Below are 56,237 nucleotides of genomic sequence, written 5' to 3' on the forward strand. Positions count from 1 at the left end.
TCGCCCGGTCCCGCGGCCTCGTCACCGATTTTGGCAAGATTGCTGACCCGATCGCCGACAAGCTCCTGATCGGTTCCGCGCTGGTCATGCTCTCGTTGCTCCAGGAACTGCCCTGGTGGGTCACCATCCTGATTCTGGTCCGGGAGTGGGGCATCACCGCGCTGCGCTTCTTCGTCATCCGCTACGGCGTTATCCCGGCCTCGCGCGGCGGAAAGCTCAAGACGGTGGTGCAGACGGCGGCCATCTTCCTCTACGTCCTTCCGCTGGCATCCCTCGCCCCGTGGCTGGGCGTCGTGGCGTTCATCGTGATGATGGCCGCCCTGGCCATCACCCTGTGGACCGGCGGCGAATACGTCATTGAGGCGCTCAAGCTGCGGTCCGCCGGCATCAAGGCAGAGAAACAACGTTCAAGGGAGAACAAGCCATGAACCAGCCGGACCCCGTTCCTCACCCCAACCTGCACCCCAATCTGCACCGCCTGGCGGAGCAGGCCGTCACCGGCGCCCTCGGCCGCGGCCTGACCGCCGCCACTGCCGAATCGCTCACCGCCGGCATGGTCACCGCCGTGCTGGCCGACACGCCCGGCGCCTCCGGGATGCTGCAGGGCGGCGTGGTGTCCTACGCCAACAGGGTCAAGTCCGACGTCCTTGGCGTCCCCGCTGAGCTGCTCGACGCCGTCGGCTCCGTGGACGGCCAGGTAGCCGCAGCCATGGCCGACGGGGCGCGCCGCATCTGCGGCGCCGATGTCGGCGTTTCCACCACCGGCGTGGCCGGTCCCGAACCGCACGACGGCAAAGCGGTGGGCACGGTCTTTGTCGGCATTGCCACGGCGGAAGGATCGACGTCGTACCCCTATTCCTTTGACGGCAGCCGCGCCGAGATCCGCGCACTTGCGTGCGGCGCCGCGCTGGAGCGTCTGCTGGAGGCCCTATCTTCCGAAGGCTACCGGGCGTAAAGTTGCCGGGAACAAAAGTTGATTCCGAATAGTTGTTACATTGTGTCGCTTCCAAATGAGGGAGGCGCCTAGGATGAAAACATCAGCAGAGTCCGCCCCCACCGGCGGACTCGACAGTACGAGGAGCAAGGCGATACAGATGGTAAAGCAGCCCGTATCCGTAAACGGCGTTGTCCGCTGGAAGGATGTGGGCCTCGCCGATCAGGCCAAGAGCGAACAGAAGGAGCGCAAGATGGTTGTACTACGTCACGAAATCGGTGATGTCCTGCGCGATGTCCGCCAGCGCCAGGGCCGTACGCTCCGCGAAGTCTCGCACAGTGCCCGCGTTTCCCTGGGCTACCTGAGCGAAGTGGAACGCGGCCAGAAGGAAGCCTCCTCGGAGTTGCTCTCCTCGATCTGCTCGGCCCTCGATGTTCCGCTTTCGAGCATGCTCCGCGAAGTCAGCGACCGCGTCGCGGTCGCCGAGGGCGTCGCGGTTCCGGACACCGTTCCCCAGGAGTTCGCGCAGCGCTATGGCCGCGACCTCGACCGGGAACTGAACTCCGATCTCACCGACGAGCTGGCCAAGGGCCTCCTTTCCGGAGCGCGCTAGCCCGCCCACTCACCTAAGACCTAAGACACAAAAGAGGACCTCCGGCCCAGGCCGGAGGTCCTTTGACGTGTTGTCCTTTGACGTGTTTCGGTGACCAGGGTTCCCGGTGGGGGAGTCAGGCGTGCTCGTCCCGGGGGAAACCGTCGCGCTCGTAGGTGGCATTGAGCTTGGCCATGTACATGGCCAAAGCCTGCAGATCCTCGGCCGGCCATTCCGCCAGGCGTTCCCGGAACACCTCACGCCGTGCGTCCTGGACCTGGTGCATCCTTTCCTCGCCTTCGGACGTCAACCGGATGGCCTGCGCCCGGCCGTCCAGCGGGTCCGCCTCCTTCGACACGAGGCCGAGGCCCTCGAGGAAAGCAATCTGCCGGCTCACCGAAGGCTTGCCGACGCCGATGCAGGATGCGAGGTCGGTCAGCCGGATGGGGCCCTGCTTGCGGATCACGCTGAGCAGCCCGTAAGCGGCGGGTTCCATGTCCGGGTGGACCTGGCGCGAGAGCTGGTGGGAAATCGACCGGCCCCGGCGCCAGAGCAGACTCAGCTGGTTCTCGACGGCGTCCAGGGCGGCGTCCGCGCCGGCGGTATCGGGAGCGGGATCTCCCGCGGACTCAGTTGGGTTGCTCATGGCAACCATTCTAGAGTCCCCGGCCGTGAGAGACTTTACTCGTGCGAATCAGTGACTTTTGGCGGCTTATGGACGACGAGTTCGGCGCGGGATACTCCCGCGTCCTGAGCAATTCGCTGGTCCTGGCTGGGGTCGGAGGCCGCACCGCGGACCAGGCCCTCAGCGCCGGCATTCCGCCGCGCCAGGTGTGGCTTGCCCTGTGCGACGTCCAGGACGTTCCGCCGGAACGCCGCCTGGGCCGCGACGTCAAACCCCGTGACACCACCGGGCCCCGCTGACGCCTGCTGACGCCCGCGCCGTCGCGCTGACGCCGGCTGAGCACCGCTGACGCCTGACACGCCGCCCGCTTGTTCGAATATCTGTTCGGATAGCGATATGCTTTTTTTCAGACCGTTTTCCACATAAGTGGTTCTCCCGATAACTTTGTCGGAGGGTGCCAGTAGCGTCAGTGATGACAGACAGAGGCCTCCACGGCCACTCCACAGCGAGAAAGTATTAGAGGTGTGAATCATGGCCGCAGCCCCGGATCGCCAGAAGGCGCTCGACGCAGCGCTTGCCCAGATTGACAAGCAGTTCGGCAAAGGCTCGGTCATGCGCCTCGGCGATGAAGTCCGTGCACCCATCGAAGTCATCCCGACCGGGTCCATCGCACTGGACGTCGCCCTGGGAATTGGCGGCCTGCCCCGCGGCCGCGTCGTGGAAATCTACGGTCCGGAATCATCCGGTAAGACCACGGTCGCGCTGCACGCGGTTGCCAATGCCCAGCGCCAGGGCGGCATTGCCGCCTTCATCGACGCCGAGCACGCCCTCGATCCGGAATATGCCGCCAAGCTGGGCGTCGACACCGACGCGCTCCTGGTCTCCCAGCCGGACACCGGCGAGCAGGCGCTGGAAATCATGGACATGCTTATCGGGTCCGGCTCCCTTGACGTCATAGTCATCGACTCCGTGGCCGCCCTCGTTCCCCGCGCGGAAATCGAAGGCGACATGGGCGACAGCCACGTGGGCCTGCAGGCCCGCCTGATGAGCCAGGCCCTACGTAAAATCACCGGCCGCCTGAGCCAGACGAAGACCACGGCCATCTTCATCAACCAGCTGCGTGAAAAGATCGGTGTCTTCTTCGGCTCCCCGGAAACCACCACCGGTGGTAAGGCGCTGAAGTTCTACGCCTCCATCCGCATCGACGTCCGCCGCATCCAGACCCTGAAAGAGGGCGCCGATTCCGTCGGCAACCGCACCAAGGCCAAAATCGTCAAGAACAAGATGGCCCCGCCCTTCAAGATCGCCGAGTTCGACATCATCTACGGCCAGGGCATTTCCCGTGAGGGCGGCATCATCGACATGGGTGTCGAGCACGGCCTGATCAAAAAGTCGGGCTCCTGGTTCACCTACGATGGCGACCAGCTGGGCCAGGGCATGGAGAACTCCCGCCGCTTCCTGCGCGACAACCCGGAGCTGGCGGCCGAACTCGAGCGCCTGATCAAGGAAAAGCTCGGCGTTGGCGTCAAAGCCCCGGCTGAGACCGAAGAATCTCCGAAGCTGAAGGCCGTTGACGGCTTCTAACAGCCGGCGGCGCAAAGGGGCAGGATTTCCGTCACGGAGTCCTGCCTCCGGCTTTGTCGGCCCGGATCAGCCGGCGGACCGCACCGATGGCGCGGATTCGTTGGCCGGGCAGGACCGGGACGCGGACCCCGCGGCCGTGGCGCGTGCCATCGTGCTGCGGCAGCTGACGAATTCGCCCAAGAGCCGGCTGCAGCTCTCGCGCAAGCTGGCCGAGCGCAACGTCCCCGAGGACGTCGCGGAGGCCGTGCTGGACCGCTTCGAGGAAGTGCGGCTGGTTGACGACGCCGAGTTCGCCGACATGTGGGTCCGCAGCAGGTCCCAGACGCGCAAGCTCGCCAAAGGGGCCTTGCGGCGCGAACTTGCGGACAAGGGCATCGACCCGGAGATCGCTGCCGGTGCATTGGATCAGCTCAGCGACGCCGACGAGGAAACGGCCGCCCGGGAGCTCGTGGAGCGCAAGCTGCGGGGATTCACCGGCGGCGAAGACCGTGCCGAACGCGACAAAGTTACGCGCCGCCTCGCGTCAATGCTGGCCCGCAAGGGATACCAGCCGTCGCTCGCCTTCCGGGTGGTGGGTGAGGTGCTCGATGCCGCCGCCGGCCAGGCAGGGGACGGGGATTAGGACCGCCGGGCCGGGGTCTGCGCTGGCCCAGCCGCTGCCCACTACCCTTACCCGTTACCCTTAACAGGTGAGTTTTACCATTCCCTCCCCAACGGCCGGCACGACTTCTCCGACAGCGCCACCGGCGGTGCCGCCAGCAGGGCCCCAGACATTCGGTGCGGACCCTGTTTCCGCACCGGAAAGTCCCGCCCCGGCCCAGCCCCGCACCTACCAGGTGCGCACCTTCGGCTGCCAGATGAACGTGCACGATTCCGAGCGGATGGCCGGCATGCTGGAAGCGGCAGGCTACGTCCCCTCCGCCGGCGAGCTGGCCGACGTCGTGGTCTTCAACACCTGCGCCGTCAGGGAAAACGCCGACAACAAGCTGTACGGCAACCTCGGCATCCTCGCCCCGGTCAAGGCAGCCAACCCGGGCATGCAGATCGCCGTCGGCGGCTGTCTCGCGCAAAAGGACCGGGAGACCATCCTCAAGAAAGCCCCGTGGGTGGATGCCGTGTTCGGCACGCACAATGTCGGTGCCCTGCCGGCGCTGCTGGACCGGGCCCGCCACAACAATGAGGCCCAGCTGGAGATCCTCGAATCGCTGGACGTCTTTCCCTCCACCCTCCCCACCAAGCGTGACTCCGTCTACTCGGGCTGGGTATCGATCTCGGTGGGCTGCAACAACACCTGCACCTTCTGCATCGTCCCGGCCCTGCGGGGCAAGGAAAAGGACCGCCGCCCCGGTGAGATCCTGGCCGAAATCCAGGCGCTCGTGGACGACGGTGCCATCGAGGTAACCCTGCTGGGCCAGAACGTGAACTCCTACGGCGTCGAATTCGGCGACCGGCAGGCGTTCTCCAAGCTCCTGCGTGCGTGCGGCGACATTCCGGGCCTGGAGCGGGTCCGGTTCACCAGCCCGCACCCGGCCGCCTTCACCGACGACGTCATCGACGCCATGGCCGAGACCCCCAACGTCATGCCGCAGCTGCACATGCCCCTGCAGTCCGGCTCGGACAAGGTCCTCAAGGACATGAAGCGGTCCTACCGTTCGACCAAGTTCCTCGGCATCCTGGACAAGGTCCGGGAGAAAATTCCGCACGCCGCCATCTCCACGGACATCATCGTTGGGTTCCCCGGCGAGACCGAGGAGGACTTCCAGGCCACCCTCGACGTCGTGGAGAAGTCCCGGTTCGCCACCGCCTTCACCTTCCAGTATTCCAAGCGGCCCGGCACGCCCGCCGCGGACCTGCCGGACCAGCTGCCCAAGGCCGTGGTCCAGGAACGCTTCGAACGCCTCACTGCCCTGCAGGACCGGATTGCCGCCGAGGAAAACGCCCGGCAGCTTGGCCGCCGCGTCGAGGTCATGGTGACGGCCCAGTCGGGCCGCAAGGCTGGGGAAACCCACCGCCTCTCCGGCCGCTCCCAGGACCAGCGGCTGGTGCACTTCTCCGTGCCCGCCGGAGCCGAAGTGCCCCGGCCCGGCGATCTGGTGACTGTCACCATCACGGAGGCGGCGGCGTTCCACCTCGTCTCCGACCCTGCCTCGGCCGAGGACTACAGCCTGCGACGGTCCCGTGCCGGCGACGCCTGGGACCGGTCGCAGGCAGATTCCTGCGGCGCAGGCCCAGCAGGCAAAACCAGCCCGGCGGGCAAGACCAGCGCGTCGGGCACCTCCGGTGTGTCCCTGGGCATGCCCAGCCTCCCGGTCCGCGGCCGTTAGCGCAGTGCCCGGCCAGCAGGGCGCTCCCGGCAACGCAGCAGTCCAGAACGCAGCAGCCCGGGCCACAGCTCAGGCCACTGCCCAGCAGGACACGGCCCAGCAGGACGCTGCCCAAAATGCGGCGGCGCAGGGGGCACAGCCGGCTGCTCCGCCGGTGATCGCCGTCGTCGGACCGACGGGATCCGGCAAATCAGACCTGGCCGTCTCCCTCGCCCTCGAACTCGACGGGGAAGTCATCAACGCCGACTCGATGCAGTTCTACCGCGGCATGGATATCGGCACCGCCAAGATCACCGAGGCGGAGCGCCGCGGTGTGCCGCATCACCTGCTGGACATTCTGGACGTGACCGAGGAAGCGAGCGTCTCGGACTTCCAGCAGCAGGCCCGGGCGTTGATCGCCGACATCCACGGCCGGGGTAAGCGGGCAATCCTCGCCGGCGGCTCCGGGCTCTACGTCCGCGCCGCCCTCGACGTCCTGGAATTCCCCGGCACGGATCCGGACATCCGCGGCCGGCTCGAGGCGGAACTGGCTACCTCAGGACCCGCGCCCCTGCGGCAACGGCTCGAGGCAGTGGATCCCGTCTCCGCGGGCAGGCTCGGCGATGAGCGCAGGATCATCCGCGCCCTGGAAGTCTTCGAGCTCACCGGGCGGCCATTCAGCTCCTTCATGCCGGCCCGCCAATACTTCCAGCCTGCCGTCCAGATCGGACTCGAGGTGGACCGGGAACTGCTTCGGCAGCGCCTGGCCGACAGGGTCCACGCGATGGTGGACCGGGGGCTCCTGGACGAAGTCCGCCGGCTGGACGCCGCAGGGCTCCGCAACGGCCGGACCGCGCCGCGGGCCCTCGGCTACGCCCAGTTCCTCCGGGTGCTCGACGGTGCCTCCAGCGTGGAGCAGGCCGCGGACGAAACCATCATCGCCACCCGGCAGTTCGCGCGACGCCAGCTGACCTGGTTCCGTGCGGATCCCCGGGTCACCTGGCTGGGCTGGCACGGTCCTGACCTCGTGGCCAAGGCCGCCGGCCTCTGCCGGGCGACGCCGGTTCTGCCTCCGGCGAAGCGCTTGGGCCACGGTGCCGGAGCGGTCCGGGCGGAACGGTAACCTTGGAGCATGGACGAATCCCAAGCCGTAGCCGCTGACCGTACTGCCGGCGATACCGCCCCGCTGAGCGGCCTGAAGTTTTCCAAAGGCCACGGAACGGGCAACGACTTTGTCCTGATCTCGGACCCCAACGGCGCGCTCGAGTTGAGCCCGGAGCACGTCGCGGCGCTCTGTGACCGGCACCGTGGCATCGGCGGCGACGGCCTGATCCGGGCCGTGCCTTCCCGGCTCCTGCCCGAGGGGCAGCAATTGCTGACCGCGCACCCCGATGCCGAGTGGTTCATGGACTACCGCAACGGCGACGGCTCGCTCTCTGAGATGTGCGGGAACGGGGTCCGCGTCTTTGTGCACTTCCTCATCGCCGAAGGCCTCGTAGACCTGCCGGCCGGCGAATCGCTCGTCATTGGAACCCGGGGCGGTGCCAAGACGATCGTCCGGACGGCTGCGGGCTACGCCGTCGACATGGGCCCTTGGGAATTCATTTTCCCGGGCGAGGCGACCGCGCGGGCCATGGACTCGCTGGTCAGCGCCGACGGGCTCGAAGTCGCGCGGCCCGCCCTCTCCGTCAGCATGGGCAACCCGCACACCGTCGTGGCCCTGGCCGAAACAGCCGAACTGCAGGCCACGCAGCTGTTCACTGCCCCCCGGGTGGACCCGACGCCTCCGCACGGCACCAACGTCGAATTCGTTGTGCCCTCCGAACCACTGGTCCACGACGGCACCGGCACCATCACCATGCGGGTCCACGAGCGCGGAGTGGGGGAGACCCAGTCATGCGGCACGGGCGCCTGCGCCGCCGCCGTCGCGATTCGCCACTGGGCCGGGCAGGGCGCACCGGACGCATGGAACGTCCACGTCCCCGGCGGCGTCGTCGGCGTGAAATTCTTCCTGGGCCCGGAGGGGCACGAACACGTCGAACTCAGCGGCCCGGCCGTGATCGTCGCTAGCGGGACGCTTTCCTGATTCGAAGGATCCGGAACGACTTCGACGTGCTCTCCCGGGTCACGCTGAAGCTGGCGTCGAGCTCCGCCGAGAGCCAGCGCTGCAACGAGTCCGAGCCGAGGTTCTTTTGGACGACGAGCCAGGCCGATCCGCCCGGCGCCAGCCTGGGAATCCACAGGCGCAGGAGGGCATGAAGCTCATCCTTGCCGATCCTGATCGGCGGGTTGGACCAGATGGTGTCAAAGCGCAGGTCGGGGTCCACGGCGTCCGGCGTGCTGGCGGATACGTTGTGCAGCCCCAGCAGCCCGGCGTTTTCATTGGTCAGGGTCACGCAGCGTTCGTTCACGTCCACCGCGTAGACCTGGGCGTGCGGTGCCCGCAGGGCCATGGTCAGGGCGATCGGTCCCCAGCCGCAGCCGATATCCAGCAGGTTGCCCTGCGGCGACGGCGCCGGGACATCGGCCAGCAGCACGGCCGTTCCCTTGTCGATCCCGTCCGGGCTGAAGATCCCCGAGGACGTCTGCAGCCGGCGCGTCTCACCGGCAAGATCCACGGTGAGCGGCTTGCGGGTAAATGGCCCGGCCGGCTGGGCGCTGAAATAGTGTGCAGACTCCATAATGGGCCAGATTAGTTCGCGGCCAGCCCGTATGGGAAACCGGGTGGCAGCGCCGGCGTCTGCTACGCTACAAAACATGATCTTGATCTCCAAGTAGCCGGCACGGGTCCCGTCCCGTCCTTGTCAGGGACGCCGGGGGACTCCGTAGCGACGCAGGTAAACGCCTTCCGCTGAGTGCGCCATCGCAGGGGTGAGTTTTCTCACCCGCGGGCGCCCGCACCACTTGGAATCCAGCCATGTCCCAGGCACGGAGTTTTGCTGGCACCGTTTTTGCTGGCACTGTGCTCCCTGGCCCGCTCCCAGGCCCGGCGTGGCGGAGGCACCCACGTCACCGTGTTTTGCACCGGCACCGGCACCGCCCACACAGCCAGTGTCCCCGTAGCCAGGCGCCTTAGCCGCCTCTACCATCACCCAGCCACCGCTCTGCACAGAGCCAGCCCCGCCCCGGCGCCGTTGCCGCGGGCATTCCAGGAGGCCCGCATGACCCCCCGCCGTCAGCCCAGCGCGAATACCGCCCCACAGAGCAACAATCGGCACTATTCTGAAAGTGCCGAACCTTTAAAGGAGACCATGACCAGCCACCCCAACACCGGACCCGATTCAGCAGCCCAGGACATGAGCCCTGAAGAGATTCAAGCTGTAATCGACCGGATCCTTTCCAAGGACACCCCCGCCCCAGGCCGCGGCGGCTCCGGCACCAGCCATGGCACCGCCACCGGTGCTGGTACCAGCAGCCCGGCGTCGGTGCTCGGCAAGGCGCAGGCCATCTCCCGCCTGGACGAGGTGTACACCAACTTCGACGGCGACCAGCAGGACCTTGAGGAACGGCACGCACTGCGCCGCAAGGCCGGCCTGTCCACCGAGCTCGAAGACGTCACCGAGGTCGAATACCGGCAGTTGCGCCTTGAGCGCGTCGTCCTGGCCGGCCTCTGGACCGAGGGCACCCTCGCGGACGCCGAGAACTCCCTGCGCGAACTTGCCGCCCTCGCCGAGACGGCCGGCTCCGAGGTCCTCGACGGGCTCGTCCAGCGGCGCGCCAAGCCCGATCCCGGGACTTTCCTCGGCTCCGGCAAGGCACAGGAGCTGAAAGCCATCGTGATGTCCACCGGCGCCGACACCGTCGTCGTCGACGCCGAACTGGCCCCCTCCCAGCGGCGCGGGCTGGAGGACATCGTCAAGGTCAAGGTCATTGACCGGACAGCGCTGATCCTGGACATCTTCGCCCAGCACGCCAAGAGCCGTGAAGGCAAGGCCCAGGTGGAGCTCGCCCAGCTCGAATACCTGCTCCCGCGCCTGCGCGGCTGGGGTGAATCGATGTCCCGCCAGGCCGGTGGCCAGGTGGGCGGCGCCGGTGCCGGCATGGGCTCGCGTGGTCCCGGTGAGACCAAGATCGAACTGGACCGCCGTCGGATCCGCACCCGGATGGCCAAGCTGCGGCGCGAAATCGCCGCCATGAAGCCTGCCCGGGAAACGAAGCGCGCCAACCGCCGTCGTAATGCCGTGCCCTCTGTCGCGATCGCCGGGTACACCAACGCCGGGAAGTCCTCGCTGCTGAACCGGCTGACCGACGCGGGGGTGCTGGTGGAAAACGCCCTGTTCGCCACCCTGGACCCCACCGTCCGCAAGGCCGAAACCGCTGACGGGCTGGGATACACCCTGGCCGACACCGTGGGCTTTGTCCGGTCCCTGCCCACCCAGCTCGTGGAGGCATTCCGCTCCACGCTGGAAGAGGTCGCCGACTCTGACCTGATCCTGCATGTCGTGGACGTCTCGCACCCGGATCCGGAGGGCCAGATCGCCGCTGTCCGGACGGTCTTCAGCGAAGTCGACGCGCGCAAGGTTCCGGAAATCATTGTCCTGAACAAGGCCGACGCCGCTGACCCGTTCGTGGTCGAACGGCTCAAGCAGCGCGAGCCGCGCCACGTGGTGGTCTCGGCCCGCACCGGCGAAGGCATTCCGGAACTGCTCAAGGCCATCAGCGACGGCATTCCGCGGCCCAGCGTGAAGCTTGAACTGCTCATCCCGTACAACCGCGGGGATCTGATCAGCAAGCTCCACGAGAGCGACGCCGAGATCCTCAGCCTCGACCACGAGGAAACCGGGACCCGTGCCGTGGTGATGGTGCGTGAAGGACTCGCCGCCGAACTGGATCCCTTCATCAGCAATGACTGAGGCTGCGGTGACCAGGACCGACGCCGAACCAGCTGCCGCCGATTCAGCTGATGCTGAGCCGGCCGAAACTGACACCGGCGCCGGTTCGGTTGCCGGCGCGGCCGGCGAGGAGTTTGTTGTTAAGCTGCTCGACCGTGCCGTGTCCGGCATGGGCGGGCAGAGCCGCGATGGCCAGCACGAAATGGCCCGGCAGGTGGCGCGCGCGATAGACAGCGGCGATCACCTGCTAGTCCAGGCCGGCACCGGCACCGGCAAGTCGCTGGCCTACCTGATTCCGCTGATCGCGCATTCGCTGACCAGCAACAAACCCACCCTGGTCTCCACCGCCACCTTGGCGCTGCAGACGCAGATTGTGGGCCGGGACCTGCCCAGGCTGCTCAAGACCATCACGCCCGCCCTGGAGAGGCCCGTCAAGGTCGCCCTGGTCAAGGGCCGGTCCAACTACGTCTGCCGGCACAAACTCGAGGGCGGCTTCCCGTCCGAAGAACCTTCCGAGGGACAGCTGTTTTCCCTGGGCGAGGACACCAGCGTGCCGCATTTCGCCGCCGCACTTGGCGGGCCGTCCTCCCAGCTGGGCAAGGAAGTCGTCCGCCTGCGCGAATGGGCCGAGGAGACCACCACGGGGGACCGCGACGAGCTCATGCCGGGCGTCACGGACCGGGCCTGGCGCCAGGTCTCGGTCACCTCCATGGAGTGCCTCGGCGCGCAGAAATGCCCGCTCGCGGCCGAATGCTTCAGCGAACTGGCACGGCAGAACGCCGCCGATGCCGACGTCGTGGTCACCAACCACGCCATGCTCGCCGTCAGTGCCTTCGAAGGCCTGGCGGTGCTGCCCGAGTACGACGTCGTCGTGGTGGATGAAGCACACGAACTTCAGGACCGCGTCACGGGCGCGGTCTCGGGCCAGCTCTCCGTGGCGATGGTGCACGCCGCCGCGTCCGGGGCCCGGAAGCACACGGGCATCACCGTGGATGCACTGAACAACGCCGCTGCCCACCTGGAGCTCGCCATCGACGGCGTCCCCAGCGGGCTGATGCCCAACGGCCTGAACAGCGGGCAGCTGGACTGCATCGACCAGCTGCGCGACGCATGCCGCGCCGCGCTGTCCGATTCCAAGGGGGACAGCTCCGTGTCGGCGGACGGCGGACGGCAGCTGGCCCGCTCGCGCCTCATGGTCATCCTGGAGCTCTGTGAACGCCTCCTGGCCGCGCGCGAAAACCGCGAAGTCGTGTGGTTCTCCCGCAACAGCAGCTTCGATCCGGCGCAGGGCTACTCGCAGCCGGACGAGAGCGCGCCGGCGTTGATCAATGTTGCCCCGCTGAGCGTCGCAGGGCGGTTGCGCGAGGGCCTGTTCGCAGACCACACCGTCATCCTGACCTCGGCCACACTGGCCATCGGCGCCGCCTTCGAACCCGCCGCCGGCGGCCTGGGCCTGGTTGGCAACGGCGCACCGAGCTGGACCGGCGTCGACGTCGGCTCCCCGTTCGACTACCCGAAGCAGGGCATACTCTACGTCGCCCGGCACCTGCCCAAACCCGGCCGCGGAACGTCCCCCGAGGCCCTGGACGAACTCGAGAAGCTGATCCGCGCCTCCGGCGGAGGCGCCCTGTGCCTGTTCTCCTCGCGGCGCGCCGCAGAGGAAGCAGCCGAGGCCATGCGGCCCCGGCTGGGCCTCAGCATCCTGTGCCAGGGGGAGTCGACCATGACGGCGCTCGTGCGGCAGTTTGCCGACGAACCTGACACGTGTTTGTTCGGCACCATGTCCCTCTGGCAGGGCGTCGACGTCCCTGGCGTGTCCTGCCGGCTGGTGGTCATCGACCGGATTCCCTTCCCGCGGCCGGACGACCCGCTGATGACGGCACGTTCACGGGCCGTGGCCCAGGCCGGCGGCAACGGCTTCATGGCCGTCTCGGCCACGCACGCCGCCATCCGCCTCGCGCAGGGCGCCGGACGGCTGATCCGCTCGACCTCGGATAAGGGCGTGGTGGCAGTGCTGGATTCGCGGCTCTCCACGGAGCGTTACGGCGGCTTCCTGCGCGCCGCGCTGCCGCCGTTCTGGCCCACCACCGATTCATCGATAGCCATGGCAGCCCTGAAGCGCCTGGCGAAAGACTAAGTCCCAAACCGGGGTCGCCACCCTGCGCCGGAAATCCGCCGCGGGGTGGCCGCTCCGAACTGGCGGCATGGCCCGTGACGGCTAAGGGGAGCGCAGTTTAGAGGGAGCGCAGTACCGAGACGACCTTGCCCATGATGACGGCGTGGTCGCCCAGGATGGGCTCGTACTGGGTGTTTTGCGGCAACAGCCACGTGTGGCCGTCCCGCTGGCGGAAGGTCTTGACCGTGGCTTCGTCGTCCAGCAGGGCGGCAACGATGTCGCCGTTCACGGCATCGCCCTGGCGGCGGACAACCACCCAGTCGCCGTCGCAGATGGCGGCGTCGATCATCGAGTCGCCGGCCACTTTGAGCATGAAGAGTTCGCCATGGCCCACGAGCTGGCGGGGCAGCGGCATGACGTCCTCCACCACCTGGTCCGCGAGGATCGGCCCGCCGGCGGCGATGCGTCCGACGAACGGCACCATTGCCGTGTCGGTGGCGCTGGCCAGCTCAGTCACTGACAGGCCGCCGACGGCCCGCAGGCCGCTTGACTTCTCGACACCGGAAATCGGTGTGGTCCCCTCGTCCAGGGTCAGCGGCATGAGCACTTCCATGGCCCGCGGGCGCTTCGGATCACGCCGCAGATAGCCGAGCTTTTCGAGCTGGGAGAGCTGGTGGGTCACGCTCGAGAGGCTGGCGAGACCAACGGTGTCGCCGATTTCTCGCATGGACGGCGGATAGCCCTTGTCCGTGACGGACCGCTGGATGGTCTCCAGGATTTTCTTTTGCCGGACGGTGAGGCTCTTGGGGGCCCGGGCGGGCTGCGGGCTCCGTGGGGCGGCCCTGCCGCCGGTGGCTTGTGCTGCCATGTTCGCCAACGCCTTTCCGTTCCGCCCGGCTGCCGTGGCTGCTGTCACCGGGAACTTCCGGCCTGAAATGTCAGACCCTGCTGATCAACTACGAATGAATTCCCACGGGTAGTTCGAAAGTGGGAGTCCGAAAGTGGTTGTCCTGTCCCTCAAAAGTAGGCCAGCCGCAGACCTTTTTCAAACATTTGTTCTAGCGAGTCTCGACATCGTTCGTTAGTAAGTGCTAAAACAGAACTAGCAAGATTCGAATATGTGTTCGATTCCGACGATCTGGGTTCGCAAGCGATGTTCGGTTCTATGTTCGAAGGTTCGGCCGGTTGGCGGCGAGTACGTGAGTACGCCGGGCGGCAACTTATGGTCCAGGAGGGCTCAGTTCATGGCAGTTTCAAGCGCGTTTGACGGCACCAACATTCAGGGCGTCACGACCCGCCACCGCGGTGTTGGTCCAGGTGGTGCAGTGGGTCGCCGCAACATCGGACACGGCAGCATCGGACACGGCAGGCTCGACCAAGGCGGCATTGGCCAGGGTGGTTCCCTTCACGGCAACGTGTACCCGCTCAACGCCAGGCGCCGCAAGGGGCCGCCGCCGCGGTTTCCGGCGGCCGGACCAAGCAGCCGCCGCTGCGGCTAACCCGGCGCGGACGCTTCGTCTTCTTCGGTGTCCCGCTGATCCTGCTGGCGGCGTTCATCCTGTCGTTCAGCGGATTCCTCAACGCTCCCGCGAAAGCGGCAGATTCCGCAGACCAGCTCTCGGTGACGCCGACCGTATCCGTCACAGTCCAACCGGGGGAGTCCCTCTGGGCCATTGCCGGGTCGGTGGCTCCGGAGCGCGATCCCCGCGACGTCGTGGCCGACATCGTGGAGCTGAACAATCTGGACGCCGCGCGTGTGATGCCGGGCCAACAACTGTTCGTCCCGTCCAAGTAACCGCCCCCCGGTGCCGCCGCGGGCGTCACAGTTTCAGCGCCCGTCCCGCTACCACTTAAACTGGTCACGTGACTGACCAGCTTGAGCGCCTCAACCGACTGCCCCTCCGAGCCAATCTGCGTGGCCTGCGTCCGTATGGCGCGCCGCAGCTGGACGTCCCCATCCTGCTCAACGTCAACGAGAACACCCATGGGGTCCCGGCCGATGTCCGCGCAGCGATCACCGAGGCCGTGAGCGCCGCCGCTGCCGGGCTGAACCGCTATCCGGACCGCGAATTCACCGAATTACGCGAAGCCCTCGCCGAATACCTTGGCCATGGGCTGGACGCGGAGAACATCTGGGCCGCGAACGGTTCCAACGAAGTCCTTCAGCAAATCCTCCAGGCCTTCGGCGGCCCCGGCCGGACGGCCCTCGGGTTCCCTCCCACGTATTCGATGTACCCGCTGCTGGCCTCCGGCACGGACACGGAGTACATCGTCGGGGCCCGCGCGTCAGACTATGGGCTCAGCGCGGAATCGGCGGCACAGCAGGTCCGCGAGCTTCAGCCCAACATCGTCTTCCTGTGCTCCCCAAACAACCCCACCGGTACCGGTCTGGGGCTCGATGTCGTCGAGGCCGTCTATGACGCCGGCGAGGCCAGCCAGACCATCGTGATCGTCGACGAGGCCTACCACGAGTTCGCCCACGACGGCACGCCCAGTGCCCTCACCCTGCTGCCTGGCCGGGAGCGGCTCATCGTCTCGCGCACCATGAGCAAGGCCTTCGCCCTCGCGGGTGCGCGGCTCGGCTACATGGCCGCGGCACCGGAGGTCGCTGACGCCCTGCGCCTGGTCCGTCTCCCGTACCACCTTTCCGCCATCACCCAGGCTGCGGCCCTGGCTGCCCTGCACCACCGGGAGGCGCTCATGGCGGACGTCGAGGACATCAAGCGCCAGCGCGACCGGATCGTGTCGGAACTGACGCGGTTGGGCTTGACCCCGGCCGCGTCCGATTCCAACTACGTGTTCTTCGGCGGCCTCGAGAACCCCCATGAGGTTTGGCAGCGGATGCTGGACGCCGGTGTCCTCATCCGCGACGTCGGTATTCCGGGGCACCTGCGCGTCACCGCGGGCACTGAGACAGAAACCACAGCCTTCCTGGAGGCACTTGAACTTATCCTGGCCGGCTCCGCAAAGCCGCAGGCCTAGACTTGGTGGGGAGCCCGATCGTCCCCGCCAGATTGCCCAACACCCTGCCTTCTTCCAAAGGACACATCTACATGAGCACCACCGGATCCACCACCGCCGAGGGCCGGACCGCACGCATGGAACGGACCACCAGCGAGTCCTCGGTCCTGGTCGAGATCAACCTGGACGGCACCGGCGTTTCAGACATCAGCACGTCGGTCCCGTTCTACGACCACATGCTGACGGCCCTCAGCAAGCACTCCCTGATCGACATGACCGTCAAGGCCACCGGCGACACCCACATCGATGTCCACCACACTGTCGAGGACGTGGCCATCACTTTCGGCGAGGTTCTGCGGACCGCCCTGGGCAACAAGGCCGGGATCCGCCGTTTTGGCGAGGCGACCGTTCCCCTCGATGAGGCCCTCGCGCAAGCTGTCGTAGACGTCTCCGGCCGTCCCTACCTGGTCCACGCCGGCGAGCCGGCAGGCCAGGAATACCACCTGATCGGTGGCCACTTTACGGGCTCCCTGACCCGCCACGTTTTTGAGGCGATCACCCTTCACGCCGGGATCTGCCTGCACATGAACGTCACCGCCGGGCGCGACCCCCATCACATCGTCGAGGCCCAGTTCAAGGCCTTTGCCCGTGCCCTGCGCGCAGCCGTCGAGCCGGATCCCCGCGTCGAGGGCATCCCGTCGACAAAGGGTGCTTTGTGACCGGCCCGCTGCTCCGCGACGGGGCCATCATCGACCCCGCCGCCGCGACCAAGCCGGTCTCCCCGCAGGGAAAGCCCACCGTTACGGTGCTGGACTACGGCTCCGGGAATGTCCGGTCCGCCGTCCGCGCGCTGGAGCGGGCCGGCGCCGAAGTCATCCTCAGCTCCAAGGCCGAGGATGTACTCAATGCCGACGGCCTCGTCGTCCCCGGTGTGGGCGCCTTCGAAACCGTCATGCGCGAACTTAAGGCCGTTGACGCCATCCGGATGATCGGCCGCCGTGTCGCCGGAGGCCGCCCCGTGCTGGCCATCTGCGTCGGGCTCCAAGTGCTGTTCGAGGCCGGCGTCGAACACGGCACCGAAGCCGAGGGCATGGGGGAGTGGCCCGGCAAGGTGGAACTGTTGCCTGCCGACGTCGTGCCCCATATGGGCTGGAACACCGTCGCCGTCCCCGAAGGGTCCAGGCTCTTCGCCGGGGTTGAGGACGAGCGGTTCTACTTCGTGCACTCCTACGGTGTCCAGAAGTGGGACTTCGACGTCATCCAGCCGCGGATGGCTGCGCCGCTGGTGACCTGGTCCGACCACGGTGCCCCGTTCATCGCGGCCGTGGAGAACGGCCCGCTGTGTGCCACCCAGTTCCACCCGGAGAAGTCCGGCGACGCCGGCGCCCGGCTGCTGCGCAACTGGGTCCAGGGCCTGCGCCCCGCAGCCCCGGACCGGACCGCAGCCCCGGAAGGGACCGCCTAGATGTGGTCTCTGGTGCTTATGGGCGTGGCCGGCCTGCTGGTTGGCGGCGGGATCTCCTTCCGCCAGCAGAAAAGTCCGCTCTGGGTGCAGATCGTTTTCTACATCCTCGCCGGCATGTCACTGCTGGCCGCCTACCTCCTGACCCTGCCGGCGTCCTGACCGCCCCCTCCCCACCACCATCCCCAAGCTGAGGACTCCACGATGACCACCGAAACCCCGCTGCCCGTACTCGAGCTCCTGCCCGCCGTCGACGTTGTCAACGGACAGGCCGTCCGGCTCGTACAGGGCGAAGCCGGCAGCGAGACGAGCTACGGCACCCCGCTGGAGGCCGCCCTCAACTGGCAGCAGCAGGGGGCTGAGTGGGTGCATCTGGTCGACCTGGACGCCGCGTTTGGTCGCGGTTCCAACGCCGAGCTTCTGCGCGAGGTCGTCGGCCGGCTCGATATCAAGGTGGAGCTCTCCGGCGGCCTGCGCGACGACGAATCCCTGGAGAAGGCCCTCGACCTCGGCGTCGCCCGCGTCAACCTGGGCACGGCGGCACTGGAGAACCCGGAATGGACGGCCCGGGTGATCGATCGCTTCGGCGACAAGATTGCCGTCGGCCTGGATGTCCGCGGCACCACCCTCGCCGGCCGGGGCTGGACCAAGGAAGGCGGGGACCTCTGGGACGTGCTCGGCCGCCTCGAGGACGCCGGCTGCGCCCGGTACGTCGTGACTGATGTGACCAAGGACGGCACGCTCCAGGGCCCCAACGTCGAACTCCTGCGCCAGATGGTCGAGAAAACGGGCAAGCCGGTGGTCGCCTCCGGCGGCATTTCCAGCCTCGAGGATCTGAAGGTCCTGCGCTCCCTGGTGCCGCTCGGCGTCGAAGGCGCCATCGTCGGCAAGGCCCTCTACAACGGCAACTTCACCCTGCCCGAGGCCCTCGACGTCGCCGGCCGCCGCTAGCGGCGAAGGTGCCCATGACGCACACCCACGACCCCAATAACCCCCACGAGGCAGTGCAGGCAGGGACCGGGGCCGGTCCCGTCCGGCATCTGCCCGGGCACATCGCGGCGGCCCTCGCCGGCGCCGGCGGGGCCACCGACTCCGCCGGCCAACCCTGGGCAGGGCGCAGCCTGTCCGGCGATGACGCCAAGATCCACAATTTCGACAACGACGACGGCACCGCCGACGCCGGCTATCTGGCGGCTTTGTCCGACCTCGCCGCGGGCACTGGCGACGAAGCGGCCGTGGTGGCCGCGCTGGCCACCGCCCGGGTGTTCGTGCCAATCCTCGCCCAGCTCGCCGAAGAGGGCGAGGCCGCGGCCGGCCCCAACGGGGATCCGCTGCACTCGGACAAGCAGGCCGACATGGCCCTGGTGACGCTCAAGGCGCCGGACGGGCGGACGGCCATGCCGGTGTTCACCTCGGCGGCGTCACTTTCGGCGTGGCACCCGGAGGCCAGGCCGGTCGCCGTGTACGCGGCCCGGGCCGCCTTGTCAGCGGTCGCGGAAGGCGCGGAGCTGCTCGTGCTCGATCCCGGATCGGAAGTGACGTTCGTGGTCCGCCGGCCGGCAGTCTGGGCCCTCGCCCAACAGCAGCCATGGACGCCGTCATACGCCGATCCCGATCTCGCGGGTGCACTCGGGGAAGGCGCGGTTGGCTTTCCGGCGGTCCGCCGTGTTGAAATTCATCCGGGGGGTGGAGTTGCCTCGGCCACGGCCGATGGCAGGCGGCTCCCCGGTGGGGGAGCCGGCCCGGAACTCCGTGTGGTCCTCTATCTTGAAGACGGTCTCGACGCCGCCGGCGTGCAGTCGATCGTCGCCGGCCTCAATAACGCCTGGGCCCGGAATGAAATCTTTGCCGAGCGGGTTGATTCGATCGAGGTCAAGCTGCAGCGCGCAGCACCATAGCTGACGGCCCAACGGGGGGACCTCCCGGTGCTGCCGTGGGCAGTACCAGAAGGATATAGTCCGTGAATTTCGCGCTTTACCGTCAGCTGCTGGCCATCCGGCCCATCAGGCGCCTCCTGTTGGTCGGCATGATCGCCCGCATACCGCACTCGGCGGCCGGTGTCCTGCTGACCCTGCACATCGTCCTGACCCTCGGCCAGGGCTACGCGGCCGCCGGAGCGGCCGCCGCCGTGATGACGATCGGTATCGCTGTCGGCGCGCCCTGGCGCGGACGTCGGGTCGACACCGTGGGGCTGCGGAAGGCGCTGATTCCGTCTGTGGTCTCCGAGGCCGTGATCTGGTCGATCGTGCCGCACGTGTCCTACGAGGCCCTGTTGCCCCTGGTCTTCATCGGGGGCCTGCTGACCCTGCCTATCTTCAGCGTGGTGCGGCAGTCGCTGGGCGTGCTGGCCCCCGGGGAACAGCGCCGGACTGCCTTTGCGCTCGACGCCATCGCCACCGAGCTGGTCTTCATGATCGGCCCGGCCGTCGGGGCCGTCGTCGCCACTAGCGGCCAGTCCGTCCTGGGCCTGACAGTCGTGGGAGTGGCCACATCCGTCGCCGGGCTCTTCCTGATGTGGTTCAACCCGCCCACCCGGAGTGCTTCCCCGGACGCCGGGCTTGAGGCGCAGGAGCTGGAGTGCGCGGAAGCCGCTGTGGTCGCCGCCGCGCCAGCCCATCTGCAGGAGGCCGCAGCCGAACTGGCACCCCTTGCGGCCGCCGCCGAGGAGCGGCGCCGGCGGGGCTCCGGCCTGCGCCAGAGGGTCATCCACAACTTCAGCTGGTTCACCGCCGCCGTAGCCGCCGTGTTTGCCGTCGGTGCCGGTGCCGGCATGGTCCTCAGCGGCACCGACGTCGGCATCGTCGCGGCGCTCCAGACCGGCGGCCACCAGGCTGAAATCGGCATCGTGTTCCTCTTCTGGTGCGCGGCCTCGGTGGTGGGCGGCGTCCTCTACGGCGCCATGCACCGGGCCGTTTCCCCGATCCTCCTGTTGTTGGGGATGTCAGCGCTGACGGTCCCGATGGCCTTCGCGACCGACGTCTGGACGCTCAGCCTGCTCGCGTTGCTGCCGGGTCTGCTGTGCGCGCCGGTGTTGTCCGCGGCCTCGGAAAAGGTGGCCGAACTGGTGGATGAAAGCCGGCGCGGCGAGGCGATGGGCTGGTACGGGTCATCGCTCACCGGCGGAGTGGCCCTGGGCGCGCCGCTGGCCGGGCTGTTCATTGACCTCATCGGCCCGTCGGCCGGCTTCGTCTCAGTGGGGTTGGCGGGCGTGGCCCTCTGCCTGGTGGGGCTGGCCCTGCAACAGGTCCGGCGCAGCCGCCTGGCCCGCGTCTGAACGCGGGCCGGCCCCCACTGCGCCGACCCGGGCACGCCGCCCGGGCCGTGCGGACGGAAAATCGTGCGAACGGAAAAATAGCGACGCCGGCGGGCGGACCTGGGTGGTCCGCACGCCGGCGTTGTCCTGGCTGACGAGTGCTTAGTTGACGGGGCCGGTGTACTTCTCGCCCGGGCCCTTGCCCGGAGCGTCCGGGATGACCGATTCTTCGCGGAAGGCCAGCTGGAGCGAGCGGAGTCCGTCGCGCAACGGTCCAGCGTGCTGTGAGCCGATTTCGGGCGCCGCCGCGGTCACCAGACCGGCGAGGGCGGTGATCAGCTTGCGGGCCTCGTCCAGGTCCTTGAGGTCCTGGGCATTTTCCTCGGCGGCGAGGCCGAGCTTTACCGCGGCGGCGCTCATCAGGTGCACTGCGGCCGTGGTGATGACCTCGATCGCGGGGACTTCCGAGATGTCGCGGATCTGCTGCGAGACGTCCGCCTGGGCGGCCGCGGGCTCGAAGACGTGGGAATTACTATCTGAAGTGCTCATGCTGGTAAGCTTGTCACAGACCGACTAAATGTCGTTATTCTCAAGCTTTTATAGAATGCAGTGTTCTGACTGGCAGTGCTTGTCACTGAAGTTGGCGCCCGCCGCGCATACGTGCGTTGAACGGGTGTTTTTCTGTAGAGTTGGCTTTAGTTTGCAAGCGGAGTTCTCTCCCACCCGCGTCAGCCGCGAAACTTCCTTCGGGAAGCCCCTCCTGTTCAGGAGTCAAGGTTGCCGGGTACCTGGTCGGGCACTACCTCGGACTCCGGTCCGCAGGAAGTGCATGTTGCCCCATTGAGGGCGGCAGTTCCGATCTCGAGGCCTTCGATTGCTCCGGCAATTGGGGGCCTTCTCTTTTTGCCGGTGGAATACCCCTCACGAACACAGGAGCTTTAACATTAGCGAGCCAAGAATCAATGAGCGTATCCGCGTCCCCGAGGTGCGGCTGGTCGGCCCTGCAGGCGAACAAGTAGGAATTGTCCGTATTGAGGATGCCCTGCGTTTGGCTGCCGAGTCCGATCTTGATCTCGTTGAAGTTGCACCGCAGGCGAAGCCTCCGGTGTGCAAGCTGATGGACTTCGGCAAGTACAAGTACGAAGCCGCTGTCAAGGCACGCGAGGCCCGGAAGAACCAGACCAACACGGTCCTGAAGGAAATCCGTTTCCGCCTGAAGATCGACACCCACGACTACGAAACGAAGCGCGGCCACGCGCTCCGCTTCCTCGGTGCCGGCGACAAGGTCAAGGCCATGATCCAGTTCCGCGGCCGCGAGCAGCAGCGCCCCGAGATGGGCATCCGCCTGCTCCAGCGCTTCGCCGACGACGTCGCCGAAGTTGGTGTGGTGGAGTCCAGCCCGCGCATCGATGGCCGCAACATGGTCATGGTGGTTGGCCCGCTGAAGAACAAGGCCGAAGCCAAGGCGGAGGCCCGCCGCGCAACGCAGCGCGCAGAAGCCAAGGCTGAGAACGAAGCCAAGGCTTCGGGACGCGTCGATGTCTCCGGTGGCAACGCCCCGCTGACCCAGACGCTGTCGGACCTCCTGCCGGAAGGCTACGTCGTATCGTCGGAGGCACCCGCAGCGGAGGCCCCCGTCGAAGAAGCCAAGGTTGACGAGACCAAGGTCGACGAGACCAAGGTCGAAGAGACCAAGGTTGAAGAAGCCAAGGTTGAAGCGGCTCCGGTCGAAGAGACCAAGGCCGACGAGGCCCCCGCCCAGGACGCGGCGGCGGAAACCGCTCCGAAGGCAGCCGAGGAGCCGGCAGCAGCGAAGGCTCCGGCGGCTCCGAAGGCAGCCGAGAAGCCGGCAGCAGCGAAGGCTCCGGCGGCTCCGAAGGCCGCAGAGAAGCCTGCAGCAGCGAAGGCTCCCGCGGCTCCGAAGGCCGCTCCGGCCCCGGCGGCAGCGAAGGCTCCCGAGGAAAAGGCAGCCGCTCCGGCAGCAGCACCGAAGCCGGTTGCTGCTCCGAAGCCGGTACCCAGGCCCGCAGCGCCGAAGCCCGCCGCACGGCCGGCCGCCCCCCGGGCAGCCGCCAAGCCTGGCACCAAGAAGACCAACTAGTTCACGGCTGCCGGACAGCAATGTCCGGCAGCAGGCAACCAGCACGCCGCCCGCAGGGGTGGCTGCACGAAAGAGCTGCAGACTTTTCTGCGGATACGTAAGGAGATCGGTTCCCATGCCGAAGATGAAGACCCACAGCGGTGCTAAGAAGCGCTTCAAGCTGACCGGTACCGGCAAGCTGCGCCGCCAGCAGGCCAACCGCCGCCACTACCTCGAGCACAAGTCCTCCCGGCTGACCCGTCGCCTTGCCGGCGACAAGATCGTCTTCAAGGGCGACGCCAAGGTCATCCGGAAGATGCTCGGCATCTAAGTTCCAAGTTCTCTGACTGTTCGCCACCTGGCAGCAGTCAACTACCAAAAAGGCTTCTCAGGCCAGCCGGACCGTTCCGGCAGTAGACGCTTGGGATCAGAAATTTTCTAAGGAGTACGCACGTGGCACGTGTGAAGAGGGCGGTTAACGCCCACAAGAAGCGCCGGGTTATCCTCGAACGCGCAAAGGGTTACCGCGGACAGCGTTCACGCCTGTACCGCAAGGCAAAAGAGCAGCTGCTGCACTCGTTTGTGTACAGCTATGGTGACCGCAAGAAGAAGAAGGGCGACTTCCGCCGTCTTTGGATCCAGCGCATCAACGCTGCATCCCGCGCCAACGGCCTGACCTACAACCGCCTGATCCAGGGCCTGAAGGCCGCTGAGGTTGAGGTTGACCGCCGTATGCTGGCCGAGCTGGCCGTTTCCGACGCCAACGCCTTCGCCGCGCTGGTCAAGGTCGCCAAGGACTCGCTGCCTGCCGACACGTCCGCTCCGGCCGTCCAGGCTGAGGCTGCTCCGGCTCCCAAGGCTGCCAAGAAGGCTCCCGCGAAGAAGCCTGCTGCCAAGAAGGCCGCCGACGAGGCTGCAAAGTAGTTCCTCCCGCAGTTGAAAGACTGCCTCGTTCAAGAGCCGGCTGGAATAGCCACTAAGGTTCTTATATGAACGAAACCGGGCGCCCGCAAGACTTTCCACTCTCCAACCCCCGAGCTGATCGGATGAGGAAGGTGGCACAGCTTGCCGGGCGCCCGGCCCGTTTAAAGCGTCGCGAGTTCCTGGCCGAAGGCCCGCAGGCGGTCCGAGAGGCCTTGGTCCTGCACCGGAAGAGGATCGCCGCGGGGGAGCCCGGCATCGTCTATGAGGTGTACGCCACCGAGGCCTGCCTGGACCGCCACCCGGAGCTGGAGCAGCTGGCCGAGGGAACCCACGCGCACCTCGCAACCGACGAAGTGATCGCTGCGATGGCGGATACCGTCACGCCACAGGGCATCGTCGCCGTCTGCGGCTTCCTGGACGTCAGCCTTGAGCACGTGCTCGACGCCGGCCCGCGGCTGATTGCCGTCCTGTGCCAGGTCCGCGACCCCGGCAACGCCGGCACCGTGTTGCGGGCGGCCGACGCCGCCGGCGCCGACGCCGTCATCCTGACCGGCTCGAGCGTGGATATCTACAACCCCAAGGCCGTGCGGTCGACGGCGGGTTCCCTGTTCCATCTGCCCGTCGTCCTCGGCGCGGAGGTCGAGGAAGTCGTGGCCCGCTGCCGGGAGCGTGGCGTCGGCGTGCTGGCCGCGGACGGCAAGGGACAACTGGACCTGGACCGTCTCCAGGACGAGAACGCCGCCCGCCGCCTGGGGGCCTCCGCCGCCGAATCGGTGTATGCGTTGGAACAGCCGACCGCCTGGCTCTTCGGCAACGAGGCCCAAGGCCTGTCCGAGGACGAGATCGCGCTGGCCGACCACCGGGTGGCCGTGCCGGTGTACGGGGAAGCGGAAAGCCTGAACCTCGGCACCGCAGCCACCGTCTGCCTGTACGCCAGCGCCCGCTCCCAGCAAACCCCCTAGCCGCCCGGCAGGAAACCAGCGGGTCCGGCAGGAATTCCTGTCCAAAAAAAGCAGGCCAAACGAACGGCGGGGCCCMCCGAATGGTGAGCCCCGCCGTCGTACTGTCACTGCCGCCCCCACACAAAGTGTGCGGCCAGTGCCTTGAAGAATTAGGTGGTGGTCTTGTTGCGCCCTGTGATGGCGCCGTAGATGAGCGCGGCCGCGAGGCCACCGACGATGGCCAGGAGCCAGGAACCGAGATTCCAGAATTCCATCTTGCCGCCGCCGAACAGCAGGTCCCCGATCCAGCCGCCAACAATTGCGCCGACGACGCCGAGCACGAGGCTGGTAACCCAGCCGCCACCGACCCTGCCGGGCAAGAGTGCCTTGACGATTGCACCCACTATGAGTCCGAGAATGATCCAGCCAAGAAAGCCCATGTCTCCTCCTACATATTTTTCGGCATCCAAATTGTGAATACCGAATATGGCTTCAAGCTAACATAGGGCGGATTGCTTGTCAGCAGGGGACTACCCAATCGTTACGTGGCAGCGTTGGTCCCGCCGCGGTTCGGCGCCGGCCCGGAAACCGGTACGGTATTCCTTGTGGGCGCTGGGTTCTTCCGGTGTTCGCATACACCCCGGAAGAACCCCATAAGGAGAAGCTCACGTGGCTGCAAATGGCGGTACCAAGGCGATTCTCGCGGCGCTGGCCGCAAACCTGACCATCGCCGTTTTGAAGTTCGTCGCCTACTTTCTGACGCTGTCCTCGTCCATGCTGGCCGAGGCGATTCACTCCCTCGCGGACTCCGGCAACCAGCTGCTGCTCCTGCTCGGCGGCAAACGCGCAAAGCGGGAAGCCAGCCCCGAGCACCCCTTCGGCTACGGCCGCGAGCGTTACATCTACGCCTTCATCGTTTCGATTGTGCTTTTCAGCGTCGGCGGCCTGTTCGCACTGTACGAGGCCTGGGGAAAAATCCAGCACCCGCACGCCATCGAAGGGGACTTCTGGTGGGTGCCGCTGGCCGTCCTGATCGGCGCGATCATTGCCGAGTCCTTCTCGTTCCGGACAGCGATCATCGAATCCAACCCGCTCCGCGGGAAGCAAAGCTGGGTTAAATTCATCCGCAACGCCAAGCAGCCTGAACTCCCGGTCATCCTGCTCGAGGATTTCGGTGCCCTCGTGGGCCTGGTGTTCGCGCTCTTCGGCGTGGGCCTGACGCTCCTGACCGGGAACGGCATCTGGGACGCCCTCGGCACCGCGATGATCGGTCTGCTGCTCGTGTCGATCGCCGTGGTCCTGGCCATGGAAACCAAGTCGCTGCTGCTGGGCGAGTCGGCCACCCGCGATGACGTCGCCAAGATCCGCAGCGCGATCGAGGCCGGCGGCACCAGCATCATTCACCTCAAGACCATGCACCTTGGCCCTGAGGAGCTCTTGGTGGCGGCCAAGATCAGCATCGGCCGCTCGGACTCGGGCCAGGACATAGCGAAGGCGATTGATGACGCGGAGGTCCGGGTCCGCGAAGCCGTCCCGATTGCCCGGGTCATCTACCTGGAACCGGACGTGCAGCGCGTCAGCGCCCCCTAAGCCGCCCGGCCCCTAGGGAGAACGGAAGCCACTAGGGATAACGGAAGCCACTAGGATAGCGGCAGCCGACAGATGGAACGGCGGCCCCTCAACGAAACAGCAGTCCGGTCCAGTGCTTCACTGGACCGGACTGCTGTTCTTTTTGGAGCATTTGCGCGCTGGTACCTCGGTCTCGGCCTCTGCCGTTGCCGTGGCTGTTCTGCCGGGGTACCTCTGCCGCGGCTGTTGCGCCGCGGCGGCGGGGTGGCTAGGAGGCCAGCGGCCGCCGGCGTTCTACGGCGCCGCTGAAGGCGGCGACCCCGAGCCCCAGCACGGCCAGGACGGCGCCCACGAGCGCGGGAGCGACGTATCCCCAGCCCCAGGCGATCACCAGGCCGCCCAGGAAGGCACCGAGGGCGTTGGCGACGTTGAGCGCAGCATGGTTCAGCGAGGAGGCCAGCGACGGTGCATCCGGGGACGCATCGAGCAGCCTCGTCTGCAGGGCGGGAACGAGCATGGACCCTGCGGCGCCAACGACGAACACCATGACCAGCGCGGACCAGGCCCAGTGGACGCCCACGGCATAAACCACGAGTGCCACCGCCGTGCCGGGCAGGACCCAGTAAATCGTGCCCATGACGGACTTGTCGGCGATCCGGCCGCCAACGATGTTGCCCACCACCATGCCCACGCCGTACAGCGCCACGACCAGCGGCAGCCAGACCGCCGGGAGGCCGGCGACGGAGGTCATGGTGTGCGAAATGTAGGTGTAGGTCGCGAAGAACCCGCCGAAGCCGACGATGCCGACCAGGATGGCAAGCCACACCTGCAGCCGCTTGAGCGCGCCGAGCTCCCTGCGGAAGCTGGCATCGGCGTGCGGTTTCTGGAACGGGACAAACTTCCACAGCATGAAGAGCGTAATGATGCCGATCAGGCCCACCAGCAGGAACAGCAGCCGCCACCCGTAGCTCTGGCCCAGCCAGGTGGCGAAGGGGACGCCAATGACGTTGGATACCGTCAGCCCCGCCATGACCATCGAAATGGCCCAACCCCGCTTGGTCGGCGCCACCAGGGAGGCGGCAATCACGGCCGCGACCCCGAAGAAGGCGCCGTGGGGGAGTCCCGCGGCGAACCGGGACACCAGCATGGAGCCGTAGTCCGGGGCGAGGAAGGAACTGAGGTTGGCGACGCTGAAGAAGAGCATGAGCCCGAGGGCCAGATACTTCCGCGGGAGTTTGGCTCCCACCGCGGCCAGCACCGGCGCGCCAATCACGACGCCGAGGGCGTAGGCCGAAATCAGGTGACCTGCCTCGGGCGTGCTGATGTTCAGGCCCTGTTCGATCTCCTTGAGCAGGCCCATCATGGTGAATTCCGTGGTGCCGATGCCAAAGCCGCCCATCGCGAGGGCAATGATTGCCAGGGCAACGTGACGGGTGCCGGTCTTGGTCGGCGCCGGGGCGTGTGTGGTGGTTGTCATTCGTCTTTTCGGAGAGATTTTCCGGGAGAGACCGGATGGATCGGACAGATAAATATGCTTTTAAGAACCGGGAGGGGGCGCCGAATATTCCGGAAGGTGTCGTGGCGGTCGCCTCCACCATTGTCCCCTACCTGAGCCGGCCCCGGCCCCCGGCCTCGGGCGCCGGACCCTGCGCCCGCCTTAGACTTGAGGGCGTGACTGGACTCATAGGCGTCGTTGGCGGCGCAGTAGTGGACTCGCTGGCCGACCCGGGCATGCTCCTTGTGGCCCGGCGCACGGCGCCGCCGCAGTTTGCCGGAATGTGGGAGTTCCCGGGCGGAAAAGTCGAAGCAGGAGAGGCCGCCGAGGACGCCTTGCACCGCGAGCTCCAGGAAGAACTGGGCGTGCTGGTGCGGCTCGGGGCGGAACTGCCCGCGGAAACCGCCGCGGGCTGGCCGCTCAACGCGAAGGCGGCGATGAGGGTCTGGTTCGCGGAGCTCGCGCAGGGAGAACCCCGGCCGCTGGAGGACCATGACGAATTGCGCTGGCTCGACCTCCGCAATCCGGCAGGGGTCCTGGACCTGCCGTGGATCCCGGCGGACCTCCCCATCGTCGAGGCCCTCCTGGCGGCTGTGCAGGCCACCGGGACTCGCGGAGTGGAAGCGGGGCTGGGCCGCTGACCGGACTCGCCGCCGCGCTTCGGGAGCCCGCCTCTCGCCAAACCGTCAGGCATGTGCCTACTCTGATCCCAACCGAGAGGAGTGGCCCGTGCAGGTCGGTGTCGGACGAGAGCAGCGAGCCGGAGAACGTCGCGTCGCGGCCACACCGGAGACGGCCCGGCAGCTGACAGCGCTCGGGCTCCATCTCCTGGTCGAGAGCGGTGCCGGCACCGAAGCAGGCTTCGCCGACGCCGCTTTCAAGGAGGCCGGCGCGACGGTGATCTTCGAGCTCCCGTTCGAGGCCCTGGACGTCCTGTTGCATGTCCGCCCGCTCACCCCGGAGGCCGCGGCCCGGCTGCGGCCCGGCACCGTCACCATCGGGCTGGCTTCGCCGTCCTCGGAACTGCCAACCGTCCGGGCACTCGCCGCGGCCGGGATCACCTCTTTCGCCCTGGAGCTGCTTCCGCGGATCTCCCGGGCGCAGTCCATGGATGCGCTCAGCTCCCAGTCCCTGGTCACGGGCTACCGCGCCGTGCTGGAAGCCGCCGTCCGCTACCCGCGGTTCTTCCCGCTCTACATGACCGCCGCCGGTACCATCCCGCCGGCGAGGGTGCTGGTCCTTGGCGCCGGCGTCGCCGGGCTGCAGGCAATAGGCACGGCGAAGCGGCTCGGCGCCCGGGTCTCGGCCAACGACATCCGGGCCGCCTCCGCCGAGGAAGTCGCCTCGATGGGTGGCACCTTCATCAACCTGGACATCGATGCGGCGGCAGACGGAGCCGGAGGCTACGCCCGTGCCCTCGGCGAGGACCGGGCGCAACGCCAGCGCAGCCTCCTGGCCCCGCATGTCGCGGCGGCGGACGTCCTGATCACGACGGCCGCCATCCCCGGCCGGGCCGCTCCCTTGCTGGTGACCACCGCCATGGTGGCCGGCATGCGGGCGGGGTCTGTCGTCGTCGACCTCGCCGCGGAGTCCGGAGGCAACGTCGAAGGCGTGATCGCCGGCCAGGACGTGCAGGTGCCGGTCGACGGCGGATCGGTCACGCTCGTGGGTTTGCAGGACGCGGCATCCGCCATGCCCTCGGACGCGTCCCGGCTTTTCGCCCGGAACGTCAGCAACTTCCTCGCGCTCATGACCGACTGCGGGTCGGTGGCCCCGGACTTCGACGACGACGTGGTCGCCGGAACGTGCCTGACCCACGGCGGCACGGTGCGGCACGCCCCCACCGCGGAAGCATTGGAAAGGGAGGCGTGATGGGCCCCATCGTGTTGCTGACCGTGGTGGTTCTCGCGGTGTTCGTTGGCTTCGAAGTCGTCTCCAAGGTCACCAGCAAACTGCACACGCCGCTCATGTCCGGCGCCAACGCCATCCACGGCATCATCCTAGTCGGCGCCATCATCGTGGCCGGACAGGCCAGTGACCCGTGGGTCCTCGGCATCGCGCTCCTGGCCGTCGTCCTGGCCACCGTCAACCTGGTGGGCGGCTTTGTGGTCACGGACCGGATGCTGGAGATGTTCAGCGCCCACAAGCGGACACGCATCCCCGCCTCAAGCGGCGCCGCCAAGGCTGGCGGAGCCGCGGGCGAAGGACACCCCGGCGAGGGGAGCTCCGCCGACGCGGCGGGGGAGTCCAAATGAGCCTCCTGAGCCCCGAATGGACAGCCCTGCTCTACCTTGTGGCCGCCGTCTGCTTCATCCTGGCGCTCAAGGGACTCAGCTCGCCACGAACGGCCCGCCGCGGCAACGCCATCGGCGCGGCCGGGGCGCTCCTCGCCGTCGTCACCGTCTTCCTCTCCGCGCGGCTGGAGAATGTTCCGCTCATCCTCGCGGCCATCGCCGTGGGGTCCGCGATTGCCTTCCCCGTGGCACGGCGGGTGCAGATGACCCAGATGCCCCAACTCGTGGCGCTCTTCAACGGCGTCGGGGGCGGGGCCGCGGCGCTCGTCGCCGTGCTGGAACTTGGCCACCAGGAAGATCCCTGGGTCCGCCTGGCCGTGGTCTTCACCATGCTGGTGGGGGCGGTGTCCTTTGCCGGCTCCGCGGTGACCGTGGGCAAGCTGCAGGAGCTCATCAGCACCCGTCCGCTGCTGTTCCCCGGGATGCCCTGGGTGATGGGGGCCGTCCTGCTGGGGGCGGTCTTCTCAGGAGCTCTGGTGGTCGTGACCGGGTCGCTGGGCTGGTCGCTCGCATTGCTGGGCCTGGGCCTCGCGGCCGGGCTGCTCCTGGTGCTGCCCGTGGGCGGGGCGGACGTGCCGATCGTGATCTCCCTGCTGAATGCGTTCACGGGGCTGGCGGTGGCAGCGTCGGGCGTGGTCCTGGGCAATGTCCTGCTGCTGGTCGCCGGGACGCTCGTGGGCGCGAGCGGCACCATCCTGACCAAGGTCATGGCCTCGGCCATGGGGCGCGGAGTCGGCGGAATCATGTTCGGGGCGTTCAAGGGCGGCTCGACGGCGGGTTCCACCGCCCTGAGCGACCGGCCAGTGCGTTCCTCGTCCCCGGAGGACATTGCCGTCCAGCTCGGCTACGCCCAGCGGGTGGTGATCGTTCCCGGTTATGGGCTCGCCGTGGCCCAGGGCCAGCACACTGTGGCGGAGCTTGCCACGGCCCTGGTCGCGCGCGGCGTGGACGTCGTGTTCGCCATCCATCCCGTGGCGGGACGCATGCCGGGCCACATGAACGTGCTGCTGGCCGAGGCCAACGTGCCGTACGAGTCACTGCGGGAGCTCGCGGAAGTCAACCCCGAATTCGCGACCACGGACATCGTTCTGGTAGTCGGGGCCAACGACGTCGTCAACCCGGCGGCCAAGTCCTCGCCGGGTTCGCCGATTTACGGGATGCCGATCCTGGAAGTGGTGCAGGCCCAGCAGGTCGTGTTCCTGAAGCGGTCCATGCGCCCGGGGTTTGCCGGCATCGAGAATGAGCTCCTGCACGATCCCAAGACCACCCTCCTGTTCGGCGACGCCAAGGATTCGCTGGCGAGGGTGCTCGGCGCGGTCAAGGCGCTCTAGGCATCCTGCGCCCGGCGGCTCAGGGCGCTTTCCGCTCCGGCAGCCCTGCTGCGCAGGGGACCCATGGCTCCGTGTGCTTGAGGTGGAGCGGACTTCAAAACAGTGTGGGCTGGGCCGTGCCGGAACGGGCAGCGCCAGCGTGGCGTGGGCTTGCGTGCCCCGCGGTGTCCGGGATGCTCCCGGCCGGGTACTGGGCTTCTTCCTCCCGGGCGTTGTCATGGTCGCTGCCCCCGTCAAGGTCCCGGTGGCTGAAGCCCTGCGAGCCGGAGAAGCCGTGCAGGTCCTTGAAATGCCGGACCCGTCCTGCCAGCCACGCGCGGTATTCCTTGGATGCGTATGACCCGCTGCCGTACAGGCGGCAGTACTTGCCCGCCAGTTGCGGATGTTCCCGGGCGATCCACTGCATGAACCATTCACGGGTGCCCGGCTTCAGGTACAGCGCACCGGCCGTGACCCCTGTGGCGCCGGCCGCCGCGAGGGCCCCGAAGAGGGAATCGAGGGCCTCATCACTGTCGGAGAGCCACGGCAGGATGGGCATGGCCATGACGCCGCAGGGCAGGCCCGCTTCCCGCAGACGGGAGATGAGCTTCAGCCGGGCCCGTGGCCCAGGCGTGCCAGGCTCCACGGCCTCGGACAGCTGCCCGTTGGTCATGGCCAGCGAGATGCCCACCCCGACCGGCACTTGCGCCGCCGCATGCTTGAGGAGCGGGATGTCCCGGGCCAGGAGCGTGCCCTTGGTGAGGATGGACAGGGGAGTGCCGGAGTCGGCCAGGGCACCAATGATGCCGGGCATGAGCTGGTAGCGGCCCTCGGCGCGCTGGTAGGGGTCGGTGTTTGTGCCAAGGGCCACGTGCTCGTGGCGCCAGGACGGCTTGGCCAGTTCCTTGCGCAGGACTTCGGCGGCGTTGATCTTGACCACCACTTGGCTGTCAAAGTCCAGGCCGGCGTCGAAGTCAAGGTAGGTGTGGCTCTTCCGGGCAAAGCAGTAGACGCACGCATGGCTGCAGCCGCGGTAGGGGTTGATGGTCCAGTCGAACGGCATCCGGGAACCGGCGACCACCTTGTTGAGCACCGATTTGGCGGTGACCTCATGGAAGGTGATCCCGGCAAATTCCGGGGTGGAGACCGTCCGCACGAGTCCGGCCAGCGGCAGCAGGGCAGCCGTGGGCGAAGCGGCGGAAACGGCGGCCGGGGAATCGCCGCGCTCAAGTGCTTGTGCGTCCCATCTCATGCCTACATTCGAATATATGTTCGACTGAATGTCAAGGATGCTGACGGGCGAGGCGGCGGCCGGTTGCAGCATGGGGCGGCCTGTGCAGCTGCGGGGATCGGGGCTTACGAAGCCAGCCGCTCACGGGCGTTGTGATCAGGGCCGGTCGGTTCAGTGGCGCGTTTGGTCTGGTTGACCTCGGCCCACACCGCATCGAGGGAGAGTCCGAGGACGCCGGCGATAGCGGCGATGGTCGGGAAGGCGGGGGTCGCTACGCGGCCCGTCTCGATCTTCCGGAGGGTCTCCGGTGAGACGCGTGCATCGAGTGCGATGTCGAGCATCGAGCGTTCCCCCCTGGCGCGGCGCAACAGGGCGCCGAGGCGCTGTCCGCGCTCGATCTCTGCGAATGTGAGGGGCAACCTGACCATGGCTTCGATTATACCGGGATAATATGACCGGTATAGTTATTGGACACGTGAGAAAGGCGCCGCATGATCGAGATCCTGAATCCCACCGAACTTGCCCGGGCCAAAGAAACAGGCGCCCTTGTAGCTGACATCCTGCAGACGCTGAAGAACCGCAGCACGGTCGGCGCGAACCTCCTGGACCTCGACCGATGGGCGCAGGCCATGATCGCCGAGGCTGGTGCGCAGTCCTGTTATGTCGACTACGAGCCGTCCTTCGGCCGCGGGCCGTTCGGACACTACATCTGCACGGCCGTCAACGACGCCGTGCTCCACGGACTCCCACGCGACTACACGCTGGCAGACGGCGACCTGCTGACACTCGACCTCGCCGTCTCCAAGCGGGGAGTCGCAGCAGACTCCGCCATCAGCTTCATCGTGGGCGACTCAAAGCCCCCGGGAAGCGTCGCGATGATCAGCGCGACCGAGCGCGCGCTCGGCGCAGGGATAGCCGCTGCCCGGCCCGGAGCCAGGATCGGCGACATCTCCCATGCCATCGGCTCGGTCCTTGGCGAGGCGGGGTACCCGATCAACACCGAGTTCGGGGGCCATGGCATCGGATCGACCATGCACCAGGACCCGCACATTCCCAACACCGGACGGCCGGGCCGTGGCTACAAGCTGCGCCCCGGGCTGCTGCTCGCACTGGAGCCATGGGTCATGGCCGACACCGCTGAACTCATCACCGACGCCGACGGGTGGACGCTCCGAAGCGCGACCGGCTGCCGGACAGCACACAGTGAGCACACGATCGCCATCACCAACGACGGGGCCGAAATCCTCACCCTGCCGACGCGGACACACGCATGAGGCCGGAGCGACACATGCCCCGGCGGCCAAGTGTGGACGGGGCCGGGTCGAGGGTGCCGCGGGGTGCCGCCTTACCGCAGCAGTGGGAGGGCGTTGTTAGGCTGGGGCGATGATTCTCCTGACCGGGTTTGAGCCATTTGGCGGCGATACGGCCAATCCGTCGTGGGCAGCGGCCCGTTCGGCGGCACGGCTGCTCCAATCCGAAGGGCTGGATGTCCAGGCGGTGGAATTGCCATGCGTCTTCGGCGAGTCGGCCAAGGTGCTGGCGGAGGCCCTCGAGCGTTTCACGCCGGAGCTTGTGCTGTGCGCCGGCCAGGCCGGCGGGAGGGCGCGCATCTCGCTGGAACGGGTGGCCATCAATTGTGACGACGCCCGGATTCCGGACAATGCCGGCAATCAGCCCGTGGACGAAGCCGTGGTCCCGGGCGGACCGGCAGCCTATTTCACGTCGCTGCCGGTCAAGGCGGCGCTCGCGGCGTTGAGCGCAGAGCAGATCCCGGCCGAAGTGTCCCAGAGTGCCGGGACCTATGTCTGCAACCATGTCTTCTACGCGCTCATGCACGCCCTGCGGCTACGTCCGGGCACCAGGGGAGGCTTTGTCCACGTCCCCTACGAGGACACGCAGCTTCCGGCCGGGAGCAGTGCCCCCTCGCTGCCGGCCGCCCAGATGGCGGCGGCGCTCGCCGTCGTCGTGCGCACTGCACTGGCGACGACGGCGGATCTAAAGCTCCCTGCCGGCGCAACCCACTAGCCCCAGCCGGTCATCCGGCGCCCGAGCCGGTGGCGGCCGCCGTCGGCGACGCGAAACAACTGCTCCCGCAATTACTGGGCAATCAGTCGAGCAGTTCCCAGACGACGCCGATGGTGGCAGTGACCCCCGACTCACCGGCCTCGACGGTGAGTGAGGTCACGGCCACTTCCCGCTGCATCTTCGCCACGGGGATCGGCGCCTGGAAACCGGTGTGCTGGGTGAGGGACAGGACCCTGCCCAGCCCGGTTCCCGCGAGGGCGGCATAGTGCTCGGCGGTGGTGCGGGCGTCCTGCCAGGCGGCCTCACGGGCCCGGGCTTCGACGGCCGAGGAGTCGGCGAAGCCGAGGGTCAGCCCGTTCAGCCGGACGGCGTCGCCGCCGGCAGCAACCGCCGCGGCAAGGACCTGCGAGGACGCGGACAGCTCGCGGATCCTGACGGTGAGCGTGCTGGAGGCCAGGTAGCCGGTCACGGTCTGGCCCCGGCCATCCTGCCAGTTCAGCTCGGCCCGGACGTTCAGCCCGGAAGTGGACAAGTCCGCGCTGTCCACGCCGCGCTGCCGGAGCTCCGACGTGATGGCGGCCGACCGTGTTCCGGCCTCGCTGTAGGCCTCGGCCACGGTCTCGCGGCGGCATTCAACGCCGATCGACACGGTCAACAGGTCCGGCACCGCCTCGGCGCTGCCGGTTCCTGCAACGGAGATGCTTCGGGGGCTGTCTGTCATGTCAGGCCTCGTAACGTTCAGGGGCGGTCACGCCCAATCTGCGGTGCGTGCGTGGTCTGGTCCCGGGCAGGCCGGGCAGGGGGTAGCCGCCTGCTTCCAGGCCGGCGTGGCGCTCGAAGATGTTGGCGCTGCCCGGGTTGCCCGTGCGCCAGAGGGACCAGCCGGCGGCTATGAAGTACAGCGGAAGGAAGGGCAGCCCGAGGCACCAGGCATATTGGGTGCTGTGGCGCTCCTCGTGGCCCAGCAGCACTGGATTGGCGCGGGCGGATTCCGGTCCGGTTCGGAAGAGGATCACGTTGCCCACGGTGAAGGCCGCAGCAAACGGCAACCGCCAGCGGTAGCGGCCCGCGATCAGCAGTCCGCGCGGACCGGAGCTGACGGTTGTCCGAGCACAGGCTGCCAGCAGCAGGCCCAGCAGGGTGGAGCCGTTGAGCAGGTTGGCGATCTGGCGAAGCCGTTGTCCGGGCGTCATGAGGCCATGGTAGCCGGGGGTGTGCCCGGCAGTCAGGGGGCCGCCGGGATGTCCCGTGCCCTTGGAATTCCGGCGTAAGCGTGCCAGGGGCGGCCGGCACCGCGGCGTCACGTGCGGGGCGGCCATTGCCATGCCGCCGACGGCCGTCTACTAGACTGGGGACAGTGACCACAAGCCTTGCCGAGAACCTGCGCCGCGCCCTGTGCCCGGCGCACGCTGTTGGCATGATCCGACTCGTAGCTAAGAACAGTAGATGACTGAAACTTTGCCGGACGCAGCCGTCCCGAATCCTCTGGATGAAGCCGCCATTACCGCCGCCGTAGACCAGGCCGTTGCCGCCATCGCCGCCGCAGCGACCCTCGATGAACTCAAGGCCGTGCGCCTCGCCCACACGGGCGAGAAGTCCGCCCTGAGCCTCGCCAACCGTGAGATTGGCGCGCTGCCCAAGGACCAGAAGGCCGCCGCCGGCAAGCTCATGGGCGCCTCGAGGGGACGGGTCAACAAGGCGCTCGCGGACCGGACGGTCGCGCTCGAGGCCGAGAACGACGCGCGGATCCTCGTCGAAGAGACCGTGGATGTCACGGCAGCGCCGCGCCGGCGCACGGCCGGTGCACGCCACCCGCTGTCCACGCTGCAGGACCGCGTGGCGGACATCTTTGTCGGCATGGGTTGGGAAATTGCCGAAGGGCCCGAGGTCGAGTCCGAATGGTTTAACTTCGATGCCCTGAACTTCAAGCCGGACCACCCCGCCCGCGACATGCAGGACACGTTCTTCGTCGAGCCGCCCGAGGCCCACCTGCTCATGCGCACGCACACCTCGCCGGTGCAGGTCCGCTCCATGCTGGAACGGGAGCTGCCCATCTATGTGTTGTGCCCGGGCAAGGTGTTCCGCACGGACGAGCTCGACGCGACGCACACCCCCGTGTTCCACCAGTTCGAAGGCCTGGCCATCGATAAGAACCTGAGCATGGCGGACCTTCGCGGCACGCTGGAGCACTTCGCACGCCAGATGTTTGGTGCGGAAGCCCAGATCCGGCTGCGCCCGAACTATTTTCCGTTCACCGAGCCGTCCGCGGAGCTGGACATTTGGCACCCGGGCGCCAAGGGCGGCCCCAGCTGGATCGAGTGGGGCGGCTGCGGCATGGTCAACGCCAACGTCCTGCGCGCGGCCGGGATCGACCCGGACATCTATTCAGCCTTTGCCTTCGGCATGGGCATCGAACGCACCCTCATGTTCCGCAACGAGGTTGGCGACATGCGCGACATGATTGAAGGCGACGTACGTTTCAGCGAGCACTTCGGGATGGAGATCTAACAGTGCGTATCCCACTTTCCTGGCTGCGCGAATTCGCGCAGGTACCGGCCGAAGCATCGGCCGAAGACGTCATGGCCGAACTCGTCAAGGTCGGCTTTGAAGAAGAAGCCGTCCACCGACCCACGGACACCCTTCGTGGGCCGATCGTCGTGGGCCAGGTCCTGAGCATCGTCAAGGAGCCCCAGACCAACGGCAAGACCATCAACTGGTGCCAGGTCCGGGTTGTCCCCGAGGGCCGCGAGCAGACCCTCACGGGCGAGGGCATCGACCCCTCCGGCGTGCAGGGCATCATCTGCGGCGCCCACAACTTCGTCGAGGGTGACAAGGTGGTGGTCACCCTCCCGGGCGCAGTGCTGCCGGGCGACTTCCACATCTCCGCCCGCAAGACCTACGGGCACCTCTCTGCCGGCATGATCGCCTCCGTCCGTGAGCTTGGCATCGGTGAGGACCATGACGGCATCCTGGTGCTGTCCCGGATCGGCCTCGACCCGGAACTGGGCACCGACGCGATGGAACTGCTGGGCCTCTATGACCAGGCGGCCGAGATCAATGTGACGCCGGACCGCGGGTACGCGTTTTCCATCCGCGGCGCAGCCCGTGAATACGCGCACGCCACCGGCACCGTGTTCACGGACCCGGTCTCCAAGGTCCAGGTTCCGCAGTCGCTCTCCGGCGGCTACGGCGTCAAGCTCAACGACGACGCCCCCATCTACGGCAAGCCCGGCTGCGACCGTTTCGTGGCCCGCACCGTGCGCGGTGTGGATGCCACCCGGCCCACCCCGCTGTGGATGACCTCCCGTCTCCGGCTCGCCGGCATCCGGTCCATCTCCCTGCCGGTGGACATCTCCAACTACGTCATGCTCGAGCTCGGGCAGCCGAACCACTGCTATGACCTGAACAAGCTGGCCGGCGACATCGTGGTCCGGCGGGCCACAGCGGGGGAGAAGATCACCACCCTGGACGACAAGGAGCGCACGCTCGACGTCGAGGATCTGCTGATCACGGACGAATCCGGGCCCATCGGAATCGCCGGTGTCATGGGAGGCGCCCACACCGAAGTCTCGGACACCACCACGAACGTCCTGGTCGAGGCCGCGCACTTCGACGAGGTCTCGATCGCCCGCGCACGCCGCCGGCACAAGCTGCCGTCCGAGGCGTCCAAGCGCTTCGAACGCGGCGTGGACTGGCAGGTGGCCGACGTGGCCGCCCAGCGTGTGGTGGACCTGCTGGTCGAACTCGCCGGCGGAACGGCCGACGAGGCCGGGACCGACGTCGGGACCGCGCCGGACGCCGTCACCATCGAACTGCCGGCAGAGTACGCGGCAGCCCGGATCGGGATCGACTTCACCGAGGAACAGATCCTGAGTTCGCTCGAGGACCTCGGCGCCGTCGTTGCCAGGACCGGTAACGGCTATACGGTGACCGCCCCGAGCTGGCGCCAGGACCTCGAGACCCAGGACGACCTGACCGAGGAAATCGCCCGGCTGATCGGCTATGACAAGATCCCGGCGACCCTGCCGGTGGCGCCCCCGGGCCGTGGCCTGACCCGCGTCCAGCAGCAGCGCCGCCGCCTGATCCAGGCCCTCGCCGACGCCGGACTCACCGAGGTGCTGGCGTATCCGTTCGTCTCGAAGTCCGCCAATGACACCTTTGGCGTCCCCGCCGAGGGTGCGGAGCGCAAGGCCCTCAAGCTGGCCAACCCGATCAGCGAGGAGCACGGCTTCCTGCGGACCTCCGTGCTGCCGGGCCTGATCGAGGTGGCCAAGCGCAACCACTCCCGCGGCTTCCGCGACCTCGCGCTTTTCGAGGCCGGGCTCGTGTTCCTGCCGGGCGAGAAGCTTGGCACCTCCGCGATTCCGCCGCTCGGCGTCAAGCCCGGCGACGACGTGCTTGATGCCCTGTACAACGGCGTCCCGGACCAGCCGCTGCACCTGGGCGCTGTGCTCACTGGGCACGACTCTCCCGCTGCCCCGGGCCACGCCCCGCGGGCCTGGGACTGGGCAGACGCGGTGGACATCGCCCGGATCGCCGGCGACGTGCTCGGCGTCGAGCTCCTGGTCACGCAGGGCCGGCATCAGGCCTTCCACCCGGGCCGGGCGGCGCAGCTTGAACTGCGCACCGGCGAAGTGGTGGGCTTCGCCGGCGAGCTGCACCCGAAGCTGCTGGCGGCGCACGACATGCCGGCCCGTTCCGTGGCACTGGAACTGAACGCCGACGCCCTCTTCGAGGCCGCCGCCGACGTGATCGTGGCCCGGCACATCTCGACGTATCCGGTGGCCACGCAGGACGTGGCCCTGGTAGTGGCGCAGGATGTCCCGGCGGGGGAGGTGGTGGCTGCGCTGCGTGAAGGCGCCGGCGAGCTGCTCGAGGACGTCGCGTTGTTCGACGTCTACGCGGGCAAGGGCATCGAGGCAGGCAAGAAGTCGCTGGCGTTCAGCCTGCGCTTCCGCGCCGACGACCGCACCCTGACGGCGGACGAGGCCTCGGAGGCCCGTGAAGGTGCCGTGGCCGCCGCCCACGAACGATTCGGAGCGGTTCAGCGCTGAGGACTGCGCTGCTCACGGCGCAGACGTTTCTGAAAGGGGCGGGTCATGGCATCACACCTTGTTGTGCGTGCCTGCCCGCCCTTTCGCGTTCCCGGCGACCCCCGTGTTCCCAGGGACCTGGGGGCGCCCGTGGACGCGGCACCAGCCCTCTATCCGGAACCGGAGCTGGAATGCGACTCGCGCTCCGTGCTGGACGGGGCCGAACTCGTCCGGGCCCGGGCCATGACCCCGCGGACCCGGGAGGACTTCCTGTACGGGCGGCTCGCGCAGCGCCGGTTCGCCGCCGGCCTGCTCGGCGTTCCGGCGTCGGATCTCACCGCCTGGTACAGCTGCCCACGGTGCGGCACCGGCGCGGACATCTCACACGGCCGGCCCGGCTACCTGCTCCGGGGCCAGGCTGCGCCGCTGCTGCTGAGCCTGTCCCGTGCGGCCGGCTGGACGCTACTGGCCGGGGTCGTGGACCCGGACCCGGGTGAGCAGCTGGGCATCGACGTCGAGGATCCGGCCCGGGCGGACTTCGACGGGTTCGACGACGTCGTGTTGACCCCGGCGGAACAACGGCACCTCGCCGGGCTGGCCGGCATCGCGCTGCTGCAGGGCAGGACGCGCCTGTGGGCGCGCAAGGAGGCCTGGCTCAAAATGCTGGGCACCGGGCTGCAGACAGCCCCGGACACCCTGGACGTGCTGGCGCCGGCAGTGAACGGCCGCGCAGGGCTCCGGGACCTGCCGCCGGCAGAGACAGGCCTGCCCGCTGACCTGGTGGCCGCCGTCGCCCTGGCGGTCCTTCCCTAGTCAGGGCTCCGCGCCCCTGATCAGATCTTGGGCGGCGTTGCCTGCGGGAGCGGCGGCAGGGCGTCGGCGAACAGCCAGGGGTGCAACAGGGCCTCTGCGTCCAGGCCCGTCGTGTGGGCGGCCGCGACGATGAAGTCGGCGGTGGTCACGGTGCCGTGCCGGAAGTGGTCCGTCCAGTCGTGCAGCAGGGCGAAGAACGCCAGGTCGCCGCAGCGTACCCGCAGGGCGTGCAGGGCCAGGGCGCCGCGTTTGTAGACCCGGTCGTCAAACATCAGTTCCGGGCCGGGGTCGCCCACCATCAGGTCCTGCGGGGCAGCAGCGAGCTTGCGCCAGGCGGCGCGCGCGCGGGCCGCCGCCGACATGATGCCGGCCTCTTCAGACCAGATCCATTCCGCGTAGCAGGCAAAGCCCTCGTGCAGCCAGATGTCCCTCCAGGTCGCAGTGGTCAGGGAGTTCCCGAACCACTGGTGGGCGAGTTCGTGGGCGATCATCCGCTGTGATTCCCAGTCCTGCCGCAGATGGTTGGGCCCCAGGATGGACAGTGTCTGCGCTTCCAGCGGGATTTCCAGGACGTCGTCGGTGACCACCACCGTGTACTCCGGGAACGGGTACGGCCCAAAGCAGTTCGTGAAGGTCCGCATCATGTCGGGCTGGCGGGCCAGGGCGGCCCGGGCGCCCGCCTGCAGCGACGCCGGCACGGCCACATACTGCGGAACGTGCCCTGAGGGCCGGTCGGCATTGAGGGTCAGGAGCTCGTAGCGGCCGATCTGGACCGTGGCCAGGTACGTGGCCATGGGTTCGGCCTGCTCAAAGACCCACGTCACGCGGCTGGCCCTGCTGGTGCGGGAGAGCATCACCCCGTTGCACACGGCCCGGTAGTTCGCATCGGTGGTCACGGTGATGAGGTAAGTCGCTTTGTCCCGCGGGTGGTCATTGCACGGAAACCAGGAGGCTGCCCCGTTGGGCTGCCCGGCGACCAGCACCCCATCGGAGAGCTCTTCCCAGCCCACTTCGCCCCACACACCGCGGCGCGGCGCGGGGTACCCCTCATAGCGGATGTCCAGCGTGAAGGCCTCGGTGGCGAGCAGTGGGTTGTCGGGGTAGACAACGAGCTGCTCTGCCCGCTGCGTGAACCGGCGTACCCTGCGCCCGTTGAGCTGGATCTTCGTGGCCCGCAAGCCGGCCAGGTCCAGGACGATCGCCGACGTCGGGAGCTGCGTGATGGCGTGCAGGACGGCGTGCCCGGCAAGGCGGTTGCTGCTGACGCGGTAGTCCAGATCGAGTTCATACCGGGTGACGCGGTAGGCATTGGTCCCGTGGCCGGGCATATAGGGGTCCGGGGCGCCGGCTTCCGGGCTCGTCGCCCGGCTGATTTCGCGGCTGATTTCCCCGCTGATGTCCCCGCGGGCGGCGGCGCCGCTGCTGCTTGGTGCGCTGGTGCTCAATGGACGGACCTTCGGTTGTGGTGCTGGTGGACGTGCGCAGGCGCCGGGCCTAACGGGGCCCGGCCGGCGGTGCCGGCCCGTCCCAGGGGCTGACCGGATTGCCCATCCAGTACGTCCCGGCAGGGACGGTTTCGCCCCGCATGACGAGGGACGCCGGCCCCACCGTGCCGCCGCTGCCGATCCTGGCCTGCGGCAGGATGACGCCGTGCGGGCCCATGGTGGCTCCGTCATCGAGCGTAACAGTGTCGATGCTCATGACACGGTCATGGAACAGATGGGTCTGGACCACGCACCCGCGGTTGACGGTCGAATTCCTGCCGAGGGTGACGAGGTCCGCCTCCGGCAGCCAGTAGCTTTCGCACCAGGTCCCGGCACCGATTTTCGCGCCGAGTGCCCGCAGCCACCACACCAGCGCCGGTGTCCCCGTGGCGGCGCGCGCGAACCACGGGGCGCTGACCATCTCAATGAACGTGTCCACTACCTCGTTCCGCCAAATGAAGGAGCTCCACAGCGGGTGCTCGCCGGGGCGGATGCGGCCCACCAGCAGCCACTTGGCCACGACAGCACTGCCCGCGGCCGTGGCCCCGGCGAGCAGGATCACCACCCCGCTCAGGAGAGCGGCGACTCCGTAGTTGAACAGGGCCGCCATCGCGTCGAACGCGAGCATCACACCGACGGCGATGACGACCGTCAGCATGACCGGGACGAACCGGCACAGCTCCCACAGGGCGCGCGCGACCTTCAGCCTCCGGGGCGGCTGGTAGGTCCGCGTGTCGTCCGAGGCGATGGCGGTGCGCCGCAGCCGCACCGGCGGGCTGCCGAGCCACGAGGTGCCGGACTTCGCCTTGGCCGGCGTCGCGGACAACACCGCCACGAGGGAGTTCTTGGGCACGCTGCGCCCGGCCGCCGTCATGCCCGAGTTGCCCAGGAAAGACCGCTTGCCGATCTTGGCCGGGGCTATGTGCATCCAGCCGCCGTCGAGTTCGTACGACGCCACCATCGTGTCGTCGGCCAGGAACGCGCCCTCGCCCACGGTGGTCATCCGCGGGATCAGCAGCACTGTCGAGGCCTCCACGTTGCGGCCGACCTTCGCACCGAGAAGCCGCAGCCAGACCGGCGTAAAGAGGCTGGCGTAGATCGGGAACAGCAGATCCCGGGCCAGATCCAGTACCCGCTCGGTCGCCCAGACCTGCCACCCGATCCGGCTCCGGACCCGGTAGTAGCCTTCAGCGAGGCCGACGCTGAGGAGCCTCGTCGTGGCCAGGATCAGCAGCAGGTTGGTCAGGAACCATGCCAGCGCCGCCAGCGGGATCGAGAGCGCTATGCCGGGCAGGGCCGCGGGCAGGGAGGAGCTGCCCTGGATGAACGCGAAGATCACCAAGCCCGCGACGGCGGCGGAGACGTAGGGGATGAGCGCCAGCATGGCGGAGGCGGCGGCGAAACCGGCGAACCACAACCGGCCCATCAGCCGGTGCTCGTCCGGGGAGTCCGGCCACGAGTGCCGGGCCTTGCCACGGCGCTCGGCCGGCGACCCGGCCACGAGCTGGCCCGCCTTGACCTTGCCGATCACAGCGGAACCCGGCTCCACCTGCGCCCCGGCACCCACCGTGGCTCCCGGCATCAGCGTGCTGCGGGCCCCCACGCTTGCGCCGGGGCCAATCCGGATGGCGCCGATGTGGACACGGTCGCCGTCGATCCACCAGCCGGACAGATCGACTTCGGGCTCGATATTGGATCCTGTGCCGAGGGTCAGCAGCCCGGTGACGGGCGGCAGCGAGTGCAGCTGGACGTTCTCGCCGATCTTCGCCCCGAGCGCTTTCGCGTAGTAGGGCACCCAGGGCGCGCTGGCGAGGCTGATGGCGCCGGCGAGGTCCTGGATCTGTTCCGCGAGCCAGAGCCGGAGGTGCACCCGCCCGGACCGGGGATAGGTGCCAGGCACCACGTTGCGCAGCAGGATGCGGGCGGCGGCGACGGAGAGCAGCATCCGCCCGGCGGGACTGACGAAGACCAGCCAGGAAGCTCCCACCCACCACCATGAGATCGTTGGCGCGGCGCTGAATCCGGCGACGGCGGCCAGCAGGTTGTTGGCTGCCATCAGATAGGTCAGCCAGCGCATGCCGACCAGGATGTGCAAGGGAACGCCCAGGAGCGTCTGGAAGGCCTGCGACTTCCGCGCGGTGGGCCGGACGGTGCGCTCCTGGGCAGCGACGGCACCACCCTCCGGCAGCGACTGCCGGGCCTCGTCCACCAGGGCGCCCACCCGGGGTGTCGCGTAGATATCGGCCACCGTGATGGTGGGATAGCGGACGCGGAGGGCGGACACGAGCTGCGCGGCGGCCAGCGAGCCGCCGCCGTAGGCGAAGAAGTCGGCATCGAGGCTGGTGACCGGGCTTCCCAGCACGGCGCTCCACTGCTCCACGATCCACTGCGCGTCCTCCGGCAGGTTCAGCGGGGCACCTTCGGCCTCCGCCGCTCCGGTTCCACTGAGCGGCCAGGGCAGGGCGTGGCGGTCCACTTTGCCGCTGGTCTTGGTCGGCAGCGAATCGACGAGCGTCAGCAGCGGAATGAGGGGCGCGGGCAGGCGTTCGCCCAGCAGTTCGCGGGCGGCTGCGAGGTCGATGTCACGGCCCGCGACGGCGGCAAGGTAGCCGACCAGGATCTGGTTGCCGGCCGCGGTGGTCTGCACGGCGGCGGCGGCGCCGGCGATATCCGGCAGGGACTGCAGGGCGGCGTCGATTTCGCCGAGCTCGATCCGGCGCCCGCCGAGCTTGACCTGCTCATCGGCGCGGCCCTGGAAAATGAGGCCTTCTGCTTCGTACCTGACGAGGTCGCCGGAGCGGTAGGCGCGCGGCCAGCCCAGGGACGGCATGGGGGCATATTTTTCCGCGTCCTTGACCGGGTCAAGGTACCGGGCCAGCCCGACGCCGCCGATGATCAGTTCGCCCACCCCGCCTTCGGCGACGGGCAGCGAATCGGCGTCGACGACGGCGAGGTCCCAGCCGTCCAGCGGCAGGCCGATCCGGATGGGGCCGCCCGCGCCGAGCTGCGCGGCGCACGCGACCACGGTGGCCTCGGTGGGTCCGTAGGTGTTCCATACTTCGCGTCCTTCGACGGCGAGCCGTTCGGCAAGGTCGGGCGGGCACGCCTCCCCGCCGAAGATCAGCAGCCGGACACTTTCCAGCGACTCCACGGGCCAGAGAGCGGCCAGAGTGGGGACGGTGGAGACCACGGTGATGCCGTGGCTGATGAGCCAGGGGCCGAGGTCCATCCCGGTCCGCACCAGCGCCCGGGGTGCCGGAACCAGGCAGGCGCCGTGGCGCCACGCGAGCCACATTTCCTCGCAGGAGGCATCGAAGGCAACGGACAGGCCGGCCAGCACCCGGTCCTGCGGACCCACCGGATCGGCCTGCAGGAAGATGCGGGCCTCGGCGTCCACGAACGCGGCGGCTGAGCGGTGCTGGACCGCGACGCCCTTGGGGGTGCCGGTGGAGCCGGACGTGAAAATGACCCACGCGTCGTCGTCGGGGCCGGGCGGCCTCGCGTCGGGGAACGGGCGGGGGTGGTTGCTGTCCGTGACGATCTTCCCGCCGGCGCGGAGGATGCCGGCCACCCTCGCCTCCCCGAAGACCAGTTTGGCCCGCTCGTCGGGATCGTCGGCGTCTACGGGGACATAGGCCGCACCGACCAGCAGCACCGCCAGGATCGAGACGTAGAGCTCGTTGGTGCCCGACGGGATCCGGACGCCGATCTTGTCGCCGGCACCCAGCCCGGCGAGGTGCAGTTTCCGGGCGGTGGCCCGGACCTCGTCCATGAGCTGGGCGTAGCTGAGCGAACGGTGGCCGTCGTCGAGCGCCGAAGCGTCCGGGTACCGGGCGGCAGTATCCCGGACGATGTCTATCAGCGTGCGCTCCGGCGGGGCGGAGAGGGCGCCCGGCAGCTGGGGCTCGTGGACGGTGAGACGGGGAGCGGGAAGACTCTGCACCGCACCGGCGTCGGGGGCTTCACTGGGGGTCAGTCGTTGCTCGGTCACTGGCGCATTGTCCCTGCAGGAGATGAACGGATGGTGTTGCCGTACGGCTTGGGGGGACCGTGCAGCTTAGGGGACGAGGATGACTTTGCCGGTGGTGCGGCGCTGTTCAAGGTCCTCGTGGGCACGGGCCGCCTCGCCGAGAGGATAGCGTGCGCCGATCCTGACCTTGAGGCTGCCGTCGGCGGCGGCGGCAAAGACTTCGTCGGAGCGCCAGCGGCGTTCCCGGGCGTCGCGCAGGTAGTGGCCCATGGTGGGCCGCGTGAGGTACAGCGAGCCGCCGGCGTTGAGCCGCTGCGGGTCGAACGGCGGGACCGGGCCGGACGCTGCGCCGAAGAGGACCAGCATGCCCCGGATGCGCAGGGACGCCAGGGAGGCGTCGAAAGTGTCTTTTCCGACGCCGTCGTACACCACATCCGCGCCGGTGCCGTTGGTCAGATCCCGGACCCGGTCGGCGAAACCGTCGTAGCGCAGCACGTGGTCGGCGCCGGCTTCGCGGGCCAACTGCTCTTTCGCGTCTGTCGAAACGGTGGTGATGACATTGGCGCCCCTGGCCTTGAGCAACTGGATCATCAGGAGCCCCACGCCACCGGCGCCGGCGTGGAGCAGCACGGTGTGGCCGGACTCGACCTTGAAAGTTGAGTTGATCAGGTAGTGGGCCGTCACGCCCTGCAGCGGCAGCGCCGCGGCGGTGAAATCATCCAGGCCGTCGGGAACCGGGAGGGCCTTGTCCTCATCGACGAGTGCATAGCCGGCGTAGCAGTCAGCGCCCTCGGCCGTGGCCACCCGGTCACCGGGAGCAAACCCGGCGACGGCGTCGCCGACCTCCTCCACGGTGCCCGCGGCCTCGGAGCCGGGCGTGAAGGGGTAGCTGACCTTGTAGACGCCGCTGCGCTTGTAGGTGTCAATGAAGTTCACGCCCGCGGCCGCGACCTTGACCAGCAGCTGGCCGGGCCCGGGAACGGGTCGGGCTGTCTTGTCGAGTTCGAGGACCTCGGGGCCGCCGGCCTGGCGGGCGACGATTGCGTGCATCATGTGGCTCCTTTTCCGGGCGGGAATTCTGTCCCGGTCCCTGGGTCCATCCTAGGGACACCGGGGGTAACCATGAAGGGGCCTTCCGTAACCAGCCGTCACGTGATGTTTGGGCCGACGTGGCCCGGAGGCGGCGGGTCCTGCGCGGCCGGCGGCGGTCCGTCCTTTAGTAGCGGCGGGTTACCGTTGCCATCGGGCATTCGAAGTGGCGGCCCGCGGCGAGTCCGACGTCGTTGAGGTAGCGGACAATGATGGCGTAGGACTGCATCAGCGTGGTTTCCGTGTACGGGACCTGGTGCTTGGCGCAGTACTCGCGGACGATCTTGGCGGCCTGGTGCAGCTGCGGGCGGGCCATGTCCGGGAAGAGGTGGTGTTCGGCCTGGCGGTTGAGGCCGCCGAGCAGGATGTCCATGAAGCGGCCGCCCGAGATGTTCCGGGACGTCAGGACCTGGCGGCTGAAGAAGTCCACCCGGCTGTCCGCCGGCAGCACCGGCATGCCCTTGTGGTTCGGCGCGAAGGACGCGCCCATATAGAAGCCGAACACGGCGAGTTGGACGCCGATGAAGGCGAACGCCATGCCCAGCGGCAGGAAGGTGAACGCGAGGACCGGCAGGAGGCTGAGCCGGACCGCGAGGATCGGGATTTCGACCCAGCGGTGCGTGACCTTGGCCCGGCGGACGATGAATTTCACGGAATCGATCTGCAGTCCCAGGCCCACCAGGAACAGGAGCGGGAAGAAGAACCAGCCCTGCTTGCGGGTCAGGAACGCGAGGCGTCCCTGGCGGTCGGCTACGGCTTCGGGGTGGAAGGCGATGGGGCCGGGCGCGATGTCCGGGTCCTTGGAGATGACGTTCGGGTGGTTGTGGTGCGCGCCGTGCTTCTGCTCCCACCAGGAGTAGCTGATCCCGGCCACGGAGGTGGCGAGCAGGCGTGCTGCCCAGTCGTTGGCACGGCGGGACGCGAAGATCTGCCGGTGCCCGGCCTCGTGGGCGAGGAAACTCAACTGCGTGCAGATGATGCCGAGGGCGGCGGCGATCAGGAGCTGGAACCAGCTGTCACCGATCAGCGCGAACCCGAACCAGGTGGCGGCCATCAGGAGCACCAGGCTGGCGAACACTGTGATGTAGAACCCGACGCGCCGTTCGAGGAGGCCGGCCGTCTTCACGCTCTTGAGGAGTTCCGAATAGCTCAGGACGACGGCGTTGGGCTGCCGGACCCGCGATGGCGGCCGCGCCGGCGTTTCGGCGGGAAGGGTGGAAGTGGCGGTCATAGGGCGCTTGCCTCGTCACGGTTACGGGCAACGCTGCAGCTGACATTCGCAGCTGCACGGTCTGGATCACCCTTTACCAAGCATACGCCCCCGGGTTTCCGCGGCGGGCCGTTCGGGAGCTTTGGACACACGCCCATCGATGCATAAATATCGGCATCTATGCATACTCTTGCTGTATAGTCGTGCTTATGACTATTTCTGTTGCCGTTTCCGGGGCTAGCGGCTATGCCGGCGGCGAGGTCCTGCGGCTCCTCGCCGGTCATCCCGACGTCACCATCGGCGCCATCACGGCCCACAGCAACGCCGGTTCCAGACTAGGGGAATTGCAGCCGCATCTCCATGGCCTCGCGGACCGGATTCTCGAAGACACCACCGTGGATAACCTGGCCGGGCACGACGTCGTGTTCCTGGCGCTTCCGCACGGGGCATCCGGGGAGATCGCGGCGCAGCTGCCCGCCGGGACCCTGGTCATCGACGCCGGCGCGGACCACCGACTCGAGGACCCGGAGGCCTGGGAGAAGTTCTACGGATCGGCCCACGCCGGAACCTGGCCCTACGGACTCCCGGAACTGCCCGGCCAGCGAGATGCCCTCCGCGGCGCCACCCGGATCGCCGTCCCCGGCTGCTACCCGACCTCGGCCCTGCTGGCCCTCACTCCCGGCTTCAGCAACCAGTTGCTGGAGGGCGACGACGTCGTGATCGTCTCCGCCTCCGGCACCTCAGGGGCCGGCAAGGCTGCCAAGGTCAACCTGATCGGCGCCGAAGTCATGGGCTCCATGAGCCCCTACGGGGTCGGCGGGGGACACCGGCACACCCCCGAGATCGAACAGGGACTCTCCAAGGCGCTGGGGTCCCCGGTCACCGTCTCCTTCACGCCCACGCTGGCACCGATGAGCCGCGGCATCCTCACCACGGCGACCGCCAGGGTCCGGCAGCAGCCAGGCCGCAGTGTCACTGCCGCAGACCTGCGTGCCGCCTGGGCCGAAGCCTACGACGACGAACCGTTCGTGCACCTGCTCCCCGAGGGGCAGTGGCCCTCCACGAAATCGGTCCAGGGATCGAACCACACGGTCATGCAGCTCGCCTTTGATGAGCACACCGGCCGCGTGATCGTGTGCTGTGCCATCGACAACCTCACCAAGGGGACCGCCGGCGGGGCCGTGCAGTCCATGAACCTAGCCCTCGGCCTGGCGGAAACCGCCGGCCTCAACCTCCAGGGAGTCGCACCGTGAGCATCACCGCACCGCAGGGATTCCGCGCCGCCGGCGTGACGGCCGGGCTCAAGGCTTCCGGCAAGCCGGATGTGGCCCTCGTGGTCAACGACGGCCCGTCCAAGGCCGCCGCGGCGGTCTTCACGTCCAACCGCGTCGCAGCGGCCCCCGTGCACTGGTCCCGCGAAGTGGTCAAGGACGGCCGCGTGGATGCCGTGATCCTCAACTCCGGCGGCGCCAACGCCTGCACCGGGCCCCAGGGGTTCCAGAACACGCACACCACTGCGGAGAAGACCGCCGAGGTCCTCGGCGTCTCCGCCACCGACGTCGTGGTCTGCTCCACCGGACTGATTGGCGAGCAGCTCCCCATGGAGAAAATCCTGGCCGGGATCGGTTCCGCCACCGCGGCCCTGGCCGCGGACGGCGGCCCCGCGGCGGCAACCGCGATCATGACCACGGATTCGGTGTCCAAGCAGGCCGTCTTCACCGGCACGGCCGCGGACGGCACGCAGTTCACCATCGGCGGCATGGCCAAGGGCGCCGGCATGCTGGCCCCGGGCCTGGCCACCATGCTGGTGGTCCTCACCACGGACGCCGACGTCCCGCCGGACGTGCTCGACGCCGAACTCCGCAACGCCACGCGGCTCACCTTCGACCGGGCGGACTCGGACGGCTGCATGTCCACCAACGACACCGTGGTGCTGCTCGCCTCCGGCGCCTCCGGTGCCGCGCCGTCCGCCGCCGACTTCGGCGCCGGCCTGACCCAGGTCTGCGCCGAGCTGGCCCGGAAACTGATCGGCGACGCCGAGGGCGCCAGCCACGACATCGCGATCCGGACGTTCAACGCCGCGAGCGAGCGGGACGCAGAAGTCGTCAGCCGCGCCGTCGCCCGCTCCAACCTGTTCAAAACCGCGATCTTCGGCAAGGACCCCAACTGGGGCCGCGTGCTGTCCGCCGTCGGCACCACCGATGCGGCCTTCGATCCGGACCAGCTGAACGTGTCCATGAACGGCGTGCAGATCTGCCGCAACGGCAGCATCGGCGATGACCGGAACCTCGTGGACCTCGAACCGCGCGAGGTCCTGGTCGAAATCGACCTGCAGGCCGGTACGGCCGAGGCAACGATCCTCACCAACGACCTCACCCACGACTACGTCCACGAAAACAGCGCCTACTCCAGCTAATCCCCCCCCGGAGGGATGAACAGTAGGGACGAACAGAGGACGAACAGCATGAACACCCAGACCCGAGAGACCACCTCCCAGTCCGACGCCCGGGACAAAGCCGCCACGCTGATCGAGGCGCTGCCCTGGATCCAGCGCTTTGCCGGCAGCACCATGGTGATCAAGTACGGCGGCAATGCCATGGTCAACGACGAGCTCCGCCGCGCCTTCGCCGAGGACGTCGTGTTCCTGCACCACGTCGGCATCCACCCCGTGGTGGTGCATGGCGGCGGCCCGCAGATCAACGCCATGCTCAGCCGGCTCGGGATCGAATCCGAATTCAAGGGCGGGCTGCGCGTCACCACGCCCGAGGCCATGGATGTGGTCCGGATGGTCCTCACCGGCCAGGTGGGACGCGAACTCGTGGGTCTGATCAACTCCCACGGCCCGTACGCCGTCGGGATGTCCGGCGAAGACGGCGGCCTGCTCCGCGCCGTCCGCACCGGCACCGTGGTGGACGGCGAAGCGGTGGACCTCGGCCTGGTGGGCGAGGTGGTCGGGGTGAACCCGGAAGGGATTGTGGACATCCTCGCGGCCGGCCGGATTCCCGTGATCTCCACCGTCGCCCCGGAGATCCACGACGACGGATCCACCACCGGTCAGGTACTTAATGTGAACGCGGACACGGCGGCGGCCGCGGTCGCGTCGGCCCTGGGTGCCTCCAAGCTGGTCATCCTGACCGACGTCGAGGGCCTCTACGCCAACTGGCCGGACAGGTCATCGCTCATTTCGTCGCTGACGGCGTCGGAGCTGCGCGAGATGCTGCCGCGCCTCGAGTCCGGCATGATCCCGAAGATGGCGGCGTGCCTGAAGGCCATTGACGACGGCGTCGAGCGCGCCCACATCGTGGACGGCCGCCTGCCGCACTCGATGCTCCTGGAAACCTTTACGACCGCCGGCATCGGCACCCAGGTCGTCCCCGACGAGGAAGTGAACGCATGAACGAAACTGTAGGCGTGAGTCCGACCGGCGATGGGGCCCCCGCCCGCTTCGCGGTGCCCGACCACACCCGGGCCCCCATCGCCGGCTCGGCCCCGACAGCTTCCGTTATGACTGGGAAGAGCAGTGGCGCGCAGTGGCTGTCCCGCTACTCCTCCTCCCTGCTGGGCGTCTTCGGCACCCCGCAACGGGTCCTGGTCCGCGGCGCCGGCTGCCTCGTGTGGGACGCCGACGGCAAGGAATACCTGGACCTGCTCGGCGGCATCGCGGTGAACGCCCTCGGCCACGCCCACCCGTTCGTGACCTCGGTGATCTCCAGCCAGCTGGCCACCCTGGGCCACGTCTCGAACTTCTTCACGAGCCCCACCCAGATCGCCCTGGCCGAGAAGCTGCTGGAACTGTCCAAGGCCCCGGCCGGCTCCAAGGTGTTCTTCGCCAACTCCGGCACCGAAGCCGTCGAGGCGGCCTTCAAACTGGCGCGCCGTAACAGTGGCGCGAGCCAGTCCGCGGCCGCGGAGAATATTGTCGCGGAAAGAACAGCGAAGCCGCGCACCAAGATCATCGCGCTCGAAGGCGCCTTCCACGGGCGCACCATGGGTGCCCTCGCGCTGACCTCCAAGGAGGCCTACCGGGCGCCGTTCGCGCCGCTGCCCGGCGGCGTCGTGCATGTCCCGTTTGGTGACATCGAGGCCCTCCGCGCCGCCATTGATGAGACCACTGCCGCCGTCTTCCTCGAACCGATCCAGGGCGAGGCCGGCGTCCGGCCGCTGCCTGCCGGCTACCTCAAGGCGGCCCGCGAGGCCACGAGCGCGGCCGGCGCCCTGCTGATCCTCGACGAGGTCCAGACCGGCATCGGCCGCACCGGCAAGTGGCTGGCCAGCGAGGACGCCGGAATCGTGCCCGACGCCGTGACCCTCGCCAAGGGCCTGGGCGGCGGCTTCCCGGTCGGCGCGCTCGTCACGTTCGGCCCGGAAACGTCTGCCCTGCTGACCGCCGGCCAGCACGGGACGACATTCGGCGGCAACCCGGTGGCCACCGCCGCCGCCCTCGCCACCCTGCACGTCCTGGAAAACCAAGACATCCTGGCCCACGTCCGGAACCTGGGGGAGCATCTGCGCGCCGGCCTCACCGGAATCGCCGGCGTGACAGAGGTCCGCGGCGAGGGGCTGCTGATCGGCTTCGACCTCGACGCCGACGTCGCCCCGGGCGTCGTGGCCGCCGGCCTCGACGCCGGGTTCATCGTCAACAGCCCGGGCCCGCGCACCATCCGGCTGGCGCCCCCGCTGATCCTGACCACCGAGCAGGCAGACCTTTTCCTGGCCGCCCTGCCGGCACTGCTCGAGACCGCCAAGACCAACGCTGCAAAGGACGCCAAGTGACCGCCGCCGTGACCGCCTCAGTGCCCACCCGCCACTTCCTCAAGGACACGGACCTCAGCCCGGCCGAGCAGGCCGAGGTCCTCGAGCTCGCCGTCCGGATGAAGGCCGCGCCCTACAGCGTGCAGCCCTTCGCCGCGGACGGCAACGGCCGCCGGACGGTGGCCGTCATCTTCGACAAGACCTCCACCCGGACCAGGGTCTCCTTCGCCACCGGCATCGCGGACATGGGCGGCAACGCGCTCATCATCAACCCCGGCGAGGCGCAGATCGGGCACAAAGAATCGGTCGAGGACACCGCGAAGGTGCTCGAACGCATGGTCTCCACCATTGTGTGGCGCACCGGCGCGCATGCCGGGCTCGTCGCCATGGCCGAGAACTCCCGCGTTCCGGTCATCAACGCCCTGTGCGATGACTACCACCCATGCCAGCTCCTGGCCGATCTGCTGACGGTCAAGGAGCACAAAGGCTCGCTCCAGGGCCTGACCATGGCCTACCTGGGCGACTCGGCCAACAACATGGCCAACTCCTACCTGCTGGCCGGCGTGACGGCGGGCATGAACGTCCGCGTCGCCGGGCCGGAAGGCTACCTGCCGTCGCCGGAGATCATCGCCGCCGCCGAGGACCGTGCCGCGGAGACCGGCGGCTCGGTGCTGGTGACGGTTGACGCCGCCGAAGCGCTCCTGGGCGCCGACGTCGTCGCGACCGACACGTGGGTGTCCATGGGCCAGGAGGCGGAGAAGGAAGCGCGGATGAAGCTGTTCCGCGCCTATTCCGTGGATGCCGACGCGATGAAGCTCGCGGCGCCGGACGCCGTCGTGCTGCACTGCCTCCCGGCCTACCGGGGCTACGAGATCGCCGCGGACGTCATTGACGGCCCGCAGTCGGTGGTCTGGGACGAGGCCGAAAACCGGCTGCACGCGCAGAAGGCACTCATGGCCTGGCTCATGCACCGCTCCGGTCTGGCAGTGGTTGACGGTCTGGCGCCACTCGATGGGCCGGCACCGGTGGGCGGCCCGGCCTGATGTCCGTCCAGCCAGCCTCTCCTGGGGCCAGCCCGGCCACCAAGACAGCCCGGCAGGCGCGGATCACGGCGATTCTCACGGGCGAATCTGTCCGTTCCCAGGCCGAGCTCGCGGCGCTGCTCGCGGACGACGGCGTCCAGGTCACCCAGGCCACGCTGTCACGCGACCTCGTGGAACTCGGCGCCGTCCGGGTCCGCGGCAAAGACGGCGTGCTGGTCTACGCCGTCCCGGGGGAGGGCGGCGAACGGGCGGCCAAGAGCGGCGTCACGCAGGAAATCCTCGACGCCCGGCTGACCCGGTTGTGCGGGGAACTGCTCGTCACCGCCGAGGCCTCCGCCAACCTCGTGGTGCTTCGGACCCCGCCGGGCGCCGCGAACTTCCTGGCCCTCGCCATCGACCACTCCGTGATGCCCTCGATCCTGGGCACCATCGCTGGGGACGACACCGTCCTGCTTGTCACCCGGGACCCCCTGGGCGGCGCGGACATCGCCGCACGCTTCCTGCAGTTCGCCGAGGAAGCCGGCCAGTAAGCCACACCATGAGCCCTTCACAGGACCGGGCACCCGGGGTGTGTGACAGGCTTGCAACAGACAGATTTTTCCCAGACTTAAAGCATCACCAAACAACTAAGGAGCATTTCCGTGACTGAGCGTATTGTTCTGGCCTACTCCGGTGGCCTGGATACTTCCGTAGCCATCGGCTGGATCGGTGAAGCCACCGGCGCCGAGGTCATCGCCGTGGCGGTCGACGTCGGACAGGGCGGCGAATCGCTGGAGACCATCCGCCAGCGCGCGCTGGGCTGCGGCGCCGTCGAGGCCTACGTCGCCGACGCCAGCGACGAGTTCGCCAACGAGTACTGCGTGCCCACGCTGAAGGCCAACGCCCTCTACCAGGGCCACTACCCGCTGGTCTCGGCCATCTCCCGCCCGGTGATCGTCAAGCACCTGGTCAAGGCCGCCCGCGAATTCGGCGCCACCACCGTCGCCCACGGCTGCACCGGCAAGGGCAACGACCAGGTCCGCTTCGAAGTCGGCATCCAGACCCTCGGCCCCGACCTGAAGTGCATCGCCCCGGTCCGTGACCTCGCCCTGACCCGCGACAAGGCCATCGCCTTCGCCGAGGAAAAGGGACTGCCGATCGAGACCACCAAGAAGAACCCGTACTCGATCGACCAGAACGTCTGGGGCCGCGCCGTCGAAACCGGCTACCTCGAGGACATCTGGAACGCCCCCACCAAGGACATCTACGACTACACCGCCACCCCGGAATTCCCGCCGGCACCGGATGAGGTCACCATCTCCTTCGAGGCCGGCGTCCCGGTCGCGATCGACGGCGTCAAGGTCACCCCGCTGCAGGCCATCAAGGAACTCAACCGCCGCGCCGGCGCCCAGGGCGTGGGCCGGATCGACGTCGTCGAGGACCGCCTCGTGGGCATCAAGTCCCGCGAGATCTACGAGGCACCGGGCGCCATGGCGCTCATCACCGCGCACAAGCACCTCGAAGACATCACGATCGAGCGCGAACAGGCCCGCTTCAAGGCGACCGTCGGCCAGCGCTGGGCCGAGCTGGTCTACGACGGCCAGTGGTTCTCGCCGCTCAAGCGCTCCCTCGACGCCTTCATCGAGGACACCCAGAAGTACGTCTCCGGTGACATCCGCATGGTGCTGCACGGCGGCCAGGCAATCGTCAACGGACGCCGCTCCGAGACCTCGCTCTACGACTTCGACCTTGCCACGTACGACACCGGCGACACGTTCGACCAGTCGATGGCGCGCGGCTTCATCGAGCTGTGGGGCATGTCCGCCAAGGTTGCCTCCGGCCGCGACATCCGCGTCGCAGGAGAGTAGCCCCTGTGGCTGAGTCGGAAACCACTAAGTCTGAGGCGACAAATACGGGAGCGCTGTGGGGCGGCCGGTTTGCCGGCGGCCCCGCGGACGCCCTCGCCGCGCTGAGCAAGTCCACGCACTTCGACTGGCGGCTGGCCCGCTACGACATCGCCGGGTCCAAGGCGCACGCCCGCGTGCTGCACAAGGCCGGGCTGCTGGACGACGCCGAACTCGACGGCATGCTGGCCGCCCTGACGCAGCTGGATGAGGACGTCGCCTCCGGCGCCTACCTGCCGGCCGAGTCCGATGAGGACGTGCACGGTTCGCTCGAGCGCGGCCTGATCGAACGTGCCGGTACCCAGCTCGGCGGCAAGCTCCGCGCCGGCCGGTCCCGCAACGACCAGGTGGCCACCCTGGGACGGATGTTCCTGCGCGATCACGCCCGGATCATCGCCCGCGGCGTGCTCGCCACGATTGACGCTCTCG

56 protein-coding genes (2 of these 56 only partly in view) are annotated in these 56,237 nt (G+C 68.2%); 41 read left to right on the plus strand and 15 right to left on the minus strand.

What is annotated here, in order from left to right; translation table 11 throughout:
• From pgsA to AC1D0A_RS09755, 3 genes are all read left to right on the plus strand, one after another.
• Window positions 1–428 carry the 3' portion of a CDP-diacylglycerol--glycerol-3-phosphate 3-phosphatidyltransferase gene (pgsA, locus tag AC1D0A_RS09745; protein WP_028277224.1) on the plus strand. 211 nt of this gene lie to the left of the window's left edge, so the window shows 428 of its 639 coding nt (coding positions 212–639); the start codon falls outside the window, past its left edge; its stop codon occupies window positions 426–428.
• Window positions 425–955, plus strand: a complete 531-nt coding sequence (locus AC1D0A_RS09750; protein ID WP_476945693.1) for a CinA family protein — start codon at window positions 425–427, stop codon at window positions 953–955. The genes pgsA and AC1D0A_RS09750 overlap by 4 nt, the downstream gene beginning before the upstream one ends.
• Window positions 956–1,094: 139 nt before the next feature.
• A complete protein-coding gene (locus AC1D0A_RS09755; protein ID WP_026538316.1) occupies window positions 1,095–1,547 on the plus strand; it encodes a helix-turn-helix domain-containing protein in 453 nt (150 codons plus the stop codon).
• 115 nt (window positions 1,548–1,662) lie between these two features.
• Here the strand turns inward: AC1D0A_RS09755 and AC1D0A_RS09760 are convergent, their stop codons facing one another.
• Entirely contained in the window at window positions 1,663–2,172 is a 510-nt protein-coding gene (locus AC1D0A_RS09760; protein ID WP_028277226.1) for a MarR family winged helix-turn-helix transcriptional regulator, read from the minus strand.
• Window positions 2,173–2,213: 41 nt separating this feature from the next.
• On the opposite strand from AC1D0A_RS09760, the gene AC1D0A_RS09765 reads away from it, so the two are divergent.
• The 6 genes from AC1D0A_RS09765 to dapF all read left to right on the plus strand — a co-directional run bounded on the left by AC1D0A_RS09765 (window position 2,214) and on the right by dapF (window position 8,124).
• Window positions 2,214–2,450 carry a DUF3046 domain-containing protein gene (locus tag AC1D0A_RS09765; RefSeq protein WP_028277227.1) on the plus strand — a complete coding sequence of 79 codons (237 nt, stop codon included), beginning with the start codon at window positions 2,214–2,216 and terminating at the stop codon, window positions 2,448–2,450.
• Between the two features lie 232 nt (window positions 2,451–2,682).
• Complete coding sequence (recA, locus tag AC1D0A_RS09770) at window positions 2,683–3,735, plus strand: recombinase RecA (protein ID WP_018774457.1); 1,053 nt, start codon at window positions 2,683–2,685, stop codon at window positions 3,733–3,735.
• A gap of 136 nt (window positions 3,736–3,871) precedes the next feature.
• Entirely contained in the window at window positions 3,872–4,357 is a 486-nt protein-coding gene (locus tag AC1D0A_RS09775) for a regulatory protein RecX (protein ID WP_476932176.1), read from the plus strand.
• A 214-nt stretch (window positions 4,358–4,571) separates the two neighbouring features.
• Window positions 4,572–6,059: a tRNA (N6-isopentenyl adenosine(37)-C2)-methylthiotransferase MiaB gene (gene miaB, locus AC1D0A_RS09780; protein ID WP_476945719.1), complete on the plus strand. Its 1,488-nt coding sequence runs from the start codon at window positions 4,572–4,574 to the stop codon at window positions 6,057–6,059.
• 154 nt (window positions 6,060–6,213) lie between these two features.
• Window positions 6,214–7,161: a tRNA (adenosine(37)-N6)-dimethylallyltransferase MiaA gene (miaA, locus tag AC1D0A_RS09785; protein WP_476945720.1), complete on the plus strand. Its 948-nt coding sequence runs from the start codon at window positions 6,214–6,216 to the stop codon at window positions 7,159–7,161.
• Between the two features lie 9 nt (window positions 7,162–7,170).
• Window positions 7,171–8,124 (plus strand): diaminopimelate epimerase, encoded by a 954-nt coding sequence (gene dapF / locus AC1D0A_RS09790; protein WP_476945694.1) that lies wholly within the window; start codon window positions 7,171–7,173, stop codon window positions 8,122–8,124.
• Here dapF and AC1D0A_RS09795 read toward each other — a convergent pair.
• The gene (locus tag AC1D0A_RS09795) at window positions 8,105–8,719 is read right to left on the minus strand and encodes a class I SAM-dependent methyltransferase (RefSeq protein ID WP_230008613.1); all 615 of its coding nucleotides are present in this window, start codon (window positions 8,717–8,719) and stop codon (window positions 8,105–8,107) included. The two genes, dapF and AC1D0A_RS09795, sit on opposite strands and share 20 nt — an antisense overlap.
• Before the next feature lie 570 nt (window positions 8,720–9,289).
• Between AC1D0A_RS09795 and hflX the strand changes: the two genes are divergently transcribed.
• Window positions 9,290–10,891 carry a GTPase HflX gene (hflX, locus tag AC1D0A_RS09800; protein WP_476945695.1) on the plus strand — a complete coding sequence of 534 codons (1,602 nt, stop codon included), beginning with the start codon at window positions 9,290–9,292 and terminating at the stop codon, window positions 10,889–10,891.
• Window positions 10,884–13,007, plus strand: coding sequence for an ATP-dependent DNA helicase (locus tag AC1D0A_RS09805; RefSeq protein WP_476945696.1), 2,124 nt, complete (start codon window positions 10,884–10,886; stop codon window positions 13,005–13,007). Before hflX ends, AC1D0A_RS09805 begins: the two co-directional genes overlap by 8 nt.
• 97 nt (window positions 13,008–13,104) lie before the next feature.
• On the opposite strand, the gene lexA is transcribed toward AC1D0A_RS09805, so the two are convergent.
• Window positions 13,105–13,854: a transcriptional repressor LexA gene (gene lexA / locus AC1D0A_RS09810; protein WP_476945697.1), complete on the minus strand. Its 750-nt coding sequence runs from the start codon at window positions 13,852–13,854 to the stop codon at window positions 13,105–13,107.
• 385 nt (window positions 13,855–14,239) lie between these two features.
• A complete protein-coding gene (locus AC1D0A_RS09815) occupies window positions 14,240–14,395 on the minus strand; it encodes a hypothetical protein (RefSeq protein WP_476945698.1) in 156 nt (51 codons plus the stop codon).
• 212 nt (window positions 14,396–14,607) lie between these two features.
• Here AC1D0A_RS09815 and AC1D0A_RS09820 point away from each other — a divergent pair, with 212 nt between their 5' ends.
• The 8 genes from AC1D0A_RS09820 (at window position 14,608) to AC1D0A_RS09855 (ending at window position 20,683) form a co-directional block, all read left to right on the plus strand.
• Window positions 14,608–14,781, plus strand: a complete 174-nt coding sequence (locus AC1D0A_RS09820; RefSeq protein WP_476945699.1) for a LysM peptidoglycan-binding domain-containing protein — start codon at window positions 14,608–14,610, stop codon at window positions 14,779–14,781.
• A gap of 68 nt (window positions 14,782–14,849) precedes the next feature.
• Complete coding sequence (locus tag AC1D0A_RS09825) at window positions 14,850–15,968, plus strand: histidinol-phosphate transaminase (protein ID WP_476945700.1); 1,119 nt, start codon at window positions 14,850–14,852, stop codon at window positions 15,966–15,968.
• A gap of 71 nt (window positions 15,969–16,039) precedes the next feature.
• Entirely contained in the window at window positions 16,040–16,666 is a 627-nt protein-coding gene (gene hisB / locus AC1D0A_RS09830; RefSeq protein WP_028277237.1) for an imidazoleglycerol-phosphate dehydratase HisB, read from the plus strand.
• Window positions 16,663–17,412 carry an imidazole glycerol phosphate synthase subunit HisH gene (gene hisH, locus AC1D0A_RS09835; protein WP_243181769.1) on the plus strand — a complete coding sequence of 250 codons (750 nt, stop codon included), beginning with the start codon at window positions 16,663–16,665 and terminating at the stop codon, window positions 17,410–17,412. Before hisB ends, hisH begins: the two co-directional genes overlap by 4 nt.
• Entirely contained in the window at window positions 17,413–17,571 is a 159-nt protein-coding gene (locus tag AC1D0A_RS09840) for a hypothetical protein (RefSeq protein ID WP_164468561.1), read from the plus strand.
• 42 nt (window positions 17,572–17,613) lie between these two features.
• Window positions 17,614–18,360: a bifunctional 1-(5-phosphoribosyl)-5-((5-phosphoribosylamino)methylideneamino)imidazole-4-carboxamide isomerase/phosphoribosylanthranilate isomerase PriA gene (gene priA / locus AC1D0A_RS09845; protein WP_243181770.1), complete on the plus strand. Its 747-nt coding sequence runs from the start codon at window positions 17,614–17,616 to the stop codon at window positions 18,358–18,360.
• Between the two features lie 14 nt (window positions 18,361–18,374).
• Entirely contained in the window at window positions 18,375–19,307 is a 933-nt protein-coding gene (locus tag AC1D0A_RS09850; RefSeq protein WP_243181771.1) for an SseB family protein, read from the plus strand.
• Window positions 19,308–19,369: 62 nt separating this feature from the next.
• Window positions 19,370–20,683 carry an MFS transporter gene (locus tag AC1D0A_RS09855; protein WP_476945701.1) on the plus strand — a complete coding sequence of 438 codons (1,314 nt, stop codon included), beginning with the start codon at window positions 19,370–19,372 and terminating at the stop codon, window positions 20,681–20,683.
• A gap of 141 nt (window positions 20,684–20,824) precedes the next feature.
• Here AC1D0A_RS09855 and AC1D0A_RS09860 read toward each other — a convergent pair whose 3' ends face one another.
• On the minus strand, window positions 20,825–21,211 hold the full coding sequence (locus AC1D0A_RS09860; RefSeq protein ID WP_243181773.1) for a DUF1844 domain-containing protein: 387 nt from the start codon (window positions 21,209–21,211) through the stop codon (window positions 20,825–20,827).
• Window positions 21,212–21,647: 436 nt separating this feature from the next.
• On the opposite strand from AC1D0A_RS09860, the gene infC reads away from it, so the two are divergent.
• From infC to AC1D0A_RS09880, 4 genes are all read left to right on the plus strand, one after another.
• Window positions 21,648–22,763: a translation initiation factor IF-3 gene (gene infC, locus AC1D0A_RS09865; protein ID WP_476945702.1), complete on the plus strand. Its 1,116-nt coding sequence runs from the start codon at window positions 21,648–21,650 to the stop codon at window positions 22,761–22,763.
• A 115-nt stretch (window positions 22,764–22,878) separates the two neighbouring features.
• Complete coding sequence (gene rpmI / locus AC1D0A_RS09870) at window positions 22,879–23,073, plus strand: 50S ribosomal protein L35 (protein ID WP_003798720.1); 195 nt, start codon at window positions 22,879–22,881, stop codon at window positions 23,071–23,073.
• 122 nt (window positions 23,074–23,195) lie between these two features.
• Window positions 23,196–23,666 carry a 50S ribosomal protein L20 gene (rplT, locus tag AC1D0A_RS09875; protein ID WP_028277244.1) on the plus strand — a complete coding sequence of 157 codons (471 nt, stop codon included), beginning with the start codon at window positions 23,196–23,198 and terminating at the stop codon, window positions 23,664–23,666.
• 65 nt (window positions 23,667–23,731) lie between these two features.
• Complete coding sequence (locus AC1D0A_RS09880; RefSeq protein ID WP_028277245.1) at window positions 23,732–24,628, plus strand: TrmH family RNA methyltransferase; 897 nt, start codon at window positions 23,732–23,734, stop codon at window positions 24,626–24,628.
• 149 nt (window positions 24,629–24,777) lie between these two features.
• On the opposite strand, the gene AC1D0A_RS09885 is transcribed toward AC1D0A_RS09880, so the two are convergent.
• A complete protein-coding gene (locus AC1D0A_RS09885) occupies window positions 24,778–25,047 on the minus strand; it encodes a GlsB/YeaQ/YmgE family stress response membrane protein (protein ID WP_028277246.1) in 270 nt (89 codons plus the stop codon).
• A gap of 229 nt (window positions 25,048–25,276) precedes the next feature.
• Between AC1D0A_RS09885 and AC1D0A_RS09890 the strand changes: the two genes are divergently transcribed.
• Window positions 25,277–26,197 (plus strand): cation diffusion facilitator family transporter, encoded by a 921-nt coding sequence (locus tag AC1D0A_RS09890; protein WP_028277247.1) that lies wholly within the window; start codon window positions 25,277–25,279, stop codon window positions 26,195–26,197.
• Between the two features lie 247 nt (window positions 26,198–26,444).
• Here the strand turns inward: AC1D0A_RS09890 and AC1D0A_RS09895 are convergent, their stop codons facing one another.
• Window positions 26,445–27,653 carry an MFS transporter gene (locus AC1D0A_RS09895; protein WP_028277248.1) on the minus strand — a complete coding sequence of 403 codons (1,209 nt, stop codon included), beginning with the start codon at window positions 27,651–27,653 and terminating at the stop codon, window positions 26,445–26,447.
• A gap of 194 nt (window positions 27,654–27,847) precedes the next feature.
• Between AC1D0A_RS09895 and AC1D0A_RS09900 the strand changes: the two genes are divergently transcribed.
• The 4 genes from AC1D0A_RS09900 (at window position 27,848) to AC1D0A_RS09915 (ending at window position 31,296) form a co-directional block, all read left to right on the plus strand.
• Window positions 27,848–28,312: a (deoxy)nucleoside triphosphate pyrophosphohydrolase gene (locus AC1D0A_RS09900; RefSeq protein WP_308197254.1), complete on the plus strand. Its 465-nt coding sequence runs from the start codon at window positions 27,848–27,850 to the stop codon at window positions 28,310–28,312.
• An 88-nt stretch (window positions 28,313–28,400) separates the two neighbouring features.
• Window positions 28,401–29,543: an NAD(P) transhydrogenase subunit alpha gene (locus tag AC1D0A_RS09905; RefSeq protein WP_243181776.1), complete on the plus strand. Its 1,143-nt coding sequence runs from the start codon at window positions 28,401–28,403 to the stop codon at window positions 29,541–29,543.
• Window positions 29,543–29,926, plus strand: coding sequence for an NAD(P) transhydrogenase subunit alpha part 2 (locus AC1D0A_RS09910; protein WP_243181777.1), 384 nt, complete (start codon window positions 29,543–29,545; stop codon window positions 29,924–29,926). Before AC1D0A_RS09905 ends, AC1D0A_RS09910 begins: the two co-directional genes overlap by 1 nt.
• Complete coding sequence (locus AC1D0A_RS09915; RefSeq protein WP_028277251.1) at window positions 29,923–31,296, plus strand: NAD(P)(+) transhydrogenase (Re/Si-specific) subunit beta; 1,374 nt, start codon at window positions 29,923–29,925, stop codon at window positions 31,294–31,296. Before AC1D0A_RS09910 ends, AC1D0A_RS09915 begins: the two co-directional genes overlap by 4 nt.
• Window positions 31,297–31,390: 94 nt before the next feature.
• Here the strand turns inward: AC1D0A_RS09915 and AC1D0A_RS09920 are convergent, their stop codons facing one another.
• Window positions 31,391–32,527: an Rv2578c family radical SAM protein gene (locus AC1D0A_RS09920; protein WP_476945703.1), complete on the minus strand. Its 1,137-nt coding sequence runs from the start codon at window positions 32,525–32,527 to the stop codon at window positions 31,391–31,393.
• A gap of 104 nt (window positions 32,528–32,631) precedes the next feature.
• The gene (locus AC1D0A_RS09925) at window positions 32,632–32,934 is read right to left on the minus strand and encodes a helix-turn-helix domain-containing protein (protein ID WP_028277253.1); all 303 of its coding nucleotides are present in this window, start codon (window positions 32,932–32,934) and stop codon (window positions 32,632–32,634) included.
• Between the two features lie 63 nt (window positions 32,935–32,997).
• Between AC1D0A_RS09925 and map the strand changes: the two genes are divergently transcribed.
• Together map and pcp are read left to right on the plus strand one after the other, a co-directional pair.
• Window positions 32,998–33,780, plus strand: a complete 783-nt coding sequence (map, locus tag AC1D0A_RS09930; protein ID WP_476943410.1) for a type I methionyl aminopeptidase — start codon at window positions 32,998–33,000, stop codon at window positions 33,778–33,780.
• A gap of 109 nt (window positions 33,781–33,889) precedes the next feature.
• Window positions 33,890–34,531: a pyroglutamyl-peptidase I gene (gene pcp / locus AC1D0A_RS09935; protein WP_243181780.1), complete on the plus strand. Its 642-nt coding sequence runs from the start codon at window positions 33,890–33,892 to the stop codon at window positions 34,529–34,531.
• A gap of 82 nt (window positions 34,532–34,613) precedes the next feature.
• Here pcp and AC1D0A_RS09940 read toward each other — a convergent pair whose 3' ends face one another.
• Together AC1D0A_RS09940 and AC1D0A_RS09945 are read right to left on the minus strand one after the other, a co-directional pair.
• Entirely contained in the window at window positions 34,614–35,252 is a 639-nt protein-coding gene (locus AC1D0A_RS09940; RefSeq protein WP_476943409.1) for an SIMPL domain-containing protein, read from the minus strand.
• A gap of 1 nt (window position 35,253) precedes the next feature.
• Window positions 35,254–35,724 carry a hypothetical protein gene (locus AC1D0A_RS09945; protein ID WP_028277257.1) on the minus strand — a complete coding sequence of 157 codons (471 nt, stop codon included), beginning with the start codon at window positions 35,722–35,724 and terminating at the stop codon, window positions 35,254–35,256.
• A gap of 253 nt (window positions 35,725–35,977) precedes the next feature.
• On the opposite strand from AC1D0A_RS09945, the gene pheS reads away from it, so the two are divergent.
• From pheS to AC1D0A_RS09960, 3 genes are read left to right on the plus strand one after another with little or no spacing between them, the layout of a single operon-like run.
• Complete coding sequence (pheS, locus tag AC1D0A_RS09950; protein ID WP_476945704.1) at window positions 35,978–37,039, plus strand: phenylalanine--tRNA ligase subunit alpha; 1,062 nt, start codon at window positions 35,978–35,980, stop codon at window positions 37,037–37,039.
• A 2-nt stretch (window positions 37,040–37,041) separates the two neighbouring features.
• Window positions 37,042–39,585: a phenylalanine--tRNA ligase subunit beta gene (pheT, locus tag AC1D0A_RS09955; RefSeq protein WP_476945705.1), complete on the plus strand. Its 2,544-nt coding sequence runs from the start codon at window positions 37,042–37,044 to the stop codon at window positions 39,583–39,585.
• Between the two features lie 45 nt (window positions 39,586–39,630).
• Window positions 39,631–40,377 carry a 4'-phosphopantetheinyl transferase family protein gene (locus tag AC1D0A_RS09960; RefSeq protein WP_476945706.1) on the plus strand — a complete coding sequence of 249 codons (747 nt, stop codon included), beginning with the start codon at window positions 39,631–39,633 and terminating at the stop codon, window positions 40,375–40,377.
• A gap of 20 nt (window positions 40,378–40,397) precedes the next feature.
• Here the strand turns inward: AC1D0A_RS09960 and AC1D0A_RS09965 are convergent, their stop codons facing one another.
• From AC1D0A_RS09965 to AC1D0A_RS09980, 4 genes are all read right to left on the minus strand, one after another.
• Window positions 40,398–41,822: a M1 family metallopeptidase gene (locus tag AC1D0A_RS09965; protein WP_476945707.1), complete on the minus strand. Its 1,425-nt coding sequence runs from the start codon at window positions 41,820–41,822 to the stop codon at window positions 40,398–40,400.
• Window positions 41,823–41,871: 49 nt separating this feature from the next.
• Window positions 41,872–45,804 carry a Pls/PosA family non-ribosomal peptide synthetase gene (locus AC1D0A_RS09970; RefSeq protein WP_476945721.1) on the minus strand — a complete coding sequence of 1,311 codons (3,933 nt, stop codon included), beginning with the start codon at window positions 45,802–45,804 and terminating at the stop codon, window positions 41,872–41,874.
• A gap of 114 nt (window positions 45,805–45,918) precedes the next feature.
• The gene (locus AC1D0A_RS09975; RefSeq protein ID WP_476945708.1) at window positions 45,919–46,884 is read right to left on the minus strand and encodes a quinone oxidoreductase family protein; all 966 of its coding nucleotides are present in this window, start codon (window positions 46,882–46,884) and stop codon (window positions 45,919–45,921) included.
• Between the two features lie 163 nt (window positions 46,885–47,047).
• On the minus strand, window positions 47,048–48,151 hold the full coding sequence (locus AC1D0A_RS09980; RefSeq protein WP_028277262.1) for a fatty acid desaturase family protein: 1,104 nt from the start codon (window positions 48,149–48,151) through the stop codon (window positions 47,048–47,050).
• Between the two features lie 188 nt (window positions 48,152–48,339).
• Between AC1D0A_RS09980 and argC the strand changes: the two genes are divergently transcribed.
• The 8 genes from argC to argH form a co-directional block, all read left to right on the plus strand.
• Entirely contained in the window at window positions 48,340–49,383 is a 1,044-nt protein-coding gene (gene argC / locus AC1D0A_RS09985) for an N-acetyl-gamma-glutamyl-phosphate reductase (protein ID WP_243181786.1), read from the plus strand.
• Window positions 49,380–50,546, plus strand: a complete 1,167-nt coding sequence (gene argJ / locus AC1D0A_RS09990) for a bifunctional glutamate N-acetyltransferase/amino-acid acetyltransferase ArgJ (protein WP_476945709.1) — start codon at window positions 49,380–49,382, stop codon at window positions 50,544–50,546. The genes argC and argJ overlap by 4 nt, the downstream gene beginning before the upstream one ends.
• 48 nt (window positions 50,547–50,594) lie before the next feature.
• The gene (gene argB, locus AC1D0A_RS09995; protein WP_243181788.1) at window positions 50,595–51,527 is read left to right on the plus strand and encodes an acetylglutamate kinase; all 933 of its coding nucleotides are present in this window, start codon (window positions 50,595–50,597) and stop codon (window positions 51,525–51,527) included.
• Between the two features lie 107 nt (window positions 51,528–51,634).
• The gene (locus tag AC1D0A_RS10000) at window positions 51,635–52,903 is read left to right on the plus strand and encodes an acetylornithine transaminase (protein WP_476945722.1); all 1,269 of its coding nucleotides are present in this window, start codon (window positions 51,635–51,637) and stop codon (window positions 52,901–52,903) included.
• Window positions 52,900–53,925 (plus strand): ornithine carbamoyltransferase, encoded by a 1,026-nt coding sequence (argF, locus tag AC1D0A_RS10005; RefSeq protein ID WP_439954148.1) that lies wholly within the window; start codon window positions 52,900–52,902, stop codon window positions 53,923–53,925. Before AC1D0A_RS10000 ends, argF begins: the two co-directional genes overlap by 4 nt.
• Window positions 53,925–54,455, plus strand: coding sequence for an arginine repressor (locus AC1D0A_RS10010; RefSeq protein ID WP_079551248.1), 531 nt, complete (start codon window positions 53,925–53,927; stop codon window positions 54,453–54,455). The genes argF and AC1D0A_RS10010 overlap by 1 nt, the downstream gene beginning before the upstream one ends.
• A gap of 111 nt (window positions 54,456–54,566) precedes the next feature.
• Window positions 54,567–55,772: an argininosuccinate synthase gene (locus AC1D0A_RS10015; RefSeq protein ID WP_028277269.1), complete on the plus strand. Its 1,206-nt coding sequence runs from the start codon at window positions 54,567–54,569 to the stop codon at window positions 55,770–55,772.
• A gap of 5 nt (window positions 55,773–55,777) precedes the next feature.
• On the plus strand, window positions 55,778–56,237 hold the 5' portion of the coding sequence (gene argH, locus AC1D0A_RS10020) for an argininosuccinate lyase (protein WP_028277270.1). Its footprint extends 977 nt past the window's final position; the window shows 460 of its 1,437 coding nt (coding positions 1–460); its start codon is at window positions 55,778–55,780; its stop codon lies off the right edge, out of view.

This window comes from Arthrobacter sp. P1_D4 (genome assembly GCF_056406115.1).

Bases quoted from the DNA above. Each gene is read 5' to 3' on its own strand.
- AC1D0A_RS09750 (WP_476945693.1), top strand. From the start codon at position 425: ATGAACCAGCCGGACCCCGTTCCTCACCCCAACCTGCACCCCAATCTG.
- AC1D0A_RS09755 (WP_026538316.1), top strand. From the start codon at position 1,095: ATGGTAAAGCAGCCCGTATCCGTAAACGGCGTTGTCCGCTGGAAGGAT.
- AC1D0A_RS09760 (WP_028277226.1), bottom strand. From the start codon at position 2,172: ATGAGCAACCCAACTGAGTCCGCGGGAGATCCCGCTCCCGATACCGCC.
- recA (WP_018774457.1), top strand. From the start codon at position 2,683: ATGGCCGCAGCCCCGGATCGCCAGAAGGCGCTCGACGCAGCGCTTGCC.
- dapF (WP_476945694.1), top strand. From the start codon at position 7,171: ATGGACGAATCCCAAGCCGTAGCCGCTGACCGTACTGCCGGCGATACC.
- AC1D0A_RS09795 (WP_230008613.1), bottom strand. From the start codon at position 8,719: ATGGAGTCTGCACACTATTTCAGCGCCCAGCCGGCCGGGCCATTTACC.
- hflX (WP_476945695.1), top strand. From the start codon at position 9,290: ATGACCAGCCACCCCAACACCGGACCCGATTCAGCAGCCCAGGACATG.
- AC1D0A_RS09805 (WP_476945696.1), top strand. From the start codon at position 10,884: ATGACTGAGGCTGCGGTGACCAGGACCGACGCCGAACCAGCTGCCGCC.
- lexA (WP_476945697.1), bottom strand. From the start codon at position 13,854: ATGGCAGCACAAGCCACCGGCGGCAGGGCCGCCCCACGGAGCCCGCAG.
- hisB (WP_028277237.1), top strand. From the start codon at position 16,040: ATGAGCACCACCGGATCCACCACCGCCGAGGGCCGGACCGCACGCATG.
- AC1D0A_RS09840 (WP_164468561.1), top strand. From the start codon at position 17,413: ATGTGGTCTCTGGTGCTTATGGGCGTGGCCGGCCTGCTGGTTGGCGGC.
- priA (WP_243181770.1), top strand. From the start codon at position 17,614: ATGACCACCGAAACCCCGCTGCCCGTACTCGAGCTCCTGCCCGCCGTC.
- AC1D0A_RS09850 (WP_243181771.1), top strand. From the start codon at position 18,375: ATGACGCACACCCACGACCCCAATAACCCCCACGAGGCAGTGCAGGCA.
- AC1D0A_RS09860 (WP_243181773.1), bottom strand. From the start codon at position 21,211: ATGAGCACTTCAGATAGTAATTCCCACGTCTTCGAGCCCGCGGCCGCC.
- rpmI (WP_003798720.1), top strand. From the start codon at position 22,879: ATGCCGAAGATGAAGACCCACAGCGGTGCTAAGAAGCGCTTCAAGCTG.
- AC1D0A_RS09880 (WP_028277245.1), top strand. From the start codon at position 23,732: ATGAACGAAACCGGGCGCCCGCAAGACTTTCCACTCTCCAACCCCCGA.
- AC1D0A_RS09885 (WP_028277246.1), bottom strand. From the start codon at position 25,047: ATGGGCTTTCTTGGCTGGATCATTCTCGGACTCATAGTGGGTGCAATC.
- AC1D0A_RS09895 (WP_028277248.1), bottom strand. From the start codon at position 27,653: ATGACAACCACCACACACGCCCCGGCGCCGACCAAGACCGGCACCCGT.
- AC1D0A_RS09910 (WP_243181777.1), top strand. From the start codon at position 29,543: ATGGGCCCCATCGTGTTGCTGACCGTGGTGGTTCTCGCGGTGTTCGTT.
- AC1D0A_RS09915 (WP_028277251.1), top strand. From the start codon at position 29,923: ATGAGCCTCCTGAGCCCCGAATGGACAGCCCTGCTCTACCTTGTGGCC.
- AC1D0A_RS09920 (WP_476945703.1), bottom strand. From the start codon at position 32,527: ATGAGATGGGACGCACAAGCACTTGAGCGCGGCGATTCCCCGGCCGCC.
- AC1D0A_RS09925 (WP_028277253.1), bottom strand. From the start codon at position 32,934: ATGGTCAGGTTGCCCCTCACATTCGCAGAGATCGAGCGCGGACAGCGC.
- map (WP_476943410.1), top strand. From the start codon at position 32,998: ATGATCGAGATCCTGAATCCCACCGAACTTGCCCGGGCCAAAGAAACA.
- pcp (WP_243181780.1), top strand. From the start codon at position 33,890: ATGATTCTCCTGACCGGGTTTGAGCCATTTGGCGGCGATACGGCCAAT.
- AC1D0A_RS09940 (WP_476943409.1), bottom strand. From the start codon at position 35,252: ATGACAGACAGCCCCCGAAGCATCTCCGTTGCAGGAACCGGCAGCGCC.
- AC1D0A_RS09945 (WP_028277257.1), bottom strand. From the start codon at position 35,724: ATGACGCCCGGACAACGGCTTCGCCAGATCGCCAACCTGCTCAACGGC.
- pheS (WP_476945704.1), top strand. From the start codon at position 35,978: ATGACTGAAACTTTGCCGGACGCAGCCGTCCCGAATCCTCTGGATGAA.
- AC1D0A_RS09960 (WP_476945706.1), top strand. From the start codon at position 39,631: ATGGCATCACACCTTGTTGTGCGTGCCTGCCCGCCCTTTCGCGTTCCC.
- AC1D0A_RS09975 (WP_476945708.1), bottom strand. From the start codon at position 46,884: ATGATGCACGCAATCGTCGCCCGCCAGGCCGGCGGCCCCGAGGTCCTC.
- AC1D0A_RS09980 (WP_028277262.1), bottom strand. From the start codon at position 48,151: ATGACCGCCACTTCCACCCTTCCCGCCGAAACGCCGGCGCGGCCGCCA.
- argC (WP_243181786.1), top strand. From the start codon at position 48,340: ATGACTATTTCTGTTGCCGTTTCCGGGGCTAGCGGCTATGCCGGCGGC.
- argB (WP_243181788.1), top strand. From the start codon at position 50,595: ATGAACACCCAGACCCGAGAGACCACCTCCCAGTCCGACGCCCGGGAC.
- AC1D0A_RS10000 (WP_476945722.1), top strand. From the start codon at position 51,635: ATGACTGGGAAGAGCAGTGGCGCGCAGTGGCTGTCCCGCTACTCCTCC.
- AC1D0A_RS10010 (WP_079551248.1), top strand. From the start codon at position 53,925: ATGTCCGTCCAGCCAGCCTCTCCTGGGGCCAGCCCGGCCACCAAGACA.